Raw genomic sequence first — 56,674 nt, forward strand, 5'->3', positions numbered from 1 at the left:
GATTCATTGCATCCGAACCGTCCAGGTGTTCGGAGGTGGGAAATCGGATGTCTTCGACACGCATTGAGGTCAGTCTGGTCATTCTTCGCTACCCTCAGTAATTTGACGCTGCTCGCCAAGCCCGGCGATGCCCAAACTGATAACTTGCCCCGGACGCAGGTAGACCGGTGGTTTCTGCCCCATGCCGACGCCCGGCGGTGTTCCGGTGGAGATGATGTCGCCCGGCTGTAAGCTCATAAAACGGCTCAGGTAGCTAATGATGTGTGCAACCGAGAAGATCATGGTGCGGGTGTTTCCATTTTGATAGCGCTTGCCATCTACCTCGAGCCACAGGTCGAGCTGCTGCGGATCGGCAATTTCATCGGCGGTCACCAGCCATGGGCCGATCGGACCAAAAGTGTCGCAGCCTTTGCCTTTGTCCCAGGTGCCGCCGCGTTCAATCTGATATTCACGTTCAGAGACGTCGTTGATCACGCAGTAGCCCGCAACATGCGACAGCGCATCTTCTTCCAGGATGTAGCTGCCGCCTTTGCCGATGACCACTCCCAGTTCCACTTCCCAATCGGTTTTCACTGAACCGCGTGGAATACGCACCGCGTCATTGGGCCCGACCACGGAACTGGTCCATTTGCCGAACACTACCGGCTCTTGTGGGATGGCTGCACCCGTCTCCGCGGCATGATCGGCATAGTTCAGGCCGATACAGATAAATTTACCAATATGCCCGACGCAGGCGCCAATGCGCGGCTGCCCACCGATTTTAGGCAGTTCGCTGAGCGGCAGCTGGCGCAGTCGCTCCAGCGCAGACGGCAAAAGTGCTTCGCCCGCGACATCATCAATAAAATGCGACAAATCACGCAATTCACCCTGTTCATCCAGCATTGCCGGACGCTCTTTGCCCTTTTCGCCCACGCGTAATAATTTCATTATTCCACTCCTGTTAGTTGCTCCAGCCGCCATCAATGATCTGAGCCGTGCCGGTGGTATAAGCGCTGGCATCGGAGGCCAGATACGCTGCCAGATAAGCGATCTCTTCAGTCGTCCCGATACGGCCAATAGGCTGACGCGCGACAAAGGCGTTGTAGACTTCCGCTTCGCTACGCCCTTCCGCCTCTGCCTGCGCGGCAATACGCTGGCGCAGCGACGGCGAATCGATGGTGCCGGGGCAGATGGCGTTGCAGCGAATCCCATCACCAATGTAGTCTGCTGCGACCGAACGCGTCAGGCCAATCACCGCCGCTTTGGTGGCGCTATAGGCAAAGCGATTAACCACGCCCTTTACGCTTGATGCCACCGATGACATGTTGATAATCGACCCTTTCTGTTGCTGCAGCATCGCCGGCAAAAACGCCTGGATCATGCGAAACATTGCCGTGACGTTGAGATCGAGCGCGAACTGCCACTCCTTTTCGCTGCATGTCAGCAGGTCGCCGCTGTGAACCATACCGGCACAGTTGAACAACACATCAAGCGTGCCAAGCTCCTGCGCCGCCGCGCTAATGGCCTGACGATCGGTCACATCCAGCTGATAGGCGCGAATGCCGGGCAAATCCTGCAGCGCGGTGAGGTTGATATCGCTGGCGATAACTTCGGCACCCTGCTGAGCGAAGTAGCGCGCGCTGGCTAAGCCGATACCTTGTCCGGCGGCGGTGATCAACACGCGTTTTCCATGTAAATTCATTGCATTTCCTCTGGTCCAAAGATCTAATGGTCAGGCCATTGAAGGTGGATTTTTCCCTTTAGGGAGCGCAAAATAACGCTGGCTACTTTTTCGCTTACGCATTACGTTTTATTGACATTTGCGTAACATTGACAAGTGCCCTGATGATTATTTGTGCAACTGATCACTTAATTTATTTAGACAGGTACCCGCGTAATGCCGATAAAAAAGATGGAAAACCCCAGGCTTTACAGACAAATAGCGGATCAGCTAATCAAGCTTATCGACAACAACGAATTTCCTCCCGGAAGTCGCCTGCCAGCGGAACGAGAATTGGCTGAACAGCTTCAGGTCAGTCGCGCATCGGTACGTGAAGCGCTAATCGCGTTGGAGGTGATTGGTCTGGTGGATGTCAAAGTCGGCAATGGTGTGATTGTGAAAGCGCGTTCCAATACCCAGGAACCGGTAATGATGCAGGCCGGACGCGATCAATGGAACGAGCCGGATGATGAGCTGGGTATTAATCTGGATTTTTCAACTGAACTGCCGCCATTCTCTCTGCTGCAAGCACGGCGCCTGATCGAGCCAGAGGCCGCCGCGCTGGCCGCGTTGCATGCCAGCGAACAGGAACTGGCGTTGATCCGCGCGGCGTATCAGCAAAACTGTGAAGATAACCGTGCGCAATCGCGTACCCATCCAGGCGACCGCTTATTCCATATCCGCATTGCGCAAGCCAGCGGCAATCCGGCCTATGGATTTATCATCGGCCACCTGCTCGGTCATCGCTATGGCAGCATGTTCCGCATGTTGCAAGCGCACTACACGCCGAGCGATATGCCGCTCGTCTCGGAATCTGAGCATATGGACATTCTTTCTGCGCTTGAAAATCGTGATGCTAAGGCAGCGAGATCGGCGATGAAGAAGCATATTGATCGGGTCATAGCGACGTTTGAGCGTGCTCAGGAATGAGATTGTTTGCCTGGAAAATGATTCAATCTCATGAATTCATTTGCTTTCGCTCCTTCACATAACGCCAGAAGCGTTCCGCCGTCAGATTTAAACGCGCGCCGGAGCGATAAACATAAGCCGAAATCTTCAGCGAAAGGCTGTGATCCATAATCGCCAGCCTTCTCTCCTCCAGCTCACGCTGAATCGAGTAATCAGGCAGCCAACCAACGGCATCGCCTTTGAGGATCATTCTTTTCAGCAACTCACTCATCGAAGAGACAAAGGTCAGGATAAAAGTGGTGTTGGGTATGCGATCGATCACCTGATTGACCTGACGCCCCATGTAGCTGTCATTGGCATACTTGACCAGCGGCAATGTGTCGCCATTGATCGAGAAAATCGGCTTACCGTGCTGGTCACAGGGTGAGACCAGATGCAGCGCGGAATCGAAGATTTTATGATTGATAAACGGGTAGTTCATCAGCTCTTCATTGTAAAAAGACAGGATAAAATCACTTTTCCCTTCTTTCAGATTAAAGACTGCATCGTTGACGTTAATCGATTCAACAAAGAACACCTTATCGGGGCTGTCACGGTAATCCGCCAGTATATCGGGCAGCAGCAGGACGGAAAGCGAAGGCGCCGCATCAATACGGATGCTTTGCTTTAATTTATCTTCACCCTTAATTCGGCTGATCTGGAAGTCCATATCGTCCAGCATATTTCTGGCATAGCCGACAAAGATTCTGCCCTGTGGGGTCAACTGCGGCGGATTCACTTCACGATTGAAGACGCTGAAACCCAGGTTAGATTCGAGTGCCTGAATCCTTCTGCTAAACGAGGACTGCGAAATATTTCGTCTTTCTGCCGCAAGCGTAAAGCTGCGACATTCTTCTAAGGCAATCACATCATAGAACCACTTCACTTCGAGGTTACTTAGCACTTCTTCGCTCCAATTACAGCCCCCATTTCTATGCATTTTTTACATGACAAATGATTTATATGCAATTTCTGCATCAAGAAGCCAGTGCTACTATCCATCCCCTACTCGGGTCGGCCCTTGCCGCCTCGCCAATCATCTAATGAGTCAGGGTTTCCTATGAGCGCAATAAAATCTGTCACGCAACATCTCTCAAGCCTTGGCATCAACGATGTCAGCGAGATCGTCTATAACCCGAATTACGAATTACTGTTCGAGCATGAAACGTCAGCCGAACTCAAAGGCCCGGCGCGCGGAATGTTGACGACGTCTGGTGCAGTGACGGTTGATACCGGCGAGTTTACTGGCCGTTCCCCACGCGATAAGTACATCGTTCGCGACGATGTGACGCGCGATACCCTTTGGTGGTCAGATGCTGGCCTGGGGCGTAACGATAATAAACCGATGTCCACTGAAGTGTGGGCACACCTGAAAAGTCTGGTTGCCGATCACCTGTCGGGCCAATCACTGTACATCGTGGATGCCTGGTGTGGCGCCAGCGCCGATACCCGTCTGGCAGTGCGTTTTGTTACTGAAGTGGCCTGGCAGGCGCACTTTGTCAAAAACATGTTTATCGCACCGACCGCCGAAGAACTGGCAAGCTTCACCCCAGACTTCACAGTGATCAACGGTGCCGGTTGCGTGAATCCGCAGTGGCAGGAGCAAGGGTTAAACTCAGAGAACTTTGTTGCCTTCAACCTGACAGAGAATATCCAGCTGATTGGCGGGACCTGGTACGGCGGCGAGATGAAAAAAGGGATGTTCTCAGTAATGAACTACCTGTTGCCGCTGAAAGGTATTGCGTCAATGCACTGCTCAGCCAACCGCGGTGAAAAAGACGACGTGGCGTTGTTCTTTGGACTTTCCGGCACCGGTAAAACCACCCTCTCAACCGATCCACGCCGCCAACTGATTGGCGATGATGAGCACGGTTGGGATGCAGACGGTGTCTTCAATTTTGAAGGCGGCTGCTATGCCAAAACCATCAATTTAAAGGCGGAGTCTGAGCCGGAAATTTATGGTGCCATCCGCCGTAACGCGCTGCTGGAAAACGTTGTTGTCCTTGAAGATGGCAGCGTGGATTATGCCGATGGCAGCAAAACCGAGAACACTCGTGTCTCCTATCCGCTGTCGCACATCGAGAATATCGTGCAGCCAGTGTCTCGCGCCGGTCATCCTTCACGCATCATCTTCCTTGCTGCGGACGGATTTGGGGTGCTTCCACCGGTTTCACGTTTGACGCCAGAGCAGATGCAATATCACTTCCTTTCTGGCTTCACCTCCAAGCTGGCGGGCACCGAGCGCGGGATTACTGCCCCAACGCCGACGTTCTCAGCTTGTTATGGCGCGGCTTTCCTGATGCTACACCCAACTCAGTACGCTGACGTGTTACAGGAGAAAGTTGCACAAAGCGGTGCTGAAGTGTGGCTGGTGAATACCGGCTGGAACGGTGCAGGCCAACGTTTGTCGCTGAAAGATACGCGCCAGATTGTCAACGCTATCCTGGAAGGAGAAACGGGCGCAATGCGTGAAGAAACGCTGCCGATCTTTGGCCTCGCCATTCCTCAGGAGATTGCTGGCGTGGACGTGAATACACTCGATCCGCGTAACGGCTGGGCATCACCGTCAGAGTGGCAGGAAGCGGCCGAGAAACTGGCACAACTGTTTATCAATAACTTCAAACAGTACAGCAACAACGAAGCCGGTGCGCGCATTGCGCAGGCAGGGCCGCAGTTGTAATTGATGGCACATAAGATGGGTGTCATACATTGGCACTCTATCGCCGCCAATTAGGCGATGAAAGCTGACTGAAATGACGCTGCCCCGCATGAAATCGCCGGGCAGTTTTTTATTGCATGGCAGGCTACAAATGCTGGAGCGAGTTGCCGGACATGGGTGGGCACCATTCTCGATAATAGACAGACAGTTGAATCAGCCCATGAGGTTAAATATCCCCCTCAACTCAGTCTCTATTTTTCATCCAAAATAGTTTTGATTAAACCTTTAACGGATTCAAGAGGCGAATCAACAGCTTTGATGTAATGCTGCAATGCAAAACCATCCAATAAAATTAAAATTTGATCAGCAAGTTGTTGTCGATTAACGCGACTGACACTCAGACAATCAAGGATCACATCCCTCAATTTTCGCTTATAACTCTGTACGATGTGGAAAATCTCGCCATCGGGTTCAGCTGACTGGAACAAAGCATGATTCATGGGACAACCACGTTGATACTCTTTCTGTGCGATAGCATTAGCAAACAATGAAGTAATTTTGCACGATTCACTATCTTGCTGCGAAATTCCATGTCTGCAAATACCAAGAATCTCTTCCGCTACAAGATTATATACTGCTGCAATTAACGCGTCTTTTGAGGAAAAGTTGTTATACAACGTCATTTTAGCTAAGCCAGCATCAGCGGTCACATCATTAATTCCGACATTGGCCGTGCCATTTTGCATAAACAGCTGTTTAGCCGATGTAACCAATATTTCTCTGCCTGCCCCTCTACGTGTCTTCTCTTTCATTTTAATACTCTTGACAATGTAAAACCCCAACAACATGATAGACCGGTCTACCTACCAATGGAAGTTTTATATGCATAACATCAAATTCTGGTTTTCGCGTGGATCATGTTCGTTAGCAACCCATACTCTACTTCATGAAGCTGGGCTGCCATTCACTCCGATTGAAACATCCGTACTTAAGCAGGAGACCTTAAGTCCTGCGTTCTCCAGGATAAACCCAAAACAACGCGTACCTGTTCTTGCTTATGATGACGCGATTATTACAGAAACACCTGCTATAGCATTGGCAATATCGCAATGGGTACCGGAGAAAGGGCTGCTGGGTGTGAGCGAGTTAGATAAAGTGCGCGCACTTGAATGGATGTGTTGGTTATCAGGAGAAGTTCATGGTCAGGCATTTGGCGGATTGTTCAGGCCACAACGCTTCACTGACGAGCCTGATCAATATGAATCCCTGCAAACAAAAGCAAAGCAACGAGTGGCACATGCTTTTAAAACCATTGAATCCAAAATCGGCAAATCGTTTGCTATTGGAAAATCGTTAACCATCGTTGATCCTTACTTATTAGTCTTTTTTAACTGGGGTCAGGGGATAGGATTTGATATGAAAGCTGAATATCCGGTTTACACGGAATTTTCACATCTGATTGCTGAACACCCATCTGTCATTAAAGCCCTTAAAGATTAAGGTTCTCATGTACTTCCCCTTTAATAACTGGATGTTTATTCGACAGTTATTATCAGGCTTCTTCGAATTGTGTTAGAGGTTTTATTTATAAACATCATCATGACATTTAGGCAAGCATTGATAGAATCACAGCATCGGGGAGGGAGTGTTTCAGCCATTACAAGCAGAATTCACTTGTTGATTAATAAGCTCAAACACTAAAAAATCAAATAGAATGCCAGGTATAAATTCACTGGCATTTTTTAGTATTTACGCTGATTGGTATCGAGCTTCCAGCTTATCTAAAAAGCCAAACAACACCTGATTCATCTCGTTGTAATCATGTGCACGAAGTTCTTCTGGCGTGTTGACGAAGCGGTATTCAGCGGCGCGGCTCAAATCTTTCTCTGAATGCGCGATCAGCATTTCTACAACTTCCAGCGTTAATTCCATATGGCACTGGAAACCATATACGCGATCTGAATACGCCACGATTTGTCGCGGGCAACCTTCGCTGTAAGCGATGATTTTTGCATCCGCAGTCAATCCCGGCATATCGTTATGCCAGTGTCCCACTTCCAGCGTGCTGGCGAAGTGAGAGAACATTTCGTCCTTACGACCCTCTTCCGTCAGCGAGATCGGGAATTTACCAATCTCTTTTTCAGGGCTGTGTGCGAATGGCGCGCCCAGCGCTTCACCGATCAGCTGTGATCCCAGGCAGATACCGATAACGGCTTTACCGGTTTGAACCGCTGAAGCAATCAGCGCCTGTTCACCTTTCGCATCAAAGTGCGGGCACTCTTCAAGTGTGGTAGAAGGATCCTGTGGTCCTCCCATCACAATCAGAAAATCGATACCTTCCGCGTCTGCTGGCAGCCTGTCGCCTGCATAAACGCGCGAGTAAGACACATCATGACCGTGATTGATGGCCCAGGTTTCGTAGGCGCCAGGTGCTTCAAAATCTTCATGTACGATGAAATGTACGCGCATTGCTGAGAACTCCATGAGTGATGTACTGGCCTGTTCAGGCCTTATTGGTAGCCTGAATCTGACGCTGCTGTGACAGAATCCCGGCGAGGGATTTAGCAATTAACTCTGTTTCCGGTGCCTCAAGCTCAGAGACGGTGATCCGAAGCCCTGAACTTTTACTGTCCAGCATGAATCCTTCTCCGCCCCGAACCAGCCAGCCCCGTTGCGCCATCTGCATCACCGTTGCCGCACTGTTGTGTGGTAAAGGGACCCACACATTTAAGCCATCGTGATGTTCTGAAACCGTGACACCATGCTGTTTTAACACGCTGACCAGCAATTCTCGTTGGCCTAAATAGCGCCCACGTGCAGCCAAAATGGATTGCTCAAACTCAGGCGAAATCATATGACCCGCAGCCATATCTTGCAGAATATGGCTGACCCAGTTAGTCCCGGCATTCAGGCGCTGACGCAGACGCTGTGACGTTTCTTCATCGCTCGCCACAAAGGCCATACGCAAATCAGGCCCCAGAAACTTGGACAAAGAGCGGATAAGCACCCAGTTACGGGTGTTTGACGGAACAATGTGGTGATAATCCTGTGTTGAGAGCAGAGAAAAGTGGTCATCCACAATCACCAGTACTTGCGGATAGCTTGCCAGCAAAGTGCGTATGCCCTCTGCCCTGCCAGCGCTCAGGCCAAAGCCGGTTGGATTGTGGGCGCGAGGGGTGATGATCACCGCCTGTACCCCTGCAGACAGTTGGCGTGACAGCGCCTCAATCTGCATTCCTTCCGCATCCATGGCGACAGGCGCAGCCTGAAGACGGTTGTGCCGCAGCGTGCTAATGCTGCTGAGGAAGCAGGGGTCTTCAACCGCCACACGATCGCCCGCGATCAGGTAACTCGCCAGAACTCTTTCAACAGCATCAACCGCACCGTGAGTCAGATTTAAATCAAAGGGAGTGTTGAGATCGGGCTGCAGCCATTTGAGACCCGCTGCGGCAAGTTCAGGACGGATTTCGGACTCGCCATATAACCCTGGCGTGTTACGGATATGCACAACAAGCTGGCTAACTGCAGGTAAAACCGAAGTCGCAGGATTGCCGCTGGCTAAATCGCGTATCGCCAGACCCGGTGCGCTACCTTCGATATCAATCGCCGTGATGGGTTCACGCACAATGGTGCCGTTTCTGCCTCTCGATATGACAAAACCTGCATCCGTCAGACGCTTGTAAGCCAGTGCAACCGTATTGCGATTAATGCCCAGCTCACCGGCTAAATCACGCAGTGTGGGAAGCATTGTGCCGGGAACAAGTTCACCGGACTGAATCATTGCGCGGATCTGATCGAAAAGATCACCCGCTGTTTTACCGCTTATCTTCATTGATCTGGTACAAATAAAAGTTTAGCCTAGGTCAATAATAAATAACTTCAGAGCTCCTGTCTATCGCCTATGAAAAACACCGAAACGAACATCTCAAATCCTGACACTCAGCCCCGCCACGACATGCACAATCGCTGGCCACGCGCAGAAAGCGTTCAGGATTTCATCAACAACCTGGCAGACGTTCAATCGCGTATCAATGCTGCCTGCCTGCGCGCGGGGCGTAACGCGTCTGACGTACGCCTGCTTCCGGTGAGTAAAACCATGGATGAAAACCACATCCGGCTGGCTCACCAGGCAGGATGTACGCTACTGGGTGAAAATAAAGTGCAGGAGGCTTGGGGTAAATCGCAGTCCATGTCCGATCTGACCGACCTGAAATGGTCTGTGATTGGGCATCTTCAGTCGAATAAAGCCAAGCTGGTTGCCAAATTTGCCAGTGAGTTTCAGGCCCTGGATTCACTTAACACAGCAGAAATACTTGACCGACGTTTACAACTGGAAGGCCGCACGCTGGAGGTTTTTGTGCAGGTCAATACCTCTGCTGAGCCGAGCAAATATGGTCTGGTTCCTGAACAGGTTGCGGACTTTATGGCGCAGCTATGTCCGCTTAAAAATCTGCATGTTAAGGGGCTGATGACGCTGGCAGAGTTCAGCTCAGATGCCGACCGCGTGCGGGCCTGCTTCATCCGTTTAAGGACGCTGCGCGATCAGCTGGCGGAAGTGTATGGCAATTTGCAGCTGTCGATGGGGATGTCAGGTGACTTCGAAATCGCTATCGAAGAAGGCGCCAATGTGGTGCGCGTAGGTCAGGCCATTTTTGGTGCCCGCACGCTCCCTGATGATCACTTCTGGCCGACAGAAGATTAAGGCAATGATCGCTACACACCGCCTCAGCGTATACCTCAATGAAAACCTGATTGGTAATCTTGACTGCGAAAGTCATCAGGCCGAAGCACTTATCACAAAAATTCAGAACGCACTGTCTGCCGAAGAGGGATGGTCTACTGTCAGATGGGTTTCGGATCAGGAAAAACGCATTCTTGAGAGTAGCCCTGCGGGTATAAAAGTTATTAGTAGTGAAAAGCTTTTCCGCCAGGCATAAATCTATCGCGACAATGTTTGCGCTGTGCCTTCAAGCAACGTGGTAATGTCGACGTCGAACTGTTTTCTGCTTTAAGGAAGCCAACATGACAGTCTATCACCAACTTACCGCCACCAGCTTGAGCGGCCAGCTCGTCTCAATGGCCGACTACGCTGGCAAGCTGGTTTTGATAGTGAATACCGCCAGCCATTGTGGCTTCACGCCACAATACGCAGGCCTTGAAGCGCTCTATAAAAAGTACGCTGCCCAGGGTCTGATGGTGCTGGGTTTCCCTTGCAACCAATTTGGCAAGCAGGAACCCGGTAGCGCCGATGAGATTTCGCAAACCTGCCACATCAACTACGGTGTGAGCTTCCCGATGTTCGAAAAAGTGGAGGTTAATGGAGCCGCTACGCACCCGGTATTTGGTTACCTTAAAGACGAATTGCCCGGCGTGCTGGGTGGGCGAATCAAGTGGAATTTCACCAAGTTTCTCATTGGACGTGACGGCAAACCAATAAAGCGTTTTGCACCGATGACCACGCCAGAGAAAATGGAACCTGCGATTATTGCGGCACTTGAAATCTAATTACACCTGAGCGTCATTCACGCTGAAAGAGTTTAATCTGAATAATATCGTTCCCTACTTCTTTCAGCTCAGGCAATTCTAGTTTTGCTGCCGATGAGCCAGATTATGTCGTTTGACGCGCGGCTATAAATCAGTTTAACATCCCGACCACTGTATAAAAAAACAGGCTCAGTTTCATGACCCTAACTTTGGTTGGCGAGAAAATTGGCAAAAATCGGTTCACCGGCGAGAGAGTTGAAAACAGTACCTTTTTGAACTGTGACTTTTCTGCTTGTGACCTTAGCGGTACTGAGTTTACCGGCTGCACTTTTTACGATCGTGAAAACCAGAAAGGATGTAATTTCAGCCGCGCCACGCTGAAAGATGCCATCTTTAATAGTTGCGATCTGTCTATGGCAGATTTCAAAAACATCAGTGCTCTGGGTATCGAAATTCGCAGCTGTATGGCTCAGGGGGCGGATTTTCGCGGTGCCAGCTTTATGAACATGATTACAACCCGCACCTGGTTCTGTAGTGCATACATCACCAAAACCAACCTCAGCTACGCCAATTTATCGAAGGTGGTTTTAGAGAAGTGTGAACTCTGGGATAACCGCTGGATTGGCACTCATATTCTGGGCGCAACATTCAGTGGTTCAGATCTCTCCGGCGGAGAGTTTTCTTCATTTGACTGGCCTTCTGCCAATTTCACTTATTGCGATCTGACTAACTCGGAGCTAGGTGAAATAGATGTGCGTGAAGTTGATATGCAGGGTGTGAAGCTGGATAACTACCAGGCCTCATTGATACTGCAGCATCTTGGCATCTCGGTTGTTAATTAATCAGCTCTATGACTTAAATGCTCCTTAGAAGTTATCGCAGGATTGGAGTGAATGAAGCCTGGCCAGGCAATAAACATCCCTTTTTCGGTAGCACTAATATTGAGTCAATCGCGCTCGATCTCCGTATACCTGCTCTTACTTTCAAAAGTCCCACCTCTAAAAAAGGCATCTAAATCAGAGACTCGCCCGGCAAATTGTAAATTTATGTCTATGCTGTATCTGAATCAGCAGTTATCAGCTGGATTCTCCATAACAATTTACGGTTTGTTATAACTAGATATCAACCAGAAGTGTTTGATTTTTAAGGGAAGGGTAATGCTTAGTATAAGACGTAAAAAGGTTAAGCCGATGCGGCTGAAGGACGTGACAATCATTGATGATGCGCGTCTGAAGAAGGCGATTACCGCCGCAGCTCTGGGTAACGCCATGGAGTGGTTCGACTTTGGGGTGTACGGTTATGTCGCGGCCGTATTAGGTAAGGTGTTTTTCCCGGGTGCCTCGCCCGGTATTCAGATCATCGCTGCTCTGGGCACATTTTCTGTTCCGTTCATTATTCGTCCGTTAGGAGGAATGTTTTTTGGTGTTCTGGGTGATAAATATGGCCGCCAGAAAATACTCGCCATCACCATCATATTGATGACCTTCAGCACCTTCAGCATAGGACTCATTCCGTCCTATGCCACCATCGGCTTCTGGGCACCGGTCTTGCTGCTGATTGCGAAAATGGTGCAAGGATTTTCGGTGGGAGGAGAATATACCGGCGCTTCCATCTTTGTTGCGGAGTACTCACCCGACCGTAAACGCGGATTTTTAGGTAGCTGGCTTGATTTCGGCTCGCTGGTTGGCTTCGTCTGTGGCGCTGGTGTCGTTGTGCTGCTCACCACGATCCTTGGCCAGGAAACATTCAATGACTGGGGCTGGCGCATTCCCTTCTTTATGGCGTTGCCACTGGGCTTAGTCGGCCTCTACCTGCGCCATGCGCTCGAAGAAACTCCGGCATTCCAGAAGCATGTGGATTCACTGGAAGAAGGTTCCAAACAAGGTCTTAGCGAAGGCCCTTCCGTACCTTTCAAAGAGATCGCACGCAAGCACTGGCGAAATCTGATCTCCTGCATCGGCATCGTTATCACCACCAACGTGGCTTATTACATGCTGCTGACCTACGTGCCGAGCTATCTGACCCACAATCTGCACTATTCAGAAGACCGTGGTGTTTTGATCATTGTCGTTATCATGCTGGCGATGCTGTTTGTGCAACCGGTTATGGGATTGCTCAGTGATAAATTTGGACGCCGTCCGTTCATCATTATCGGTAGCGTGGCAATGGTGCTGTTATCCATTCCATCCTTCATGTTGATTACCCATCACAGTTTAGTCGCGCTCTTCTTTGGACTATTGATTCAGGCAGTCATCCTCAACTGCCTGATTGGCGTAATGGCTTCCACGCTTCCTGCTTTATTCCCGACAGAAGTGCGTTACAGCGCGCTGGCCAGTACGTATAACATCTCCATTTTGGTTGCGGGTATTACCCCTACCCTCACGGCCTGGTTAGTGGAAGTGACGGGCAACCTTTATATGCCCGCGTGGTATTTGATGGCGGTGGGTGCGATTGGCGTGGTGACCGGTTTTACCGTGAGAGAAACCGCTAACAAACCGCTCTATGGCGATACCCCTGCGGCCTCCTCGCTTGAGGAAGCTAAAGAGTTGCTGCAGGAGCATCATGATGGCATCGAGCAGCGCATCGAGGATATTGATGAACAAATTGAGGAGTTGAAGAATAAACGCCGCAATTTAGTTGCTCAGCACCCGGAAATAACGCAATAAATAATAACCGCTGCCTTAGGGCAGCGGTTTTCTCTTAATGCACTCATCGCCCTACCCGCTATCTGAAGCAGAACACTCATAATCGTCTATACTTTCAGCATGTTGGTTTTAAACATACGTTAAATTTAAATTCACAAATGACGTTTAATATATCCTTATCAAGATAGTTGATGGGCAGTGAATCAATAATTTATAGCGAACGCAATATTTACAGATGACCGGGCAGACACGGTTACTGAATGTTTCATTTACCTGACAACGGGTGATTGTCAGCTGAAAATAAGGGAAAATAATGCCATCGATATTTGATGAGTTATCTGACGCTCCTTTATGGGTGCCTGCTGTGGTACTTGTCACCCTTTCGCTTGTGGCGGGTTTTCTGGCTCGATTCTTACTGCTGCGATTTATACGTTACTGGCAGAATCGCGACAGAAAATTATTCAAATCACTTGAAAAACATCTACGTGGTTCAATGTTTCTGTTCATTCCACTGATGTTAATCAATGTCGGAGCCGATTATGTTAATATTCACCCCGATTCACTTTCGTTCATTACCCCCACGTTGAATGTCTTTATAATACTGTCATTGTGCTCGATCTTAATTAGATTGACCAATGTCGCACAGGACATGCTGTTTATTCGTTATGACATTAATCTGTCGAATAACCTGCGCGCCAGGAAGATTCGGACCCAGATCATCTATGTCAAAAAAGTCGCGATTGTCCTCCTTGTGTCATTCTGCCTTTCCCTGATTCTTATCAGTATTCCCGGCGTGAGAAAATTCGGCACGACCATCCTCGCCGGCGCCGGGGTAGCAGGCATCATCATTGGTTTTGCGCTGCAGAAGTCACTGGTTAATTTGTTTGCCGGCATTCAGATCGCGTTCACACAACCGATCAAAATTGATGATGCGGTTGTGGTTGAAAATGAATGGGGTTGGATTGAGGAGATTAACCTGACCTATGTTGTGGTGCGTATCTGGGACCTGCGCAGACTGGTGCTGCCGATTACCTATTTTACCGAGAACGCCTTCCAGAACTGGACGCGCAATAATGCCCAAATATTAGGTTCAGTATTTCTTTATCTCGATTACTCAATGCCACTCGAACCGCTGCGTCAACATTTTGAAAAAGTCCTGAGTGAAACCAAACTTTGGGATCAGCAGACACAAGTGCTTCAGGTGACAGATACCACTGATAAAACCATGACGATTCGTTTATTGATGACCGCGCAGAACTCCCCGACGGCATGGGATTTGCGCTGCTACGTGCGCGAGAAGATGATTGAGTTTATTCAACAGAATTATCCGCAGAGTCTTCCTAAAGTGCGTGCGACCCTGACCGAACCTGCAGAATCTAATAACACGAAATGTCACTCTTAGGCCGCTCCTGCTTTTCTGGCGCTATAAGGTAGAAAGGACAGATTAGTTAAGTGCTTTAAAGGCAATTTAATCTGTCCTTCCACTCTTCGCTCTGAATCTGATAGCGACATCAATCAATGCTCATTGCTATCAAAAGAACCGCGACAGACACTAAGCCACCTCGCGTCAAGCCACGATCTCAATCAGGTTCCCATCAGGATCTCGAATAATCGCCTCATAACACCCATCACCCGTTACGCGAGCCGGGCTGACTAAAATATCAGTCTCAGCAGCCTTTACGACCATCTCATCGACATGCTGGCGGCTACCAAGGGTTATGGCAATATGAGCCCATCCCGTCAGTTCTTTTCCGTTGTCTCCTTTATTCAATCCTTCAAGGCTCATTAATTCAATCGTTGGCCCTTCAGTTAAACTGACAAAGTAGGAACGAAAACCAGGGCGGTTTTTACTGATATAAAGTTCATTCGCCATCCCACCAAAAAATTCCTGCCAGAATTGTTTTTGTGCTTCGAGTTGATGGGTCCATAAAGCGACATGGGCAATTTTCATGCGTTGTTCCTCGCAGAATTTCTTTGGTCAAGATTTAGAGTGAATGAGACCGCGCCAACAAACACCATCAGCGCCATGATGAATGAGAAAGCCAAAGTGAGTGAGCTGAAGTGAGCGACGTATCCAATCACCGCCGGACCACTCAACACACCGAGATACCCCATGGTGGTCATTGCCGGAACAGCAACAGACTGTGGCATCACGCTTTGCTGGCCTACGGCAGAGAACATGACGGGGACGATGTTCGCACAACCAGCCCCGATCAGGATGTATCCAATCAATGACAGAGGCCAGGAAGCGATGAAGATGATCAACGCCAGCCCTGCGGCTGCCGTGAGCGCCCCGCCAACCACTACAGTCAACCTGCCAAGATTTGCCACAACACGGTCGCCCGTCATCCTGGCAGCAGTCATCGCTACGGCAAAGCATGTGTACCCAAGGCCACCCAGCGTTTCGGGCATATCTCTGACCTGCGTCAGGTAAACTGCACTCCAGTCCAGTACCGTCCCTTCTGTAAGAAATACGGAAAAGCAGACCATCCCCAGTAATAGGACGATGCCGCGTGGCATAGCGAAAGCAGCCCCTTCCCGGGGATTCGCATAGGTTAAAAGTCCGGGATAACTCAGCGCAGTTAACACAATCACAGTGAGCGTAATCAGCATCGTGGCGACAATGACGTTGATGCCTAACGTTAGTAGCAAAGTCATCAGACCCGCGCCTGCGATGCCTCCGAAACTGTACATGCCGTGAAAACCGGACATCAGCGGAGCCGGTGAGGCTTTCTCTACAAGGATTGCCTGAATGTTCATCGCGCAGTCCGTCACACCTACGCCGATACCAAATACTAGCAGCACAAGACCCAGCAATACCGGGTGAGAGATCGCTGCCAATAGAGGCGTGCTGAGCATAACCAGCGCAAGTGCCGCGACGATGACCCGGCGGCAGCCAAACCGGGTGGTCAGCGAACCGGTTAGAGGCATGGCGATTAGCGCACCAACGCCAAGACATAATAATAATGTGCCGAGGGTAGCTTCATTCACTCCAGTATTGGCACGCGCATAGGGCACGATTACTGCCCAGGTTGCCGTTACAAATCCAGCAATGAAAAAAGTGAGCCGGGTCGCCAGGCTGGAAGAGATTATAGGGAGTTGAACCATTTCGTTCCTCGTGTTGAAAGCGGGATTTTAATTTTGCTGAGCGCATGTCCAGACCCATCAGCAGCCATTGACAACCTATGCATCATGCGCGAGCATGCTCAATCAAGCTCGATTATGATTATTTAAGAGGTATCACTTGCTCGATTATGCTGCTTTCCCTGACCAGCGACAAGATCTGATTCGACAAATTTTGCGCGACCAGGGCCGGGTTGTATGTACTGAACTTGCCCAACAAATGGGCGTATCAGAGCATACTGTACGGCGTGATCTCCATGAACTGAGTAAAGAAGGGGTCTGTAAAAAGGTCTATGGCGGGGCGGTGTTGCAGCTTCCCGACGCTGGCAATTTGGCCTTGAGAAAAGAGCATAATCTATCAACAAAAGACATCATCGCGCAGAAGTGCGCCAGCCTGGTAAAAAGTGAAAGCTGCATTTTAATTGATGCTGGAAGCACCAATCTGGCCATGGCAATGGCATTGCCTGAAACGCTCAGTCTCACTGTGATCACCAATGCCCCGGATATCGCCGCGGCACTGTTAAAACATCCACAGATTGAAGTGATCATGCTGGGTGGCCGCATGCAAAAAAACAGTGGCGGTTGCGTGGGGAATACAGCCATTGAGCAACTAAAAAACATTTTGTTTGATCAGGCATTTATTGGTGGATGTGCCATGAGCGCTGAGGCGGGTTTGACGGGTTTCAACTTCGATGACTGTGAGTTTAAGAAAGCCGCCATAGCGCAAAGTAGCCAGATTATTGTCGGTTTGACTGCAGAAAAAATTCCAGGGGTGGCGCGATTCTCGGTGGCGAGTTGCGAAGAGATAGACATCCTGGTGGTTGAAGAGAACATCAACAAAGACTTTTACAGCGCGTTTGCGGCAGAGAATATGACTATTTTGACGGTTTAATATTATAGAGCGCTGAACACTGAACACAATTAACTGCCTTAACAGTGGTTCAAAATTTCTATTTGATTCATGTGTTCTCAACTCGCAAATGAATGCCCTTCAAGAGCTTTAATTCACAAGTCTACCACCCAGACTTGCAGCAATAGAAAAAGCCGCAATGTGTGGTATCAAATTGAAATTCTTAAACGAAGTAAAATTAATAAGCGATGCCGTAATGTATCTACGTTGTATCTACACAAGTGATGATATACAGTGTATCGACATTCTTCAGGAGGTTTGCTATGACCACGGTAACGCTAAAAAAATGGGGCAATAGCCCTTCAATCCGCATCCCTGCCAGCATAATGCAATCCGCTGCACTCAATGTTGATGACAAACTGGAACTCAGCGTGGAGGATGGCAAATTGATACTTGTCCCTGTGAGAGAAAAGGAGTATTCCCTTGACGCTCTGCTGGACGGCATCACTGAAGATAACGTCCATGAGAAAATTGATTTTGGACCTTCAGTTGGCAAGGAATTGCTCTAATGGTTTCACGTTTTGTACCCGAAGCCGGAGATCTGATCTGGCTGGATTTTGATCCTACGTTGGGGCATGAGCAGGCTGGGCATCGCCCGGCTGTCGTCCTCAGTCCTTTCGCCTATAACAACAAAGTGGGCATGCTACTTTGCGTGCCCTGCACCACTCAGGCCAAGAGTTATCCGTTTGAAGTGACCTTGTCAGGTACACGGAATAGTGTCGCGCTGGCTGATCAGGTGACCAGCATTGAATGGCGCGCCCGAAAAGTGACGAAAAAAAGCCATGTGACGCCCGATGAACTTGCGGAAATTCGCGCCAAGGCAAAAGCGTTAATCGGATAAGAGCGAATACTGACGGCCCTAAGCCGTCAGTTATTCTTTAGTGCCCACGCCGCGCCTGCATCATCGCAAGCCGAAACTGGCGGACATCCTGTGGTGTCCAGCAGCGGCAGGATAAAGGCGCGGTGTCGTCGACCGCGGCGGGCAGCGGGACTTTGTTTAGCGTGCCACGATTGCAAATCGCACAGGCTAAGGTGGCGGAGGGTACGCCAAGATAGCGCGCCACCTCCGGCAAGGTCATCAGTGAAGTACGCATCATAACCTCCTCGTTACATGTGATTTCACTGACATGGTTGAGCAGTTTTCAGCGAAATTTTTTGATCCCGATCAGGTGATGAATTATTTTTGGTTAAAAAATAATCACAACGTCATCAGCATCTCGTGCCACGCCATACCGCCATGATCGGACGCCGAAGGTTTGATGTACTGATAGCCAAACTTTTTATACAGATCAACATGATGGGTTTTGCACATCAAATGGATGGTCTGCTTATCCATTTTCTTCATGATAGTGATGAACTGTTGCATCATCAGCGTGCTGTAACCTTTACCCTGATATGCCGGATCGAGCACCACTGACATTATCACCACGTTGGGTGCAGCAGGGTCATGCCCGATTAACTCCTTGAACTCCTCATCTGACATCACCACGTCCCAGGCACAACCCGCGTTAATAAAGCCAATGACCTGACTCTCGCTTTCCAGGCACATAAACCCCTGCGGATACTGCCTAATACGGGTCGCGATTTTTTCGCGCGTGGCAGCCTCATCGCCTTCGTAGGCATCAATTTCAATGGCATAGCAGCGATCAACATCGGCTAAGGTGGCACTACGGAACATCAAATTCGACACAGCAGACCTCTAAACATAACATCTCGTGGACGCCATTTTAGCAGGGTGTCATGGGGAAAGGTTGAGAGAATAGAGCGCTGCTTCGCAGCAGCGCGACTGTTTTAAATAACTTCCACTACCCGATTTTCACGTGCGCTAATAAACGCGGCATCCAGTACCGCCAGGACTTCAATCGCCTGCTCTGGCGTCACTGGAGGTTCGCTGCCATCGCGAACCGCTTTAGCAAAGGCTTCGTAATAAGCGTGATAGGCGCCCTGTTCGGAAGGCACTCGTTCTGAGCCTTGCGGCGTATTGAGCGTGCCCCAGTGCTCAGGCTGCTCATAGCCCCAGGCTGCAAGATCGTCCGCTGGGCGCTGGCCTGCAAAAATGGCCTGCGCCTGCACATCCGTACCTTGTGAAACAAAGCTACCGGCATCGCCATACAAACGAAACTCACGGCAAACAAAGCGATTCAGTTTGGTGGCAGAGAGATAAGACGTGGTTCCGTTGTGGTGCTTAAGCGTCAGCACAAAACTGGCGTCAGTCGGACCTTCCGGCAGATCGATGATATCCAGTTGCGCATAAACTGACTTTACCGGCCCCAACAGGAACAACGCCTGATCGACAATATGACTGCCTAAATCTCGCAACAGACCGCCGGTTTCGCCCCCTTCAAGGGTATTGGCATCGTCAAAATCCATGCGGTTGTGCAATCGCCACACTTTCCCTACACGATTTTGCTCGATGAGTTTTTTCAGCGTGCGTACATCATGGTCAAAACGTCGATTGTGATAAACGCTTAGCACCACCCCTTTTGCTTTTGCGGCTGCAGCCAGTTCGCGGCCCGTTTTCGCATCGGGCGCAAAGGGTTTATCCGCAATAACGGCCACACCGGCTGCAATCGCTTCCAGCACCAACTCTCGTCGCGTTTGCGGTGGCGTGGTAATAGTCACCGCCTCCACACCTGCCGCCAGCATTTCGGTCAAACTGGCATAAATCGGGATGTTGGGAAAATCCGCTTTCGCTCGTGCGATAGTCGCTGGCGCACGCGCCACGATGCCAGCTAGCTCCACGCCTTCAGCCGCATTAATAAATGGCGCGTGGAAATGTTTTCCGCCCGTTCCATAGCCCACGATACCGATTTTCATGCTGCCTCCTTGTGATAGATAAAAGTCGTAAGGCAATCAGTAATAACATAATTGCAACAACTTAAACGGCTCTCACCAGCAAATATGGCACAAAAATATCATTTTTAGGAAAAATGGCTTTATTGTGCCGCAGGAAAATTGCGCTTTATGGGTGCAAAATCACTGACGCTTTTGTCCAGCAAACGCTGAGGACGGAAATCTGCCAGCAGATCGCTACTCTGTTCCTGCACCAACTCCTGCGCCACCAGCTTGCCTATCAACGGTGACAGCGTGATCCCGCTGTGCGTCACTGCCACATAAACACGCTGATGAGGCGTGACAAAACCAATAGCGGGCAGTCCGTCTGCTGGCCGTGCACGTTGCCCGATTACAATGTTCTCAATCTGCAATTCGCCAGCACCGGCAAACAACGCGTGATAACGTTCGCGGAACTGCTGCGCAATATCTCCGTGTAAGGCAGGTGGCGAGGCAGGATCGGCAAGATCGTCCAGTTCCAGTGCTTGTAACAGCAATCTCCCTCCACCATCCGGGCGCACATTAAGCTGTGGCGAAATCAGATTGGCCGCCAGCGACAGCGGCTGTGGCGTAGTGCGCGCGAGGAAGCTACAGGCCACCGCGTTGGGTTTGCTGGTATCAAGTAGCGCCAGATCAACATTGAGGGTGTTAAGCAGTTGATTCGCCCAGCGGCCGGTGGCAATCACCACGCGATCGCCCTGCCACTTCTCGCCGTTTACCAGATGCAGCGTGACGCCATCAGCCTGTTCGCTAAGACGTTCAATCGCATGTTGTTGATGCAATATCGCCCCATTGGCACGCGCTTCAGACCAGAGTCGTGACATGTACAGCGCCGGATGCAATACCGATTCCGTTGGGAAATGCCAGACGCTTCCACTTACCGCCTGTGAACGCAGATCCGGCACTTCACGCTGCAGCGCATCCGGTGTCACTTCATGTGCGGGATAACCCAGCGATTGCAGTGAGGTAGCGCGTTGTAGCAGCCTCTGCTGCGCCTCGCCTTCTGCCGCCCACTCCCAGGTGCCACAGGTTTCCAGCCAGCGCAGACCATTGGTTTGCGAGAGCTGCAAACGAGTGTGTTCTTCCATTGAGAGGGCATTGAGCTGGTGATAACTGAGGGGTTGTTTACCGTTGGAATTGACCCAGGCGAAAGTGGTGCTGCTGGTGCCAGCACCGATATGCTGCTGCTCAAAAATCGTAACCTGTACGCCCTGCAAGGATAATGCGCGCGCCACCGCTAAACCGATGACGCCGCCGCCCACTATCGCAATCTTTTGAGTTGTCATGAATGGCTCCTGAATGAATAGCCCTATCATAACAACGTTCACCTGCAGAGATTGCAATCGCTATATAACGCTTATTGCGCAGGATATAAGAAAATCCTCTGACGCCAGAGAATAAATTTATACCGTCGTCAGCATTTTCCCATTTGAGAAATAGGCCAGCAAATTCTCCAGCACATTATTTGCCATGCCTTCACGGGTTTCATGGGTGGCACTCGCAATATGTGGGGTTAATAACACATTATCTAATTCACGCAGCGCAGGATGAATAACCGGTTCTTGCGGGAAAACATCCAGCGCGGCGCCTTTTATCACACCCTGCTGCAATGCCTGGATGAGATCGCTTTCATTCACGACCGTGCCGCGTGCAATGTTGATCAGCACACCCGATTTCCCCAACGCCGCCAGCACTTTTGCGTCCACCAGCTGGATATTCTCTGGACTACCTGGCAGCGCCAGCACCAGGAAATCGCTGAATGCCGCCAGCTGTTCAATGTTCTCACAGCGTTGGTAAGGCACATCTTTTTGACTACGCGCGGTATAAGCTATCTCCATACCGAATGCCTCAGCACGACGGGCAATCGCCTGACCAATCGCACCCAAGCCCGCGATGCCCATGCGTTTCCCGCTGGCTTTACTGGAAAGCGAAGTGCCGGTGTTTTCCCACGCCCCAGAGCGGGCGAACTGATGATTGGCCACCAGGTTGCGTGAAAAGGCTAATGTCAGCGTCATGGCTAAATCGGCGACATCATCGGTAAGAATATCGCTGGTGATGCTGACCTGAATATCATGTTTAGCCGTGTAATTCAGATCGATACGATCGGTTCCCACACCAAACACCGCAATGGCTTTACAGGCAGGCAACTGTTCCAGAATCGACGTTTCTACACCCACGTCACCGCGCGTCACGATGCCCTGAATCTCTTTGCCCTGGCGCTGAAGAAATAGCGCAGTGTCCTGCTCATCATATAAACGGTGGCAATGAAAATGTTGCGAGAGTTTTTCGTCCAGCTGCGGCATCAGTGGCTGGATAATCAGAATATGGGGTTGCGAAGACATCATTATTTTCCCGAATGGATGTGCATGTCGTTCCAGACTACCGGATGAATTTATGTTACGGCACCCCTGTTACTTTTTTCGCTAATAAGATCACGGGGAAAGTGAGATGAATCTCGAGAAATAATTCGGTTGTCATTTCGGATCTGTCTTTACCGTAATGCGTTGAGCACGCTGGCGAACTCACCTTACGCAGTCTACGGTTAATAAAAAAACCATAACAATTCAACTTACCATGGAAAGCCGCTATGACCGCCCATGTCGACATCACAGCAAGCCAGGAACACGAACTTCACTCTTTGCAGCAATTATTGCAGGCGCATTTTGAGCAATTGCTGCCTGCGGGCCAGCCGACCGATCAGGTTCGTGCCGCAATGCGCGCCGGTGCGCTGGCGCCGGGTAAACGCATCCGTCCGCTGCTGCTGTTGTTGGCTGCGCGGGATATGGGCTGTAATGCATCGCAACATGGCATTCTTGATCTCGCCTGCGCAGTTGAAATGGTGCATGCCGCGTCGCTGATCCTCGATGATATTCCCTGCATGGATAATGCTCAGATGCGACGCGGTCGCCCAACGGTACATCGCGAATTTGGCGAAAGCGTGGCGATTCTGGCAGCGATTGCCCTGCTGAGCCGCGCCTTTGAAGTGATCGCCGTTGCGCCGGGTTTAGCCGACCTGCAGAAATCAGAGGCGATTGCCGAACTCTCTTCTGCCGTGGGTTTACAAGGTTTGGTGCAGGGCCAATTCCAGGATCTGCACCAGGGCACGCAATCGCGTAGTCCGGAAGCCGTGGCACTCACTAATGAACTCAAAACCAGCGTGCTGTTCCGTGCCACCTTGCAAATTGCGGCGATTGCCGCGGAAGCAACCCCCGCTATGCGCCAGAAACTCAGCTACTTCGCGCAGGATTTAGGTCAGGCTTTCCAGCTACTCGACGATCTCGCAGACGGCAGTAAACACACCGGTAAGGACATCAATCAGGATCAGGGAAAATCGACGCTGGTACAGATGCTTGGTTCTGAAGGTGCTGAACGCCGTCTGCGTGACCATTTGCGCAGTGCGGATGCGCATCTTGCCTGCGTCTGCCATCGTGGTATTGCTACCCGCCAATATATGCACGCCCTGTTTAATCAACAGCTGGCGATGTTTCACTGATCGCGGCGCTGCCAATGGGGCATTTTGCCGTGATTGCGCCACCACTGTACAGCCACTTCCACGCGCTGCAGGCGTTGTCGCAGACGCTGATTGCGCGTGGCCACCGCATCACCTTTGTCCAACAGGACGATGCACGCCACCTGCTTGACGATGGATGCGTAAGTTTCAGCACTGTCGGTGAGCGCAGCCATCCGCCCGGCTCTTTAGCGCGGGTATTACAGCATCTGGCCTCGCCACTCTCTTTATGGCGTGTAATCGGTGATATCGCGGACAGTACCGATATGCTGTGTCGTGAACTGCCAGCGCGCTTAACCTCGTTGCAAGTCGATGGTGTGATCACCGATCAAATGGAGGCGGCAGGCGGATTAGTTGCCGAAGCGTTGCAACTGCCCTTTGTTTCAGTGGCCTGTGCATTACCGGTCAATCGCGAACCTGGCATTCCCCTGGCGGTGATGCCGTTTCGTTTCGGCCAGGATGATAAAGCACTGCAACGTTTTCAGGCCAGCCAGGATATTTATGATCGCCTGATGCAGCGCCACGGCGCGGTGATCAGTCACCATGCGCAAAAATGGGGATTGCCCGATCGCCACAGCCTGCATCAGTGTTTGTCACCGCTAGCGCAGATTAGCCAGCTCGTTCCAGCATTTGATTTTCCGCGCCAGCATCTGCCCAACTGTTTTCATTCCGTTGGACTGCTGCGCGCATCAAAACCGCCCCGCGCAGCCACGGCCCCCTGGCCTGAGTTGCGACAGCCGGTGGTTTATGCCTCTTTTGGTACCTTGCAAGGCCATCGTTTTCGCTTGTTCCTGCATCTCGCGCAAGCTTGCCGCAATCAGCAACTCTCGTTAGTCATCGCCCATTGTGGCGGCCTGGACGCCGATCAGGTGCACCAACTGGAGCGCGCCGGTGCCGCGTGGGTAACCGATTTTCTTGATCAGCAGGCCGCGCTGCAACATGCGCAACTGTTCATCACTCATGCCGGACTCAACAGCACATTAGAATCACTGGAATGGGGCACCCCGATGCTGGCGCTGCCGCTGGCTTTTGACCAGCCCGGCGTGGCGTCACGTATTGCCTGGCACGGCGTCGGGCATCGCGCATCTCGCTTTAGCCGCGTGCATCAACTGGAGCTGCACCTGCAGCAACTTCTGGCGGATGAGGGCTATCGGCTGCGGAGCTCGCCGATTCAGGCGCAGCTTCAGCGCGCCGGTGGTTGCGAGCGCGCCGCAGACATTGTGGAGCAGGCATTAGGCCAGCAACGCGTTGTACTGGCGGAGGCGACCTGATGCCCGAACATTATGACGTGATTTTAGTGGGCGCTGGATTGGCTAACGGACTGATTGCATTGAAGCTACGTCAAAGCCAGCCGCAGTTGCGTATTCTTTTACTGGAAAGCCACACGCATCCGGCAGGCAATCATACCTGGTCCTTCCATCAGGACGATCTCAGCCCGGAACAGCTTCACTGGTTACAACCGTTGATTGCCTATCGCTGGCCGGGTTATCAGGTGCGTTTCCCCGCACTGCGCCGAAATCTAAATGAGGAATATTGCTCAATCACCTCTGCGGATTTTGCCCAACGGCTTTATGAGGTCATGGCGGAAGATCTGTGGATCGATACCCCGGTGAATGAGGTGCGACCCACACAGGTCACCCTTGCAGACGATCGCGTGCTGCATGCTGCAGTGGTGATTGACGGTCGTGGCCTGCAACACACGCCGCATCTTCAACTCGGCTATCAGGCCTTTGTCGGTCAGGAGTGGCATCTGGCTAAGCCTCACGGTTTAACGCAGCCAATTTTGATGGATGCCACCGTCGATCAGCAGCAAGGCTACCGTTTTGTTTACACCTTACCGTTGAGTGCGGATCGTCTTTTAATTGAAGATACGCACTACATCAATCAGCCCACGCTGGCAGAGCACACCGCGCGGCAGAATATCGCCGACTACGCCAAAGCGTACCACTGGCCATTGAGTCTTCTGCTGCGGGAAGAGCAAGGTTCGCTGCCGATCACGTTGAGTGGCGATATCGATGCTTTCTGGCAGCAACAGCGTGGTCAGCCATGCAGCGGGTTACGCGCGGGCTTGTTTCACGCCACCACCGGCTACTCGTTGCCCACGGCCATATCGCTGGCGGAGTTGACCGCTGGGTTACTGCCCTGTGATGCGGCAACGCTCAGTCGCGCCATCGAACAGTTTGCGCGCGAGCAATGGCGAACGCAGCGTTTTTTCCGTCTTCTCAACCGGATGCTGTTTTTGGCCGGACGCCCGGAGCAACGCTGGCGTGTGATGCAGCGCTTTTACCGGCTCGATGCCGAATTAATCAGCCGCTTTTACGCCGGGCAACTCCGCCTCAGCGACAAAGCGCGCATTTTATGTGGCAAACCGCCGGTGCCGATCGGCGAAGCGGTACGCGCACTGATGATGACCTCTTCTAAACCAGGGAAGAAATAATGACACGCACCTATGTGATTGGCGCCGGTTTTGGCGGCCTGGCGCTGGCTATCCGGCTACAGGCGGCAGGCATTCCCACCACGCTACTTGAGCAGCGCGATAAACCCGGCGGACGCGCCTATGCCTGGCAGGAACAAGGCTTTACTTTTGATGCCGGGCCAACGGTGATCACCGATCCCACGGCGATTGAAGAGCTGTTTACGCTGGCCGGAAAATCACTCAGCGATTATGTCGAGTTAATGCCGGTTACGCCCTTCTATCGTTTGTGCTGGGAAGACGGTAAGCAGCTCAACTATGACAACAATCAACCGCTGCTGGAGCAGCAGATTGCCAACTTCAATCCGGCCGATGTGGCAGGTTATCGCCAGTTCCTCGCCTACTCACGCGAGGTGTTTAAAGAGGGCTATCTGAAACTGGGCACAGTACCTTTTTTGCATTTCCGTGACATGCTGCGCGCCGGCCCTCAGCTCGGCCGATTGCAGGCGTGGCGCAGCGTTTACAGTATGGTGGCGAAATTTATACAGGACGATCACCTGCGCCAGGCATTCTCTTTTCACTCGCTGCTGGTTGGCGGTAATCCTTTTGCAACGTCTTCGATTTATACCTTGATTCATGCACTGGAACGCGAATGGGGCGTATGGTTTCCGCGTGGCGGTACCGGCGCACTGGTGCAGGGTATGGCAAAGCTGTTTACCGACCTCGGTGGCGAACTGTTACTTAACGCTGAAGTAAGCCAGCTTGAGACGCAGGGCAATCGGATCAGTGCAGTGCAGCTGAAAGACGGTCGCCATTTTGCGGCAAAAGCCGTGGCATCGAATGCTGATGTGGTGCATACCTATGATCGGTTGCTGCGTGGGCACCCCGCCGCCGGTAAACGCGCCGCCACGCTGAAACGTAAACGCATGAGTAACTCGTTATTTGTCCTTTACTTCGGTCTGAATCATCCGCATTCACAGTTGGCGCATCACACCGTGTGTTTTGGCCCGCGCTATCGCGAACTGATTGACGAGATTTTCAATAGCGACCAGCTTTCAGACGATTTTTCGCTTTATCTGCATGCGCCCTGCTCCAGCGATCCCTCACTGGCTCCGGCAGGCTGTGGCAGTTTTTACGTATTGGCACCGGTGCCGCATCTCGGCACGGCGGCGATCGACTGGCAACAGGAAGGACCGCGTTTACGCGATCGCATTTTTGCTTATCTGGAGGAGCACTATATGCCGAGACTACGTCAGCAACTGGTGACGCACCGCATGTTTACGCCGTTTGATTTTCGCGACACGCTGCACGCCCATCAGGGTTCAGCGTTTTCGCTGGAACCGATTTTGACGCAGAGCGCGTGGTTCCGCCCGCATAACCGCGATGCAGATATTGCTAATCTCTATCTGGTCGGGGCCGGCACACACCCTGGCGCCGGTGTACCTGGTGTGATTGGCTCGGCGAAAGCTACTGCGCAGTTGATGCAGGAGGATCTTGCTGGATGAATCGCCAACCCTTGCTTGAGCAAGTGACTCAGACCATGGCGGTCGGCTCGAAAAGCTTTGCCACCGCTGCGAAATTATTCGATGCGCCCACGCGCCGCAGCACACTGATGCTGTATGCGTGGTGTCGTCACTGTGACGATGTGATTGACGGACAAACGCTGGGCGAAGGCGGTACACAGCATGTTGTGGAAGATGCCGAAGCACGCATGCTGCATCTGCAAATTGAAACTCGCCGCGCCTACAGCGGTGCGCACATGGATGAGCCAGCCTTTAAGGCGTTCCAGGAAGTGGCCTTAATCCACCAGTTACCTCCCCAACTGGCGTTCGATCATCTGGAGGGCTTTGCGATGGATGCGCGTGAGGCGCGCTACGTAACGTTCGAGGATACCCTACGTTATTGCTATCACGTTGCGGGAGTAGTCGGCCTGATGATGGCTCGCGTAATGGGAGTTCGCGATGAAGCGGTGCTGGACCGCGCCTGCGATTTGGGGCTGGCCTTCCAGCTCACCAACATTGCGCGTGACATCGTTGAGGATGCGCAGAATGGACGCTGTTACCTGCCGCAAAGCTGGCTGGATGAAGCGGGCTTAACTGGCCAGAACCTGGCCGATCCGCAACATCGCGCCGTCCTGGCGCCTCTGGCGGCGCGACTGGTGAGCGAGGCGGAACCCTATTATCACTCGGCACGCTCTGGTTTACCTGGGTTGCCGCTGCGCTCCGCGTGGGCTATTGCCACCGCGCGCGGCGTCTATCGTGAAATCGGTGTGAAGGTGCAACATGCGGGTGAACACGCCTGGGACACGCGACAACGCACCAGCAGCGGCGAAAAACTGACGCTGCTGGTGAAAGGTGCCGGACTGGCGCTTACTTCTCGGCTGACTCGTCCGGAGTCACGTCCTGAGGGGTTGTGGCAGCGTCCGCGTTAACAGACTTGTGGCGCTGTCTAAGCGCCGCCTGCAACTTATGCAACGGCGGCGCATAGAGAAAGCCGAATGAGACGCACCCCTCGCGCCCCCGCACCGCATGATGCATGCGGTGCGCCATATACAGGCGCTTAAGGTAACCTTTCCGCGGAATGTAGCGGAACGGCCAGCGCTGATGCACCAGGCCATCGTGCACCATAAAATAGAGTGCGCCGTACAAGGTCACGCCCGCGCCAATCCACTGTAGCGGCCAATAGCCGTTTACACCGATGTAAATCAGCGCAATCGCCATGAACATAAACACCACGGCATAGAGATCGTTTAGTTCAAACTTACCGTCGTGCGGTTCATGGTGTGACAAATGCCAGCCCCAGCCCCAACTGTGCATGATGTACTTATGCGACAGCGCCGCCACCACTTCCATCACCACCACTGACGCCAGCAAAATCAGCGTATTCCATAACCAATGCATCGTGCGTCCATTTGTGTTGAAAGGAGGCTTTAAAGGTGGACGCGGATGGAGGGAGAGGCAAGTCAATTCGGGGAAAATTTAGCTTTCATGTTTGATGGACGCACACCGTGCGCCCATCAAATACTAGCGGGTAATGATTTTCACGATATCGCTGACGATCTTATGCCCATCAATCCGCGTACACACATGAACATTGGCAGGTACATCACGCAGCGGCACGGTTTGACCCAGGGTTAATCGCCCGGCGGTTTCAATACCAATCGCCATTGCGGTAAATTCCCCTACCTGTGCATCCGCTGCAACGGCGACCGCGAGCGGATCGTACAACACGCACCCTTCCGACCAGTCAAACATTGGCGCGTCGAAGTAGCAGGCGCACACTTGCTTAAACAGTTGATTAAGCGGCTTGTCATCACCAATACCAACCAGATGTTCACGCGTCAGGACTAATCCAGCATCCGCGTTGGTGACATCCAGACTGACCATCGAGAGTGGAATTCCCGAACGGAATACAATGTCAGCGGCTTGCGGATCGAACCAGATATTGCACTCCGCTACCGGCGTGATATTGCCGCGACCCCATTTCGCATCAATGCCTAACGCACCTGCCATCATTACGACGTCTTTGATCAATGGCGCGATATCGGGCGCCTTAATCAGTGCCAGCGCGAGGTTACTCTGTGCGCCGATACACACCAGCGTGATTTCGCCCGGATGCTGGCGTACCAAATCAATGATCAACTCACTGGCGTGCTGACCACAGTGTGAATCTTCCAGCGCGGGCAGCGCAATACTGCCTTCCTGCCCACGCGGACCTTGATATGCCTTTTGCAGCAGCTCGGGTAAGGCGCCGCTCATCGGCGTTGCCTGCCCTATCGCGACCGGGATATCACTACGCCCTGCTACCTGCAGAATACGGGTGGCACAGCGCGCACCCAGCGCCGGCGGGCAATTGCCAAACACGGTGGTAATGGCCAGTAAATCCAGCCGCGGATCTTGTAGAGCCAGCATGATGGCGATGGGATCGTCTGCATCGGTGCCGGGAATCCCGATAGCCGGATCGGTATCAATAATGATTTTACGTGCGCTCACAGTCACTCCTTACAGGCCCATTTTGATCAGTTTCTGCATGTTGTCTTTGTCCAGACTTTCCAGGCTGTCACCAAACAGTGTGTGATTGGCGTTATCGACGCGCATTTTGCCCATACCTTCTATTTGCGTGCTTTCTGTTATCGGTTTGCCCTCTGCCACCATTTTGCCGATGCGCACAAACAACTCACCTGCGGTCATTGGATTCCAGATATAGCCGCCTTTAATGTTGCCGTTACGCACCAGGGTCTGAGCCTGACTTGGGCTGTAAGCCCCCACTACGCACACTTTGTCTTTAGCACCCCGTTCCTGCACCGCACGGCCTGCACCCACCGGGCCTGGCGAACCAAATGCCATCATCCCTTTGAAATCAGGATATTTGAGCATCATCTCTTTGGTGACGCGCATCGAATCATCCACTGATTCACCCGTACCGAATAGATCGCCGACCTGCTGCATTTTTGGATAATGCTGTTTCTGATAATCAATGGCGGACTGCGCCCATACGCGGTGCAGCGGGATGGTTAAACTGCCGACGATAATGGAATACTGCCCCTGCTCGTGCATACATTGCGCCATGAGTTGCATATGACGCTCGCCGAAGGATTTCGCATCCACCAATTCAAAATCCCAGTCGGCATATTTCTGACCCGGTGATTCATGCACGATAACTTTGATGCCGGCATCTTTGGCTTTTTTCAGCACCGGCTCCAGCGCGGCCGGATCGACAGGCACCACACCAATGATATCCACCTTCTGCACAATCAGGTCTTCGATAGCTTTCACCTGCTGTGCCGGATCCTGCGCGATCGGGCCGACCTGCCACGCATTGATACCTTCTTTAGCCGCCTCCTTTTTGATGCCCTCTTCCATCGAGTTAAACCAGGCGTTGCCGCCCACTTTGACTACCACGCCCATTTTGAGCGGTTCTGCAGCGAAGGCGCTGCTGCAAAGGGCAAGAGAGATTAAGGCTGCTGATATTTTTTTCATTATGTTCACCATTATTGTCTTTGTAGGTTTTTGAAATGTCGGAGGAAGACATAACGTGCTGGTCGGTAAAAAATTGTGCTAACGAGGAAATAAGTTAGAGGAATCGTTGGGTGAAAATTGTGCACAGGCCGAGATTATCCGCACGGACTTTAGCTTGATGGCCAGTTGTGAGAACGATCCGAGATCAAATGCAAAATGGATGTGGTTGCATTTTAATCAGCGAGATTCATCACAACTGAATGGATTAAACTGCATTGCAATTTTCACTATCCGGATTAGCGAGAAATGAATCAGCAAAAGGTTGATGCCCGAGTGTGACGGTTTATGTGTGGATGACTGTTTTATGCACATTCCCGGCGATGCCTTCGATGAATATAGAGACCGACTGCAATAAGGCTGAAAACTTTACAATTCAAAATGTCCTCGCTAGTATTCCCCCCTCTCAGCGGAAATGAACTGCTGCGTAAGCGTTAACGTCAATCAACGCACCATATGCAGAATTGTTCTGCCTCAACTCTATGGTGCGCAAATATGTCCCATACCGCTATTGCCCAAAATCCTGCCCTGCGACGCGCGGGTTTTTTCCTGTTTCTTTTGCTGCTTACTGCCGCCAATCTGCGCACGCCAATTACAGCCACCGGACCCATACTGGAGAATATCCGCGCCAGTTTTGGACTGAGCGCCAGTGCTGCAGGCGTGATCAACTTCTTACCGCTGCTGATGTTCGCCACACTGGCACCGCCTGCTGCCTGGTTTGGTAATCGTTTTGGTCTGGAACGCAGTTTGTGGGGCTCACTGCTGCTGATCACGCTGGGGTCGCTGCTGCGCATTTCCGGCAGTGAAAACGCCATGTGGGCGGGTACGTTGATTCTGAGCTCCGGTATTGCCGCCGCCAACGTATTGCTGCCGCCACTGATCAAGCGTGACTTTACCGAGCACACAGCGCGCTACATCGGGTTGTATGCCATGGTGATGGGAATTTCAGCCAGTATCGCATCAGGCATTGCGGTGCCTTTGGCTGAGGCCAGCTCAGCAGGCTGGCGCCTGTCGCTCGCGGTGTGGTTAGTGCCGGCGTTTATCGCCCTGTTCGCCTGGCTGCCTTATCTGAAAAAATCGGGTCCGCAAGCACACGCGGCAGCAACCCACAGCGTGACGCGCTCGCCCTGGCGTTCAGCATTGGGCTGGCAGGTTTCGCTGTTTATGGCCAGTCAGTCACTGCTGTTTTATACCCTGATTGGCTGGTTCACGCCGTTTGCGCAAGACAACGGCATCAGTCAGATCGAAGCGGGCGGCATGCTATTCGTCTATCAGATTGTTGCCATTGTCTCCAATCTCGCCTGCATGAGCGCCCTAAAGCGGCTGCGTGACCAGCGTGCCATTGGCTTTGTCGCTTCATCTTTGATTTTTGCTGCAGTGCTCGGCTTACTGTTGCTGCCGTCATGGTCGCTTTTGTGGTTGATTCTGGCTGGACTTGGTGCGGGCGCATCGCTGGTGATCAGCCTGTCGTTGTTTAATCTGCGCACCCAGGATCATCGCCAGGCATCGAAACTCTCCGGTATGGCGCAATGTGTCGGCTATGGACTAGCAGCACTTGGCCCGCTGTGTTTCGGCATGCTGCACGATGCCAGCGGCAACTGGCTGGTGCCGCTGATCATGCTGCTGGCGGTCACAGTGGTTCAGATGGTGATGGCGCTACTGGCGGGCCGCGCCCGCCATATTTGATGTCAGGCCGATATCCGACTCTCCTGCCGTTCGAGTTCACGCATTAGCGGAATCACTTCGCGGCCGAAGAACTCGACGTCCTCATGGAAGTGCAGAAATGCCAGCAGCAGCAAATCGACGCCTGCGCGCTTCAACGCCATGATGCGCTCGGCGATCTGTTGCGGGGTGCCGATTAAATTGGTCTTAAAGCCGTCGTTATACTGCACCAGATCTTCAAACGACGATTTTGCCCAGTTGCCCTCACCTTCTGGTGACGCACTTCCTGCGTTTTTCACCTCATACTGGAAACCTTTAACGGCATCCGGATTGGCTTTTGCGATGATTTCCTGCAATACAGCCTGGGCTTCCTGCTCAGTATCACGGACGATGACAAATCCGTTTAAACCGATTTTAACCTGATGTCCGTTGGTGTCTGCTTTCGCCTGAATGTCATCAACTTGCTGTCGCACACCTTCAGGCGTATTGCCGTTAGTGAAATACCAGTCCGAAACGCGCGCCGCCATATCACGCGCTGCACGTGAGCTGCCGCCCTGGAAGATTTCAGGTAAGGGTGAAAGGGGTTTAGGTTTTAACGCGTAGTCGCGGAATCGATAAAAATCTCCTGCAAAGGTGAAACTGCCTTCGCGCCAGATACCTTTAAGGCAACGAATAAACTCTTCAGACCTTAAGTAACGCTCTTCATGATCGAGCCAGGGCTCGCCTATCGCTTTAAATTCTCCGCGGAACCAGCCGCTGACAATGTTAACGGCAATGCGTGGACCGTAAAGATGGCTGATGGTAGCAATCTGCTTGGCGGCCAGCACGGGATTCCATGGGCCGGGCAGAAGCGCGGCAATCACTTTGAGCTTTGAGGTGTGGCTAAGCAAATCCTGCGAAAAGGTCACCGATTCATGCTGGTTATCAGCACCGTAACCAGCGGTAAATCGAATCTGCGTCAGGGCATAGTCGAACCCTGCCTTCTCAGCGATTTTTGCCAGTTCACGGTTATACTCCGCATCCCAACGCGTGCGCTGTTCAATCTGACTGATCACTAATCCACCGGACACATTGGGCACCCAGTAAGCAAACTGCAGGGGGGTCTGTTCAGACATCGGCTTCTCCTGTCGATATATAGCCTAAAAGCATGAATTTTTGATCGTTCCAATCTTTTCAATATATAAAGGGTCATGCAGTAGCTGTGCCAGAATTGTGTAATGCTTAATCGATTGATTTTATTTAGATGAGAGCGATACTAAACAGCCGAGAAGTTGCACATACAACAGCAGTTGTTAATCAGCCGCTGCAATTGCAACTGTTGCAGGAGTGTAAATTGAATCTTCGCGTTGAAAAAATCACCCCGGCTATCCCTGGCTTTTCGCAATTAAAAGCAGAGAGCATGTACCTGGGATTTAATATGCTTCGCAGGCTCGATGACAACTGGCGAAACGGCACTAATCGTTTCGATCTTCCCGGCGAAAAGCTGTTGGGGCTGTTTTCAGACAATGAACTGATTGGCGTTGGCGGCTTGAACCAGGACCCATTTATGGCGAATTGTCGGGCTGGCAGGGTTCGTCATCTTTATCTGGCTCAACGCTATCGCGGTATGAAGCTGGGAACGTTGTTACTGCAACAGATCATTAAGGATGCCGAAATCCACTTTGCATTGATTAATTCCCATGCACCAAGCACAGCGTTTTCATTTTATGAACGGGCGGGTTTTCATTGCTTAGTGGATCAGGAGATCAGCACGCATCGGCTACAACTCGTTGTAGTTATTGAGTGAGATGGCGCGAATTCCCATTCTGCAACGCGGCAATAAACTCCTGCATCAGCGGCCTGTTATCGTCCTTCCGCCACACGGCATATAAGGTGATCTCCAGCGGCAGCCAAGGCAGCATCACCAGCGAAACGGCATCGGCCACCCGACTCGCCAGGCTTTGCTGAATGAATGTGAAACCCAGCCCCGCTTCAACGCAGGCAAGGGCAGCCATCGGCCCGCTCACCTCGAAGGTAATATCCGGCTGAAAACCTGCTTGCTCACATGCCTCAAGCAATCGTGCACGGGCGGCCGGGTTCAGTTGTGCGTGGTCGGCTATCCAGCGTTGTTTTTGTAAATCAGCGGGTGTGGGTGCTGCAATGGCCTGTGCTTTCGGCATCGCTAGCAGGATCGGTTCTGTCAGCACTTGTTTCTGCGAGAACAGGTTGCCTTTTTCGGGAGGGGTATGCAGCAGCGCGACATCCAGCGCCTTTTCCTCGAGCAGTTCGCGCTGTTGTCTGGAACGCATGGCGTGCAGATGTATCGCGATGCCTCTCATCTGATCAATCCGCGCAATCGCCTCTGGCAGTATGCGTGAGTGTATCGCCGCCTCAACATAACCGATATCCAATCGTCCAATATCAACCTGCGTCAGGGTGCGACCGTAATCGGCGAGACGCGCGTGGTGTTGCAGAAAAGGCGTGACCTCATCCAGAAATTTTCGCCCGGCTTCCGTTAACCGCAGGCGCTTTTTCTCACGATGAAACAGCGTGACACCTAACTCACTCTCAAGTTGTTGGATTTGCCTGCTCAGTGGGGATGCCGAGATATGCAGTTTTTCCGCCGCCTGACCGACATGTTCCAGCAGCGCCACAGTGGCGAAAGATCGCAGTAATTTAATGTCCACAGCTATTTTGGTCTCAACTCAGTCGAAAATGATGATAGTCACACCCATCGGTTCACTGCAATATTTCATTGGTGATGCAGCTTAATGATTAAACAGTGTTTTCTCTTCCGATGATGAACAAGGCGATAATGATGGTTAAACCCTCCTCCTCTCAGCGCGTGGGCAAGTATCTGATCACGGCGATCAGTGACGGCACTATGAAAGCCAGCCTGGCGCTGCTCTCCGGCATTGATATCCCCGTAGCAGAGTCAATACAAGAGCAATCGGGTATCGATGTGCCGGGTGATATTCATATTTATTGTTATCTGATTCGCGGTGAAGGACGCACGATCCTGATCGATAGCGGTATGGGTGCCGTCAATCATATTGGCGGGGAATTACAGCCTAACTTGATAGCGTTGGGTGTTGACCCCAAAGCCATTGATACCCTGTTGCTGACGCATTGCCATCCCGATCATATTGGTGGCTTACTTAATGCCAACGGGCAACCCGCCTTCGTGAACGCGCAACTCTATTTGCCTCCGGCTGAAGCGGCATTTTGGCTGGATGACAAAAGACTCGAAACAATGAACGAACGAACGCAAAGAAATGCCTTGCTGGTGCGTCGAACGATGGATGCTTATCGGCCCAATCTGCACCTGATTGAGCAGGACAACATCAATGCGGATATTCGGGCCATCAATTTACCCGGCCACACTCCGGGCCATACCGGATACCTGATTGATTCATGCGATGAGCGTTTACTGATTTGGGGCGATATTGTGCACTACCCGCATATCCAGTTAGCCCGACCAGAGGTTTCCATTTCCTTTGATAACGATGCGGCACTGGCCGAAGCCACGCGCAAATCAATTCTCGAACAGGTTTCAAGGGACAAAACGCGGGTAGCAGGCATGCATTTTGGCGCATCGGCATTTGGCTATATTGAGGGTGATGTGCACTCCGGTTATCTGCTGCGGCCAAAAACTGATTAAGACGCTGAGCTGTGAAAGTCGTTGACGGTGCCACGCGTCAGATGATCCTGCGTGGTCGCTGTAAGAAAGGCTTCCAGCAGCCCGGGGAAGCGCGCGTTCAGATCGTCACGACGCAGTGATAACAGATTTTCACGGCCGGAAGGCTTCTGCCAGATGACACCACTGTCACGCAGCACGCGCCAGTGATGGGTTAAAGTGGATTTGGACACGCCTTTGAGCAGCGATCCGCAGGTATGATCACCGCCATCCGCCAGGATATTAACCACGCTCATGCGCATCGGGTTGCCGAGCGCGGCCAATACATTTTCCAGACGGATTTCATCGCGCTGCGGGTGATTCTCCAGCATAAGCTGCCTCATGATAGTTCGTATAAATACGAAGTATCGGGCAGCTTATGCGGGATGTACAGCGCGGCGGCACACCGCGCTGAACGCCTACTGACTGATGGTCTGTTTCAACGCGGCAATTGATGAGGTGACGCCCGCTTCCACCGACATGGTGAGATCTTCCATCTCCAGTGAAACCCAATCGTTGTAGCCCATCATACGGACCACCGAGAAGAACTCTTTCCACCACTGCAGATCCTGACCGCAGCCTACAGCCACGTAGTTCCAGGCACGGTTTGCCACATCTTCAACCGGCTTGGTCTCCAGCAGGCCGTTGATATTGACCAGACCCCGTTCCATTCGTACATCTTTGCCGTGGCAGTGATGAATCGCCGGGCCCAGTGCCCGGGCTGCAGCGATCGGATCGGCACCCATCCACAATAAATGGCTAGGATCGAGGTTCAGTCCCACCATGTCTCCCACCGCATTACGCAGACGGAACAGTGTTTCCGGGTTCCACACCAGCATGGAACTGAAGTTCTCCAGCGCAAACTTCTCAACCCCACTCTGCTTCGCGCGCGCCACCAGCCCTTGCCAGTAAGGAATAGCCACTTCATTCCATTGATAGTCCTGGCAGTTTTTCAGTGTCGGCGGCCAGCTCACGGTATAGGTGATCCAGTTAGGAATGGTGTCATGCGGGCTGGCAGGCGGTAACCCACTCATCATGACAATTTTCTTCACCCCCAACTCACCCGCCAACGCCAGGGCATTTTCAGTATCGCGTTTATGCTTTTGACCAAGTTCACCGGGATCCAGCGGGTTGCCCGATACATTCAGGGCGGCAATCGACATCCCGCGACTTTCCAGTGCTTTCAGCAGGTTCTGACGCTGCGTGGCGCTGGCCAGTAACGCTTCTGTCGGTAAATGCGGCGCAGAAGACCAACCGCCCGTCGTCATCTCAACGCCGTATACGCCCAATTCCAGCAGCTTATCCAGCATTTGTTCAAACGGCAGATGCCCCAGGCTATCGGTACAAAAAGAGAGTTTCATGGCAATCCTTATTGGTAGTTGACCCAGGTCGCGCCGTTGTCGGCGGAACGAACGCAGTTCTCGATCCAGCGCACGCCTTCCAGTCCGGCATTGATGTCGGGATAGATCAGGTTATCAAGCGTGTGCTGGTCACCACGCTGCGTCGCGCTAATGGCGATGGCAAACTTCAGGTAGATGTTGGCCCATGACTCAGCCAGACCTTCGGTGTGCAGTGCGCCCAGGCGCTCATCCGCCAGTGCACTTTCATGTAGATACGGCATACCATGATGCATGACTTGATTTGGCTGACCTTGTACCTGGTATTTCAGCTCGCCGGGGTTGTAATCACTCCACTCCAGACTGGCGTGTGAACCAATAATGCGAATGCTCTGGCTGTCCATTGAACCGGCATTGATCGATGACGCCCACATGCGCCCTACTGCGCCGTTGTCGTAATGCATCAACACCATGGCGTTGTCTTCCAGTGGCGCGCGTGAGGGGATAAAGCTCTGGCGATCGCACAGCAGCGATTTGACTTTCAGCTGCGGCAGCACCAGCTGCGAGATGTAGAAGGTGTGAGTCGAAATATCGCCCAGCACAAACGAGGGACCGGCAATTTTCGGATCGACACGCCATTTCTGCGCTTCGCTAAACTTATCGGCGCTGTCATTGGCGCTGAAGCCGTGGGTGTATTGCAACTCCACCATACGGACTTCACCGATGTCACCGTTGGCAATCATCGCTCGCATCTGCATCAGCAAAGGATGCCCGGAGAAGCCGTATGTCACGCCGACAATCAGCTTTTTCGCTTCTGCCAGCGCTTTAATCTCCTGTGCCTCCGCGCTGGTGAAGAACAGCGGCTTTTCACAAATCACATGAATGCCGGCATTGAGTGCCGCTTTAGTGATCTCAAAATGAGTGCCGTTAGGGGTAGCGATTGAGACGACTTCCACCCCATCGTCACGCTTTGCCTCTTCCTTAAGCAGCTGCTGGTAGTTGTCATAACAGCGCTCGGGTGCCAGGCCAAGATTGACGCCAAATTCACGCCCGCGCTCGCTATCAATATCAAATGCGCTAGCCACCATCTGATAGGCCGTATTATCTCGCAAGGCACCGGAGCGGTGTTTATAACCCACCTGGCTCAGGCGACCTCCGCCTATCATTGCCCAGCGAAGTGGGCGCGGAATACTTTTCTCACCATTCAGCATAGAGATTCCTGTAATTTTGCACCCGGGTGCAAAATGAGTTGAGGGTTGATGTTCTGATCCGTCACTGTTGATTCTTGTTATTTTGCCGGTCACCAGGGTGGATCGCTGTGCCAGCAAAGCCCTGGCAGATACGATGCAACCGAGTGCAAATAGTTAAAGAAGCCAGCCATTCAAGGATGATTCTTGCGCTATATAGCGCAAAATGTCAGCTATGCCGACATTTTAGTCAATGTGGCAAAATGCAATTCAGCGAGAAAGATCACAAATACACTTAAATTTGCACCCGATTGCAAAACTCATTGCAATCGGGTGCAAAGATCAAACATAATCGTAACATCATAAAAACAGGGTTATTTGACGGCATTTGCATCACATCTCTGCGCTTAGGTGTTTATTTTCAGTTGGCTTTAACGTTCAATGCTAGGGTCTCCGCCTTTTTATCCCTACGCAGGTGCTATGAGTAAACCAACAATTAAGCCCCACAAAGCCACAGCGAGTGATGTCGCGCGTCTTGCAGGCGTCTCAAAATGGACCGTGTCACGCGCTTTCACGCCGGGCGCCTCCATCTCTGATAAAGCGCGCGAGCAGATAGTGAAGATTGCGGCAGAATTGGGCTATCGCCCCAACCTGTTGGCGCGCAGCCTGTCGCAGAAGAAAACGCACATTATCGGTGTGGTGATCGATGAGATGAAGAATCCTCACTCCATGCTGATGCTTGACACGGTAACCCGGCAGTTGCAGCAACGTGGCTATATGGCGTTGTTGCTGAATATTGGTAGCGGAAAAAATTACAGCGCCGTGCTGACACTTGCCGATCAGCTACAAGTGGATGGCCTGCTGTTTCTCGGCACGGTGTTAACGGACGAACTGATCGGCGTGGCGCGAGAGATGCATCAAATTCCGCTGGTGCAGGTGTGCCGAAACAATGATGAGCCTGATATTGATGTGGTGAACGTTGACGGCTTGCGCGCAGGTAAACAGCTCGGCGAGTTGCTGCTGGCACAGGGTTACACCCGTATCGGCTATATGATGGGCCCGGAAACCAGCAGCCATCACACTCAGCGTCTGGATGGCCTGCAACTGGCACTCCAGCAGGCCGGATTGACGCTGGAATTGTTACTCACCACGGGCGTGTATTCGCGTGAGCGCAGTTATGAGGTGCTGAGTGATTATCTCAACTCACACGCGCCACAGCAGCGGATCAATGCCCTGTTTTGCGAGAACGATATCCTCGCCCTCGGCGCATTGACTGCGCTACGTGAGCACGCGGGTAACCGTTTTATGGCTGTGGTGGGCTTTGATGATATTGACGAAGCCAGCTTACCGAGTTGGCAGCTGACAACATTCAGTCAGCGCGTGGATTTAATTGTCACTGAAGCCCTTAACCGGCTGATTGACGGCAAGGCCACTCCAGGTGGTGTTTGGTCTCAGGGAGAATTGCGGATACGACGCTCTCACCTGAAACCCTGAGGTAACTAGGAGGAGAGATGAAGTTGTCATTGCATGGTGTTTCTGTCTGGTACAGCAATGCCGTTACTCAGTTGCGCATCGCCCATGAGACAGGCTACAGCGGACTGGAGATTCTGCCTGAACATTTGAACCGCTATCTGGACAACGGCGGCAGTTACGCGAAATACCGCGAGCTGCTGGCGAAGTATGATATTGAGATCACCTGCATCAATGCCCTGAAACGTATTGGTCGCTTCCAGCCTGAAGAACGTGCCGCCCTGCTGCGTGAAGCCGAAAAGGTGGTGCAATCGGCGGTGGAACTGCGCTGTCCGGTGGTGCAAATTATGGCGCTGACCGAATTAGATCATCTGCCAGACGCCGCACGCGATGCCATCCTGCTGGAGAACCTCTCTGCTATCGCCGATATCGGCAAGCCACACGGCATCAAATTTCAGATCGAAGTGGTGGCTTTCACCGCTTTCAATTCCCTGCAACACGCGTTGGATCTGATCAAACAAAGCGGCAAAGACAATCTCGGTGTTGTGGTCGACTTCTGGCATCTGCATGCTGGCGGCGGCACCACGCCAGAAGAGGTCTCGCGTATGGATAAAGATCTGATTTACGGCGTACATTTCTGTGACGGTCGTGCGGCACATCCGGGAGAAGCCTGGGACGAATGGGTGCAGCGTAATTACGCGCCAGGTGAAGGCGATGTCGATATTCCGGCCTGGGTTGCCGCGGTGAAAGCCACAGGATATAACGGCGTCTGGTCACCGGAATTACTCAGCCCCAAAAACTGGGAAGATGACCTCTGGGATATTGCACGCCACAGTATCAATGATATGAATAAATATATTAATTAAATAATAAAGGAAACCTGAATAACGGGTTATCCGTGAAGACATTTGGCAATGGCGGGAAAACTCCAGCCTGGGTGCACGCATATTGATAAACAATAGGCGCGCACCGTCTTTGAATACCTTCTGAGAACCAATAATAACGAACGCGGATTCGTCGTGGACGCCTGCGCGCTATTTGGTGCGTGGTTGGCCTATGTCTGAATGTCCGGAACGTCGTGCTCTGTAAATATTAATCTGCCGTGTCCATCAACAGATGGAATGATTAAGGGAAAGAAGTATGAACCGAAGAGAAGCGCTCTTTTCGCTGAGTGGTATTGTCGCCTCACTTGCCGTGGCACCACAACTGCGTGCCAAAGAGCTGCACAATGTGCCGCTGGAAACCCGACTCAGTGCCGACCATCTGCCACAACCCGCATGGCAAAACGGTTACCAGGTGCTCACCAACCCGCTGGATCGCCAGAATCTGCAAGCCATTTTTGATCGTCTAATCCCTGCCGATAAACTGGGTCCCTCAGCCAGTGAAGCAGGCTGTATTGAGTTCCTCGATAACCAATTAGCGGGGGATTATGGCTCAGGTGCTGCGCTCTATTTGCAGGCACCGCTACATCCGGAAAACGAAGAGGCAATGATGGGCAGCCCCCAGTTCCTCTCTGCGCCAAAAGAACGTTATTTAACCGGCCTGAAAGCACTGGAAATCTGGGCACAAAAAAATCATCAATCTTCCTTTCATGCATTAAATGCAGAGCAGGCTGATGATTTCCTCATGAAAATGGAAGACGGAAAAATCGATTTAGGCACAGACGTGAACAGCCAGGCTTTTTTTGAATTAATGCTGCAAAACGCTCGCGAAGGGTATTTAGCGGATCCGATTTACGGCGGCAATAAAAATATGGCGGGCTGGAAGATGATTGGTTTCCCGGGCGCTCGCTATGATTATCGTCCTTATATCGAACGTCGCAATGAAAACCTGGCACTTATTCCTGTCAGTCTGATCCCCAACGATTAACGAGCCGGAGCTGATTCAATGACTTTAGAAAGAAACAAGGCTGACGTGGTGATCGTTGGTATGGGTTGGGCCGGTTCGGTGATGGCCGAAGAGTTAACCCGCGCCGGATTAAATGTCGTGGGCATTGAGCGTGGTGCATGGCGTGACACCTCCACCGATTTCCCGGTGGCCATTGATGCCGATGAACTGCGTTTCCATACGCGACGTAAAATTTTGCAGCCGATGAGCGTGGAAACCACCACCTTCCGCAATCGCAGCGACCAGCTTGCTGCGCCGGTGCGTAACTGGTCGGCGTATCAATTTGGCTGGAACGTCGGGGGCGCAGGCACCCACTGGGCGGGGATGTCGTGGCGTTTCACCCCGTGGGATTTTGAAGTAGCAACGCAGACCCGTGAACGTTACGGCGCGAAAAAGATGGCCGGCTTGCAGCTGCAAGACTGGGGCGTAACCTACGACGAGATGGAACCGTTTTACGATCGCTTCGAGCGCATCGCTGGCACCTCAGGTTACGCTGGAAATCTGAACGGTGACAAACGCCCGGGCGGCAACGTTTTTGAGGGCGCACGCAAACGGGATTATCCGACGCCGCCGCTTAAAGACACGCACTGGATGAGCAAATACCGTAAAACCACCGAGAGCATGGGCTATCACCCTTTTACCGTGCCCGCTGGTAACTTGTCTCAGGCTTATGTCAATCCGCTCGGCGTCAGCATGGGACCCTGTACCTATTGCGGTTTCTGCGATTTTCATGGCTGCGGCAACTTCTCCAAATCGTCACCTCAGGCCTGCATTTTACCGGTACTGATGCGCCGCCCTAACTTCACACTGCTCACCGAAACCGAAGTGCTGCATGCAGTGAAGCATGAGGATGGCAAAACGGTGAAAGGCGTGAAGTTCATTACTCAGGATGGCGTAGAAGGTTTCCAGCTTGCTGATGTCGTCTGCTTCACCGCTTACCAGATGGACAACGTGCGCCTGATGCTGCTATCCGGTGTCGGTGAGAAATACGATCCGCTGACCGGACGCGGCACCATTGGCCGAAACTACAACTATCAGACGTGTTCAAGCGTTACCGGCTTCTTCGATAACGAATACATGAACCCGTTTATCGGTGGCGGCGCGTTAGCGGTGCAGATTGATGATTTTAACGGCGACAATTTCGATCACAGCGACCTCGATTTCATTGGTGGCGCAGGCATCATGGGCTTCTCCACCAATGGCCGCCCGATTCAGAATATGAACGGTTTGCGTCCCGGTACAAAACGCTGGGGCAGCGAATGGAAAGCCGGTTATGCGCGTGATTATCAAACGGCGGGCACCATCTTCTGCCAGGGCACGTCAATGCCAATGCGCGAAGCCTATCTCGACCTCGATCCCAACTACAAAGATCGCCACGGCCAACCCCTCCTCCGTCTGACGTTCGACTGGAACCAGAATGACCAGCGCATGGCGAAGTACGTGACCGACCGCGCGATCAACATCATGAAAGAAGTGGGTGGCCAGCACATCGTGGTCGACAACCAGGCCGAAAAAAGCTGGAACCCCTATATGCAGCACAGTTCGCACACCATTGGCGGCGCGGTGATGGGTGCCGATCCCAGAACCTCAGCACTCAACCCGTATTTGCAAAGCTGGGATGCGCACAACCTGTTTGTGGTCGGTGCGTCAGCCTTCCCCAATAACGGCGGTTACAACCCCACGGTGACTGTGGGGGCGCTGGCGGTGCGCGCGGCGCAAGCCATCCACCAGAAGTACATCAATAATCCGGCACCGCTGGTGGGAGCATAATCATGGCGAAGGCAAAGAAAATCACCTATACCCTCGCCGCATTAGCCGTGATTGCAGCGATTGGCGTGACCGGCAGAATGTGGGTGGTGATGGACAGCTCACGTTCCAATGTGGCGGATGATAAGGTCAAACTGGCCGATTTTCACAGCAGTGATGCGGATGCCGTCAAGCGAGGCGAATATGTGATGCGCCTCGCCGACTGCGCGGCGTGCCACAATGCGGATTTCTCAGGCGGCTACAAGATCGACACGCCGTTTGGTGCACTGCAAACCTCCAACATTTCTCCCGATCGTGAAACCGGCATCGGTAACATGACGGAGCGCGATTTCTTTAATGCAGTACGCCAGGGGCGCGGCGAACACGGCTTCCTTTATCCAGCGATGCCTTACACCGCGTATACGCAGATGAGCGATGAAGACATGCACGATCTCTGGGCCTACTTCTCCGCGCAACAACCCGTTAAAAATGCCATCGACGAAAATGCCGGCATGAATTTCCCGTATAACATTCGTCTGGCAATGGCAGGCTGGAACCTGTTGTTCTTTGATAACAGTGCCTTTAATCCCCAGACCGCCCAGAACGATGCCTGGAATCGAGGAAAATACATTGTGGACGGTCCCGCGCACTGTAGCGTTTGCCACACCGCGCGTAATGCGTTGGGAGGAGAGATCAGCAGCCAGTATCTGCAAGGCGGCAACCTGGGCACCTGGTATGCACCCGACATCTCCCCCAATCCTCATGCAGGCATCGGCAAGTGGAGTGATGAACAGATCGCGGATTACCTGAAAACCGGCTCCAACGGTGAAAGTGTGGCTGCCGGTCCGATGGCCGAAGCGGTCGAACATTCCACGCAGTATTTCAGCGAGCCGGATCTCAAAGCCATTGCCACCTATTTGCGCAGCCTGCCGGCCTCATCCACAGTCAGACCGACTGCGTTCGTGATGGATAAGGCGAAACACGATCGGGCCGAGCTTCGCTATGAGGTGGATTGCTCAGCCTGTCATGGATTGTCGGGCGAAGGGATCACCGGAATGGTGCCGGCCTTTGCCGGTAATAACGCGATGCAGAACGATCCGACCAACATGATTCACGCACTGCTGGATGGCGCACGCGCGCCGCACACGGAAGGACGACCCACGTCTGCTGGCATGCCCGCCTTCTCGTGGAAGTTGGACGATCAAGAGATGGCCGATGTACTCAACTATGTGCGTAATTCGTGGGGTAACGAAGCAGCCGAGGTAAAAGCCAGCGATGTGGCCGTGCTGCGCAAAGCCACGGATGCGGGGGACAAGCTTAAAGTGCCGGCAATGAAGTAACGGCTTCTTGTAGGTGATAAATGCGCCGCTATTCCTATCTGTGCGATGAATAGCGGCGCAAAATTTTGGGGTTCACTTCAACTTTTGCGCCGCTCAGGTGTTCACTTACAGCAGGCTTTCTGTATCACTCCCCTCATCCAACAGTCATTAAACCTGAAGGCAATTTCGATAAACCGGCTTCCCAGTTTTGTGCACGCTGACGTCACTCATAGGGGCGGGATTAGCGCAGCAGTTGGGTAATTCCCCACAGCGCTAATGCGTGATCGTCTTCGGAGGGTAACCCGCTGATAGTGACGGCACCGATGATCGCGCCCTGCGGGCTGAGCAGTGGGAAAGAGCCACCGTGGTCAGTGTAATCTTCCTGGCGAATGTTGCGCTGCTGCGCCATACGTTCGCCCTTCTGCTCATTAGCAAACCCCACGTACATCGAAGAGTGGCCGGTCAACAGCACCGTGTTGCGTTTACGGCGCATCCACTCAAGGTTTTCGGGGGCAGAACCGGGTAATGCGGCCAGAAACAGCACCTGCCCGAATGCATAGACTTCGATAGCAATGGGTGCATTTATTTCGCGGCCACGCTGTTGAATGCCCTGACCAATTTGCCAGGCCAGATCGAAATCAAACTGTGGCAGACGATGCTCAGCCTCTTGTTGTAGCAGAGTTTCTAATGAAGGCAGTGAAGACATTGATAGGATCCTCTCAATATGAAATTTATTTTCCACTTTTTATAACATGGAACATATTTTTCGCATGTGATGAAGATCGCAGTTCAACGTGGGTTAACCAGAATCGCGCGGCACCATGGTGAATCCCATATCAATAATCAGATTTTCTACCCTTTGATTTTGCAGGCGCTTTAGCAATTGCTCTGCAGCAAGCTCGCCCATACGCTGCCGATCGATACGCACTGTTGTAATCGCCGGATAATTTGCCGCGGCAAAATCCAGATCGCCGAAACCGATCACCGCCACCTGTTGTGGAATGTTTAAACCACGCGCCTGCGCCGCCATTAACGCGCCCTGCGCCAGCGTGTCTGAACTGCATACCAGCACGTCGACCTCTGGATGCTGATCAAGCAGTTGCGAGCAGGCTTCACGGCCACGAGCCATCAGCGCCGGAAGTTGTACGGGCATGTCGACCAGCGGGTTAATGTCCAATCCCGTTAGCGCATCCAGTAAGCCTTGTTTACGTTGCAGTGCGCGGCGGTCATCCGTCCATATCAGACCCGGCTTTTGATAACCGCGCTCGGCAAGGTAAGCGGCAACGCGGGCGCCGATCTTTTCATGGGAAAAACCCACCAGCATATCGATGGGTGTGGGCGTCATATCCCAGATTTCAACCACCGGGACGTTGGCCTGTAACAACACTTTTTTCAGCTGCGCGCTGTGATGAATACCGGTGAGTACAATGCCATCAGGTCGGCGGGATAGCAGCGTGGAGACGGTTTCGGCTTCTGTTTCTGCCTCGTAACCGGTGACACACAACAGCATGTGATAGCCCCGCGCACTCAGGCTGTCGTTCAGGCTTTGAATGGTGTCCACGAACATATTGTTGTTGATTTGCGGCACCACTATGGCAATCAGCCGACTGCGATTGCTCGCCAGGCTGCCCGCCTGCGCGTTTGGAATGTAACCTGTGGCGCTGATAGCCGCCTTCACTTTGGCGACGGTCGCTGGTCGCACCTGATGCGGGGAATTGAGCGCACGACTCACCGTCATCGGCGAGATTCCCGCGACGCGGGCGACATCTTCCAGCGTGGGAGCAGCGTTGCGCTCGGGATTGCGTTGTTTCATGGCGGCTCAGGATAGAAGCAGATAGCGCTAGCATAGCAGGCCGTAACCTCAAATCCAGCGCAAAACGTCATAAATGTTAGGGCTATCATTTAAGTTCACTGATTGTCCAATTTGTGATCGTGAATGCATTATTGAGCTCTGTTATTGGCGCATAGTCTGCTTCGAACCAAAAATGTTAGCGCAATCATTTACAGGAGAACATCATGTCGAGTGTGAATTCCAGTGCCGTAAGCTATGCCAAAACAGCGGGAGCCGGTAACGCTACTGAGAGCGGTGACCGTATCGTTTGGGTCAATCTGTCATTGGCATTTTTGCCGCTGGCCACGCCGGTTAGCGATGCCAAAGTGCTGACCGGACGCCAGAAACCGCTGACCGAAGTGGCGATCATCGTGGCAGAGATCGAAACGCGTGACGGCTTTCAGGGTATCGGCTTTAGCTACTCCAAACGCGCTGGCGGCCAGGGCATTTACGCCCATGCCTGTGAAATTGCCGATGCGCTGATCGGTGAAGACCCAAATGACATCGACAAGATTTACACCAAACTGCTGTGGGCAGGCGCGTCGGTGGGCCGCAGCGGCATGGCGGTGCAGGCGATTTCACCTTTTGATATTGCGCTGTGGGATATGAAAGCGCGGCGTGCCCGATTACCGCTGGCGAAACTGCTCGGCGCACATCGTGATTCCGTGCAGTGCTACAACACCTCGGGCGGGTTCCTGCATACGCCGCTTGACCAGGTGATCAAGAACGTGGGGATTTCGCGTGAAAATGGCATTGGCGGCATCAAACTCAAAGTCGGCCAACCGAACACCGCAGAAGACTTACGTCGCCTCACGGCAGTGCGTCAGGCGCTGGGTGATGACTTCCCGCTGATGGTGGATGCAAATCAGCAGTGGGACCGCGAAACGGCGATTCGCATGGGCCGTAAGATGGAACAGTTCAATCTGGTGTGGATTGAAGAACCGCTGGATGCTTATGACGTGGAAGGCCACGCTGCGCTGACTGCCGCGCTGGACACACCGATTGCCACCGGTGAGATGCTCACCAGTTTCCGCGAGCATGAGCAATTAATTTTGGGTAATGCCAGCGACTTTGTGCAGCCGGATGCGCCGCGCGTTGGCGGCATTACGCCGTTCCTGCAAATCATGGATCTGGCGGCACGTCATGGGCGTAAACTGGCTCCTCACTTCGCGATGGAGATTCACATTCATCTCGCCGCCGCCTATCCGATCGAACCCTGGCTTGAGCATTTTGAGTGGCTCAACCCGCTGTTCAATGAGCAACTGGAACTGCGCGAAGGCCGCATGCTGATCTCCGATCGCCACGGCCTGGGCTTCAGTCTCAGCGAACAGGCGCGACGCTGGACCACGCTGACACACAGCGTAGGTAAACGTCCTTAGTGTGTCTTTGCGCTGGCGTGACCGCTGAGCTGAGCCTTAGCCAACGTGCGCGCCAGAATTGAAGAGTACAGCGGCTTGCCGCCAAAGAATTGCGCGGCAAGCGTTGCGCCTAAACAGGTGATGATCATCGGCAGAATCAGCTGATAGTTGTTGGTCATTTCCAACACCAGCACAATGCCGGTTAAAGGCGCGCGCACTGAAGCGGCAAACAGTGCGCCCATGCCAGCCACGGCAAAGGTCGCAGCTTCCAATTGGTAGCCTGGGAACCAGTGAATGCACAGCTGACCAAAACAGGTGCCCAGTAACGTGCCCAATGTCAGCATCGGCGCAAAGATCCCACCCGGCGCGCCTGAAGAGAAGCAGCAGATCGTCACCAGCGTGCGCAGAGCGAACAGACCGAATAACGCCAAAGCGCTGTAACTTCCCGCGGAGAAGTCGGGAATCAGCGTGATACCTCCATTCACCGCCGCCGGCAGAAATAACCCGAGCACACCGCACAATCCCGCCAGCACACTGCCCCACATTACCCAGGCGGTGATGCGACCTTGATGCAAACGTTGAAAATGATCCTGCGCGAGAAAAATAAGGCGGTTAAATGCCACGCCGCAGCCGCCAAAAAGGATGCCGAGCAGCAAATAGAGCCAAAGCGTGTTGGTTGGCGCATCGCGTAACTGGCCGATGTTGATGATGGCTTCATTACCGTTGCACAACCGAAATACGATGCTGGAGACAATCACGCCGACAAACACCGCTTTAATTGAAATCAGGCTATAGCGAAACTGCGGACGCATCTCTTCGATAATAAACAGGATGCCGGCCAGCGGCGCATTGAACGCCGCCGACAATCCTGCCGCCGCCCCGGTAGCGATTAAGGTGTGACGGGATTCAGATGATTTGACGCGAAATAGATCCAGACACATGCCGCCAATATTGCCACCTATCTGCACGGTTGGCCCTTCACGCCCTAACACCATGCCCGAGCCCAGCGCGCCCATACCGCCGATAAACTTCACCGGCAGCACGCGCCACCAGCGCACAGGACGCAGCTCTTCCAGTGCCCCTTCGATTTCGGGTATACCTGAACCACCCGCTTCCGGCGCGAATCGCCGCACCAGAAAGTAGCCCACGGCGCCGAGAATGGCGGCGACCAGAAAAGCACACAGGACTTTTAAAATCGGGTGCGTGACGGCGCTTTCCAGCCAGTTGAGGCGTAAATGCAGGATGAAATTGACCGAGCGGTCAAAAGCCACACCAACCAAACCGGTGAGCACACCGACCAGTGCGGCGAGCAACAATAAAGCCACGGGGGTTTTATCGCGACGCAACAGCTTTTGCAGCAGCATAAAGCGCCCGGCGCGCATCGCATTCTCAGGCTGAGTGGCATTTTGCGAAACAGACATGCAGATCCTCAATTACATCAGCGCCGCATTTCCCGCGACGAAAAGCCGTCAGCATAGCCAAAGCTGGCCATCGCGTAACGCAATCATTAGCAACAGAATTTTACGGTTGGGTGGGCAGTTCACCGTAATGCACCGCCAGCCATACCGTGGGGCCCTGGATGTCGGTCCAGTTAACGCGATGGCGGCAGCCCGCTGGAATATCCATAAAATCGCCGGGTAACAGTGTGCGCTCTTCGCTTTCACCTTCCAACTGTAATCCGGCCGATCCCTGTAAAATCATCACCCATTCACCTTGCGTCTGGCAGTACCAGAAATCCGGCGGACTGGCCTGTCCGGTTGAAACAATACGTTCAATCAGTACATTGGGTTGTGACAGCAGTGCTTCGAAGGTTTCGGCGCTGCCGGTTTGCGCCGCTGACGGAAAATCACGCAACAGATTGGTGAACATGATGTAAGCCCGATGTTTTTGCTGGATTTATGCACTGTAACGCAGGCTCCACCCGGAAGGCTCACAGAATTTTACGTCGCCCGTTGACGAGTTAAGGGCAAATCACCATGATCCTGGCCTTAAAGATCATGCTGTCTCTACTACCGCAATTCGATTGCCATACTCTTTATTGCGCAGCTGATAGCGGCTTCATGACTGCAGATGCGCGCTATGAAACACGCCGCAAACGTATTTGAAACGGAATAACAAGAAAATTGGAGCCATCTGGTGTCAGAACTCACAAATGGATTGCTGGAAGAAATTGTCGCTGAAGTTCGGCCGTTAACGCGTCAGGGCAAAGTGGCGGATTACATTCCTGCGCTGGCCAGTGTCGACGCCGATCAACTCGGCATTGCGATTGTCACGCCGGATGGGCAGCACTTCCAGGCCGGTGATGCTTCCACACGTTTTTCCATTCAGTCGATCTCCAAAGTATTGTCGCTGACTGTCGCGCTGACGCTCTATGACGATGCTGAAATCTGGCAGCGCGTGGGCAAAGAGCCTTCCGGACAGGCGTTTAACTCGCTGGTTCAGCTGGAGCTGGAACAGGGTAAGCCGCGTAATCCCTTTATCAACGCCGGTGCGCTGGTGATGTGCGATTTGCTGGAAGGCCGCCTGACCGCACCACGTCAGCGCATGCTGGAGATTGTACGTCGTCTGGCACAGCAAAACGATATTCACTATGACCGTGTGGTTGCGCGCTCTGAATACGAGCATTCCGCCCGCAATGCCGCGATTGCCTGGCTGATGAAATCATTTGGCAATTTTAACAATGATGTCAGCAAAGTGATGGAAACCTATTTCCATTACTGCTCACTCTCGATGAGTTGTGAAGAGCTGGCGCGCACCTTCCTCTATCTCGCCAATCAAGGCCGCAGCCAGCACGATGAGTGGGCCGTGATTTCACCGCGTCAGGCGCGTCAGGTGAATGCGTTAATGATGACCAGCGGCATGTATGACGGTGCTGGCGAGTTCGCCTGGCGTGTGGGAATGCCCGCAAAGTCGGGCGTGGGCGGCGGCATTGTCGCGGTCATTCCGGGGGAGATGTGTATCGCGGTGTGGTCGCCCGCATTGGATCACTCCGGCAACTCTCTGGCGGGCACCGCGCTGCTGGAGAAACTTACCGAGCGACTGGGTCGCTCGATTTTTTAAACGCTTAGCTCACCACATGCGATGGATTGCCCTGAGCAAATCCGTTCAAATTGGTTTCGATGCCGCGCAACAGATTCGTCACTCCCTGCTGGCTGGCCCAGGCGATATGCGGGGTCAGCAGCAGGTTGGGGACATCCGCTTGCAACAGCGGGTGATCGGCTGCCGGTGGCTCACTGCTGAGCACATCCAGCGCCGCACCGGCAATCACTCCCTGCCGCAGCGCGTGCGCCAGTTCAGTTTCATTGATCAACCCTCCGCGTGCAGTGTTGATCAGCCAGGCTGACGGCTTCATCTGCGCCAGCGCCTGCAAATTGATCAGCTGCTGAGTTTCCGGTGTTAACGGACAATGTAAGGTCAACACATCGCTGCGTGCCAGCACCTCTTCGAACGGAACATAACCTGCGCGCGGTGCGGCGCTACCTTTGCGGTCCGCGTACAGGACTGTCATACCGAGCGCTTCTGCCATCGCCCCCACCGCGCTGCCGATGTCGCCTTTGCCGACAATCCCTAAGGTCGCACCAAAAATGTCCTGAATCGGCTGACGATGCACACAGAAATGCGACGATGCAGGCCAGGCCGCGCGCGTGCTGTTGGCGTAATCCACCAGATGGCGACGCAGGGCGAATAATGCGGCAATCACACCTTCGGAGACGCTGCGCGTGGAGTAGCCGGGCACATTGCTGACCACGATGCCGCGTTCACGGCAAGCGTCTAAATCGATACAGTCATAGCCCGTTGCCGCAACACAGATGTAGCGCAGATCTGGCAACTGCTTCAGTGTTTCGGCACGCAGCGGCACCTTGTTGGTGATGGCAATCTGCGCACCCCGCAAAGCGGTGGCAATTTCGTGCTGCGCAGTTGTTCCGCGAAAGTCCCATACCGTGCACCATTCCGGGCGTATCGGCGGTTGCGGCAGCGTATCACCATCCAGCATCACAATTTTCATCAGATCTCCGTTTACATGTTTCCGTACTGTTCTCATCAGGTTGCATTAAGGTTAACAAATGCAGCGCGTAAAGTGACTTTTTTCAAAAGGTGCGAATTTTTTCTTAATTAGCCTGAGTTTCTGTAACCCTTCTGCGGCAATGGCGTTACACTTCGGCCTCATTTGTTGAATCATTTCGTCGCCGCCATGACCTTTTCACATCAACTTCGCCAACGCCTGACTGCCTGTATCGCCATCCTGGCGGTGCTGTTGCTGTTTGTCGCGCCGATCGTGTCGAAGACGTTGATGGAACGGCATAGCCGCATGACGGACATGCCCACGCAAGGCATGACATCTGAGATGTCGATGCATCATCACGAAATGATGATGGATATGGCGATGCCGGGCATGGACCATCATATGATGGAGGACGGTGAATTCGCCTGCGGCTACTGTGACCTGCTGGTCCACGTGCCGTTGATGATGTGGGTATTTGTTCCCTTCATCTGGCTGATGATGGTGATTTCTCGCGCCCCACCGCTGCCGCGTCTGCAGGCTCCGGTGATCCGACGATTCAGCCCGACAAACCGCCCGCGCGCGCCGCCTGCTGTTCTTTCCTGCTGATAACATCATGAACGACGCACCTTATTGCGTCACGGCATTCTCTAACCGGAAGGAAGACGGCTTTGTCTGCTGCTCACTCTGCAGCACCGCGTGGTGCGGTGCTTAATCTACTTCGTCGCTTACATTTCTATATTGGTCTGTTTGTAGCGCCCTTTATCTTTGTGGCAGCGCTCAGCGGCACGCTCTATGTGCTGACGCCACAACTGGAAAACGTCATCTACTCCGATGCGTTAACGGTGCAACCTAACGGCCATGCCCAGCCGCTGTCTGCGCAAATCAGCGCGGCACGTGCCTACGCTGGTGAGAAACAGCACATTTACGCTGTGCGACCTGCGCCAGGCGCAACGGATACCACTCGCGTGCAATTCAGCGATGCCTCATTGGGTGCTTCGCAGTCTCGCGCGGTGTTTATTGACCCTTACAGCCTGAAAGTGAAAGGCGACATGACGGTGTACGGCACCAGCGGCGTACTTCCGTTGCGAACCACGCTCGATTTGCTCCATAGCAGTCTGCTGTTAGGTGATTTCGGCCGCAACTACAGCGAGCTGGCGGCATCGTGGTTGTGGGTGGCCGCTTTGGGCGGCGTGGTGCTGTGGCTGGGCACGCGCCCGAAACGTAAGTTGAAAGCCGCGCGAACGGGGTTCGCCTTTAGCCGCCACTGGCATATCACGCTGGGCCTGACTTTGGTGCTGGGATTGGTGTTCTTCTCGGTCACCGGTTTAACCTGGTCGCAGTGGGCAGGTAATAATATTGACCGCTGGCGTACAGAGTTGAACTGGCTGACACCGCAGGTCAACACCTCACTCAGTGGTGATGCATCGGCAGCACCTGCCGATCCTCATGCTGACCATCACAGCATGCCGGGCATGTCTGATATGGATATGTCGGATATGGGCATGTCTAAAATGTCGATGTCATCGATGGCAAAACCGGTTGCGCAGCCCGTTAAACAGATGCCCAACAATCTGCCGGACGGCGACTGGGATCGTGTACTCAACGCCGCCCGTCAGGATGGACTGAGCGCCAGTAAGCTGGAGTTACGTCAGCCAAAAAGCGCTGACAAAGCGTGGGCAGTGACCGAAATCGATCGCAGCTGGCCGACCCGCGTCGATGCGGTTTCCGTGAATCCGCAAAACTTCTCGGTTGTCGATCACGTCTATTTTGCCCAGTTCCCACTGGTGGCAAAACTGACGCGCTGGGGTGTGGATGCGCATATGGGCGTGCTGTTTGGCTTGCCTAACCAACTGCTGCTGGCGTTCTTTGGACTCGGTTTATGCAGCATGATTGTGCTGGGTTATCGCATGTGGTGGGCTCGTCGTCCACAGCAGGTGGAAGCCAGCCCGGCGAAAACCTTAACCGAAACCTGGCTCGCCATACCGCACTACAGTAAAGGCACCTGCCTGATGGTGGCGTTAGCGCTGGGTTATGCGCTGCCGGTGATGGGCGTGAGCCTGCTGGCGTTTCTGCTGATCGACATTCTGCGCTGGCGTAAACAGCAACGTGTTCCGATGACCGAAGCGGAGATTCTGGCGTCGCAGCAGTCACCGCTTGGCATTATTCGCGCACGCTTTACGGTGAAGCGTAAAGAGATGCGCTATTTCCTGCGTGGCGTGTGCATTCTGGCGGTGATTGTCGTCTCAGTGATGAGCAATGCCATGATTGGTGGCGTGATCGATCAGTACGGCATTCCCTTTAGCCACTGGTCATTGACGATGTACATCACGCAAGGGTTGATGATTGCCTTATACAGCTCGGTGTTCACCGCACTGATGTCGATTCCGTTGTGGTATTTCTTCCTGGGCGAGAGCGACCCACAAGGTAAATAAAGCAAGGTGCGCAAGGATGCGCACCTAATTTCGACTGCAAGACTTAAAAGTCCGCTTTGAGCACCACGCGATAATGGGCTTTTCCCGCTCTCACATGTTCTAACGCGGCATTCACCTGCGACATCGGAAACTCCTCAACCTGCGGAGCGATATCGACGCGGGCGGCTAACTTGAGCAAGGTACGTAACTGAGCGGGAGACCCGGTTGAAGACCCCGTTAGCGCACGATCGCCGACAATCAAACTAAACGCAGGCACTTCAAACGGCTTCATTACCGCGCCCACCGTGTGGAACTTGCCTTGCCGCGCCAGTGCCTGGTAGTAAGGTTTCCAGTCTAAATCCACGGCTACCGTGCTGATGATCAAATCAAACTGCCCTGTCAAAGCATTCAGCGCATCCACATCACGACTGTTAACCACCCGATTGGCGCCCATCGCCAGAATGGAGTCAGTTTTGCTGGCATTGGAGCTAAATGCCGTGACTTCCGCACCCATCGCACGCAGCAACTTAATCGCCATGTGCCCTAATCCACCGATACCAATCACGCCCACGCGACTGGTGGCGTTGATGTTATGCATCAATAACGGTTTGAAGACGGTAATACCACCGCACAGCAGCGGACCCGCAGAGGCCAGATCCAGCGTCTCGGGCAGCGGGATCACCCATTGCCAGTTGGCGCGCAGATGGCTGGCAAAACCGCCGCGGTTATTGATGGTGGAGACTTTGCCATTTTCGCAATTCACCTGATCGCCTGCGATACAGACATCACAGTGATGGCAGCTTTTAGCCGTCCAGCCGATACCGACGCGTTGCCCGATGCTGAGCCCTTTATTGTGGGCCGCCTCTCCCAACGCCACCACGCGACCAATCACTTCATGCCCGGCAATCAACGGGTAGCGCGAACCGCCCCACTCGTTATCGATCATCGACAAATCGGAATGACACACACCGCAGTAATCGACTTCAACCTGCACGTCTTCCGCTGCCAGCGGGCCGGCATCATATTCATATGGCACTAACGCCTCACCCGCTTGCAGAGCGGCATAGCTGGAAATCTTCATCGCTGTCCTCTGAGTTTTGCTCGATAGAGCACCAGAGTAGCAAAGTGATGTGCAATATAATGCTGAATAATCAGGTTATTAGTGAGGGTAATGCTGTTTGGAAGGATGATGCTGATTAAGAATGGAGGGTTAAAGAATCGGTGCGCAGGATGCGCACCGCAGAATTTCAGGTCGGCATGGCTGCCGACCTTGTCGCGATCTTAGAAATCCGCTTTCAGCACAACGCGGTAATTCGCTTTACCGGCGCGAACATGATCAAGCGCATCGTTGATTTTCGACATCGGGAACGCTTCGACGGTGGGTGCGACATCAGTGCGCGAAGCCAGTTTCATCAGCGTACGCAATTGGCCCGGTGAACCGGTGGAAGAACCGGTAACCGCGCGGTCACCCATGATCAGGCTGAAAGCCGGCACTTCAAACGGCTTCATCACCGCGCCCACTGTGTGGAATTTACCGTGCGGTGCCAGCGCCTGGAAGTACGGCTGCCAGTC

58 protein-coding genes (2 of these 58 running past the window's edge) are annotated in these 56,674 nt (G+C 52.8%); 29 read left to right on the plus strand and 29 right to left on the minus strand.

Features of this window, described 5'->3' with window-relative positions; all coding sequences use genetic code 11:
• The 3 genes in view from LBW88_RS13080 to LBW88_RS13090 are tightly spaced (at most 13 nt apart) and all read right to left on the minus strand, a layout consistent with a single transcriptional unit that may run on beyond the window.
• Positions 1–82, minus strand: partial view of an L-fuconate dehydratase gene (locus tag LBW88_RS13080; protein ID WP_224932708.1) — the start only. The gene continues 1,205 nt to the left of window position 1, outside the view; 82 of the gene's 1,287 nt are visible here — the first part of the coding sequence; it begins with the start codon at positions 80–82; its stop codon lies off the left edge, out of view.
• Entirely contained in the window at positions 79–927 is an 849-nt protein-coding gene (locus LBW88_RS13085) for a fumarylacetoacetate hydrolase family protein (protein ID WP_224932709.1), read from the minus strand. Before LBW88_RS13085 ends, LBW88_RS13080 begins: the two co-directional genes overlap by 4 nt.
• Positions 928–940: 13 nt before the next feature.
• Positions 941–1,681: an SDR family oxidoreductase gene (locus LBW88_RS13090; RefSeq protein ID WP_224932710.1), complete on the minus strand. Its 741-nt coding sequence runs from the start codon at positions 1,679–1,681 to the stop codon at positions 941–943.
• Positions 1,682–1,876: 195 nt separating this feature from the next.
• On the opposite strand from LBW88_RS13090, the gene LBW88_RS13095 reads away from it, so the two are divergent.
• The gene (locus tag LBW88_RS13095; protein WP_224932711.1) at positions 1,877–2,629 is read left to right on the plus strand and encodes a FadR/GntR family transcriptional regulator; all 753 of its coding nucleotides are present in this window, start codon (positions 1,877–1,879) and stop codon (positions 2,627–2,629) included.
• A 28-nt stretch (positions 2,630–2,657) separates the two neighbouring features.
• Here LBW88_RS13095 and LBW88_RS13100 read toward each other — a convergent pair whose 3' ends face one another.
• A complete protein-coding gene (locus tag LBW88_RS13100) occupies positions 2,658–3,551 on the minus strand; it encodes a LysR family transcriptional regulator (protein WP_224932712.1) in 894 nt (297 codons plus the stop codon).
• A gap of 156 nt (positions 3,552–3,707) precedes the next feature.
• Here LBW88_RS13100 and pckA point away from each other — a divergent pair, with 156 nt between their 5' ends.
• Entirely contained in the window at positions 3,708–5,327 is a 1,620-nt protein-coding gene (pckA, locus tag LBW88_RS13105) for a phosphoenolpyruvate carboxykinase (ATP) (protein ID WP_224932713.1), read from the plus strand.
• Between the two features lie 230 nt (positions 5,328–5,557).
• Here pckA and LBW88_RS13110 read toward each other — a convergent pair whose 3' ends face one another.
• Positions 5,558–6,118, minus strand: a complete 561-nt coding sequence (locus tag LBW88_RS13110; protein WP_224932714.1) for a TetR/AcrR family transcriptional regulator — start codon at positions 6,116–6,118, stop codon at positions 5,558–5,560.
• A 70-nt stretch (positions 6,119–6,188) separates the two neighbouring features.
• Between LBW88_RS13110 and LBW88_RS13115 the strand changes: the two genes are divergently transcribed.
• Positions 6,189–6,806, plus strand: coding sequence for a glutathione S-transferase family protein (locus LBW88_RS13115; RefSeq protein WP_224932715.1), 618 nt, complete (start codon positions 6,189–6,191; stop codon positions 6,804–6,806).
• A 249-nt stretch (positions 6,807–7,055) separates the two neighbouring features.
• On the opposite strand, the gene LBW88_RS13120 is transcribed toward LBW88_RS13115, so the two are convergent.
• Together LBW88_RS13120 and ptsJ are read right to left on the minus strand one after the other, a co-directional pair.
• Positions 7,056–7,775 carry a type 1 glutamine amidotransferase gene (locus LBW88_RS13120; RefSeq protein WP_224932716.1) on the minus strand — a complete coding sequence of 240 codons (720 nt, stop codon included), beginning with the start codon at positions 7,773–7,775 and terminating at the stop codon, positions 7,056–7,058.
• Between the two features lie 34 nt (positions 7,776–7,809).
• On the minus strand, positions 7,810–9,138 hold the full coding sequence (ptsJ, locus tag LBW88_RS13125; protein ID WP_224932717.1) for a transcriptional regulator PtsJ: 1,329 nt from the start codon (positions 9,136–9,138) through the stop codon (positions 7,810–7,812).
• Between the two features lie 69 nt (positions 9,139–9,207).
• Between ptsJ and LBW88_RS13130 the strand changes: the two genes are divergently transcribed.
• The 6 genes from LBW88_RS13130 (at position 9,208) to LBW88_RS13155 (ending at position 14,837) form a co-directional block, all read left to right on the plus strand.
• Positions 9,208–10,008, plus strand: coding sequence for a YggS family pyridoxal phosphate-dependent enzyme (locus LBW88_RS13130; protein ID WP_224932718.1), 801 nt, complete (start codon positions 9,208–9,210; stop codon positions 10,006–10,008).
• A gap of 4 nt (positions 10,009–10,012) precedes the next feature.
• Positions 10,013–10,243, plus strand: a complete 231-nt coding sequence (locus LBW88_RS13135; protein ID WP_224932719.1) for a hypothetical protein — start codon at positions 10,013–10,015, stop codon at positions 10,241–10,243.
• A gap of 85 nt (positions 10,244–10,328) precedes the next feature.
• Positions 10,329–10,811, plus strand: a complete 483-nt coding sequence (locus LBW88_RS13140) for a glutathione peroxidase (RefSeq protein WP_224932720.1) — start codon at positions 10,329–10,331, stop codon at positions 10,809–10,811.
• Between the two features lie 176 nt (positions 10,812–10,987).
• Complete coding sequence (locus LBW88_RS13145) at positions 10,988–11,632, plus strand: Qnr family pentapeptide repeat protein (protein WP_224932721.1); 645 nt, start codon at positions 10,988–10,990, stop codon at positions 11,630–11,632.
• 315 nt (positions 11,633–11,947) lie between these two features.
• Positions 11,948–13,456 carry a glycine betaine/L-proline transporter ProP gene (proP, locus tag LBW88_RS13150; protein WP_224932722.1) on the plus strand — a complete coding sequence of 503 codons (1,509 nt, stop codon included), beginning with the start codon at positions 11,948–11,950 and terminating at the stop codon, positions 13,454–13,456.
• Positions 13,457–13,748: 292 nt separating this feature from the next.
• Positions 13,749–14,837, plus strand: a complete 1,089-nt coding sequence (locus LBW88_RS13155) for a mechanosensitive ion channel family protein (protein WP_224932723.1) — start codon at positions 13,749–13,751, stop codon at positions 14,835–14,837.
• Positions 14,838–15,002: 165 nt separating this feature from the next.
• Here LBW88_RS13155 and LBW88_RS13160 read toward each other — a convergent pair whose 3' ends face one another.
• A complete protein-coding gene (locus LBW88_RS13160; RefSeq protein WP_224932724.1) occupies positions 15,003–15,386 on the minus strand; it encodes a VOC family protein in 384 nt (127 codons plus the stop codon).
• Complete coding sequence (locus LBW88_RS13165) at positions 15,383–16,543, minus strand: MFS transporter (protein ID WP_224932725.1); 1,161 nt, start codon at positions 16,541–16,543, stop codon at positions 15,383–15,385. Before LBW88_RS13165 ends, LBW88_RS13160 begins: the two co-directional genes overlap by 4 nt.
• A gap of 136 nt (positions 16,544–16,679) precedes the next feature.
• Between LBW88_RS13165 and LBW88_RS13170 the strand changes: the two genes are divergently transcribed.
• The 3 genes from LBW88_RS13170 (at position 16,680) to mazF (ending at position 18,309) form a co-directional block, all read left to right on the plus strand.
• Positions 16,680–17,450 carry a DeoR/GlpR family DNA-binding transcription regulator gene (locus tag LBW88_RS13170; protein ID WP_224932726.1) on the plus strand — a complete coding sequence of 257 codons (771 nt, stop codon included), beginning with the start codon at positions 16,680–16,682 and terminating at the stop codon, positions 17,448–17,450.
• Positions 17,451–17,731: 281 nt separating this feature from the next.
• Positions 17,732–17,977, plus strand: a complete 246-nt coding sequence (locus tag LBW88_RS13175; protein WP_224932727.1) for an AbrB/MazE/SpoVT family DNA-binding domain-containing protein — start codon at positions 17,732–17,734, stop codon at positions 17,975–17,977.
• Complete coding sequence (gene mazF, locus LBW88_RS13180; protein ID WP_224932728.1) at positions 17,977–18,309, plus strand: endoribonuclease MazF; 333 nt, start codon at positions 17,977–17,979, stop codon at positions 18,307–18,309. The genes LBW88_RS13175 and mazF overlap by 1 nt, the downstream gene beginning before the upstream one ends.
• A 37-nt stretch (positions 18,310–18,346) precedes the next feature.
• Here the strand turns inward: mazF and LBW88_RS13185 are convergent, their stop codons facing one another.
• The 5 genes from LBW88_RS13185 to LBW88_RS13205 form a co-directional block, all read right to left on the minus strand.
• Positions 18,347–18,562, minus strand: a complete 216-nt coding sequence (locus LBW88_RS13185; protein WP_224932729.1) for a hypothetical protein — start codon at positions 18,560–18,562, stop codon at positions 18,347–18,349.
• A gap of 104 nt (positions 18,563–18,666) precedes the next feature.
• Positions 18,667–19,158 (minus strand): GNAT family N-acetyltransferase, encoded by a 492-nt coding sequence (locus LBW88_RS13190; RefSeq protein ID WP_224932730.1) that lies wholly within the window; start codon positions 19,156–19,158, stop codon positions 18,667–18,669.
• A gap of 101 nt (positions 19,159–19,259) precedes the next feature.
• Complete coding sequence (locus LBW88_RS13195; RefSeq protein WP_224932731.1) at positions 19,260–20,285, minus strand: Gfo/Idh/MocA family protein; 1,026 nt, start codon at positions 20,283–20,285, stop codon at positions 19,260–19,262.
• Between the two features lie 119 nt (positions 20,286–20,404).
• On the minus strand, positions 20,405–21,586 hold the full coding sequence (locus LBW88_RS13200) for an NAD(P)/FAD-dependent oxidoreductase (protein WP_224932732.1): 1,182 nt from the start codon (positions 21,584–21,586) through the stop codon (positions 20,405–20,407).
• A gap of 117 nt (positions 21,587–21,703) precedes the next feature.
• A complete protein-coding gene (locus LBW88_RS13205; RefSeq protein ID WP_224932733.1) occupies positions 21,704–22,645 on the minus strand; it encodes a 2-hydroxyacid dehydrogenase in 942 nt (313 codons plus the stop codon).
• A 242-nt stretch (positions 22,646–22,887) separates the two neighbouring features.
• On the opposite strand from LBW88_RS13205, the gene LBW88_RS13210 reads away from it, so the two are divergent.
• The 5 genes from LBW88_RS13210 to crtB are packed head-to-tail and all read left to right on the plus strand — an operon-like array spanning position 22,888 to position 28,652.
• Positions 22,888–23,793 carry a polyprenyl synthetase family protein gene (locus LBW88_RS13210; RefSeq protein WP_224932734.1) on the plus strand — a complete coding sequence of 302 codons (906 nt, stop codon included), beginning with the start codon at positions 22,888–22,890 and terminating at the stop codon, positions 23,791–23,793.
• A gap of 14 nt (positions 23,794–23,807) precedes the next feature.
• Positions 23,808–25,079, plus strand: a complete 1,272-nt coding sequence (locus LBW88_RS13215) for a glycosyltransferase (RefSeq protein ID WP_224932735.1) — start codon at positions 23,808–23,810, stop codon at positions 25,077–25,079.
• Complete coding sequence (gene crtY, locus LBW88_RS13220) at positions 25,079–26,245, plus strand: lycopene beta-cyclase CrtY (RefSeq protein ID WP_224932736.1); 1,167 nt, start codon at positions 25,079–25,081, stop codon at positions 26,243–26,245. The genes LBW88_RS13215 and crtY overlap by 1 nt, the downstream gene beginning before the upstream one ends.
• Complete coding sequence (locus LBW88_RS13225; protein ID WP_224932737.1) at positions 26,245–27,726, plus strand: phytoene desaturase; 1,482 nt, start codon at positions 26,245–26,247, stop codon at positions 27,724–27,726. The genes crtY and LBW88_RS13225 overlap by 1 nt, the downstream gene beginning before the upstream one ends.
• Complete coding sequence (gene crtB / locus LBW88_RS13230; RefSeq protein ID WP_224932738.1) at positions 27,723–28,652, plus strand: 15-cis-phytoene synthase CrtB; 930 nt, start codon at positions 27,723–27,725, stop codon at positions 28,650–28,652. The genes LBW88_RS13225 and crtB overlap by 4 nt, the downstream gene beginning before the upstream one ends.
• Here crtB and LBW88_RS13235 read toward each other — a convergent pair.
• From LBW88_RS13235 to LBW88_RS13245, 3 genes are all read right to left on the minus strand, one after another.
• Positions 28,591–29,121, minus strand: a complete 531-nt coding sequence (locus LBW88_RS13235; protein WP_224932739.1) for a sterol desaturase family protein — start codon at positions 29,119–29,121, stop codon at positions 28,591–28,593. The genes crtB and LBW88_RS13235 overlap by 62 nt on opposite strands.
• Before the next feature lie 123 nt (positions 29,122–29,244).
• Positions 29,245–30,213 carry a nucleoside hydrolase gene (locus tag LBW88_RS13240; RefSeq protein ID WP_224932740.1) on the minus strand — a complete coding sequence of 323 codons (969 nt, stop codon included), beginning with the start codon at positions 30,211–30,213 and terminating at the stop codon, positions 29,245–29,247.
• A 9-nt stretch (positions 30,214–30,222) separates the two neighbouring features.
• Complete coding sequence (locus LBW88_RS13245; RefSeq protein WP_224932741.1) at positions 30,223–31,200, minus strand: substrate-binding domain-containing protein; 978 nt, start codon at positions 31,198–31,200, stop codon at positions 30,223–30,225.
• A 531-nt stretch (positions 31,201–31,731) separates the two neighbouring features.
• Here LBW88_RS13245 and LBW88_RS13250 point away from each other — a divergent pair.
• The gene (locus LBW88_RS13250; protein WP_224932742.1) at positions 31,732–32,922 is read left to right on the plus strand and encodes a CynX/NimT family MFS transporter; all 1,191 of its coding nucleotides are present in this window, start codon (positions 31,732–31,734) and stop codon (positions 32,920–32,922) included.
• A 2-nt stretch (positions 32,923–32,924) separates the two neighbouring features.
• Here LBW88_RS13250 and sfnG read toward each other — a convergent pair whose 3' ends face one another.
• Positions 32,925–34,013 carry a dimethylsulfone monooxygenase SfnG gene (gene sfnG, locus LBW88_RS13255; RefSeq protein WP_224932743.1) on the minus strand — a complete coding sequence of 363 codons (1,089 nt, stop codon included), beginning with the start codon at positions 34,011–34,013 and terminating at the stop codon, positions 32,925–32,927.
• A 218-nt stretch (positions 34,014–34,231) separates the two neighbouring features.
• On the opposite strand from sfnG, the gene LBW88_RS13260 reads away from it, so the two are divergent.
• Positions 34,232–34,684 (plus strand): GNAT family N-acetyltransferase, encoded by a 453-nt coding sequence (locus tag LBW88_RS13260; RefSeq protein WP_224932744.1) that lies wholly within the window; start codon positions 34,232–34,234, stop codon positions 34,682–34,684.
• On the opposite strand, the gene LBW88_RS13265 is transcribed toward LBW88_RS13260, so the two are convergent.
• Positions 34,674–35,564 (minus strand): LysR family transcriptional regulator, encoded by an 891-nt coding sequence (locus LBW88_RS13265; protein ID WP_224932745.1) that lies wholly within the window; start codon positions 35,562–35,564, stop codon positions 34,674–34,676. The genes LBW88_RS13260 and LBW88_RS13265 overlap by 11 nt on opposite strands.
• Positions 35,565–35,695: 131 nt before the next feature.
• Here LBW88_RS13265 and LBW88_RS13270 point away from each other — a divergent pair, with 131 nt between their 5' ends.
• Complete coding sequence (locus LBW88_RS13270; RefSeq protein WP_224932746.1) at positions 35,696–36,538, plus strand: MBL fold metallo-hydrolase; 843 nt, start codon at positions 35,696–35,698, stop codon at positions 36,536–36,538.
• Here LBW88_RS13270 and LBW88_RS13275 read toward each other — a convergent pair.
• The 3 genes from LBW88_RS13275 to LBW88_RS13285 all read right to left on the minus strand — a co-directional run bounded on the left by LBW88_RS13275 (position 36,535) and on the right by LBW88_RS13285 (position 39,101).
• Positions 36,535–36,885 (minus strand): ArsR/SmtB family transcription factor, encoded by a 351-nt coding sequence (locus tag LBW88_RS13275; protein ID WP_224932747.1) that lies wholly within the window; start codon positions 36,883–36,885, stop codon positions 36,535–36,537. The two genes, LBW88_RS13270 and LBW88_RS13275, sit on opposite strands and share 4 nt — an antisense overlap.
• Positions 36,886–36,972: 87 nt before the next feature.
• Positions 36,973–37,914 carry a sugar phosphate isomerase/epimerase family protein gene (locus LBW88_RS13280; protein ID WP_224932748.1) on the minus strand — a complete coding sequence of 314 codons (942 nt, stop codon included), beginning with the start codon at positions 37,912–37,914 and terminating at the stop codon, positions 36,973–36,975.
• 8 nt (positions 37,915–37,922) lie between these two features.
• Positions 37,923–39,101, minus strand: a complete 1,179-nt coding sequence (locus LBW88_RS13285) for a Gfo/Idh/MocA family protein (protein WP_224932749.1) — start codon at positions 39,099–39,101, stop codon at positions 37,923–37,925.
• A 456-nt stretch (positions 39,102–39,557) separates the two neighbouring features.
• Between LBW88_RS13285 and LBW88_RS13290 the strand changes: the two genes are divergently transcribed.
• From LBW88_RS13290 to LBW88_RS13310, 5 genes are all read left to right on the plus strand, one after another.
• Complete coding sequence (locus LBW88_RS13290) at positions 39,558–40,571, plus strand: LacI family DNA-binding transcriptional regulator (protein WP_224932750.1); 1,014 nt, start codon at positions 39,558–39,560, stop codon at positions 40,569–40,571.
• A 17-nt stretch (positions 40,572–40,588) separates the two neighbouring features.
• Positions 40,589–41,413, plus strand: coding sequence for a sugar phosphate isomerase/epimerase family protein (locus tag LBW88_RS13295; protein ID WP_224932751.1), 825 nt, complete (start codon positions 40,589–40,591; stop codon positions 41,411–41,413).
• A gap of 274 nt (positions 41,414–41,687) precedes the next feature.
• The gene (locus tag LBW88_RS13300) at positions 41,688–42,416 is read left to right on the plus strand and encodes a gluconate 2-dehydrogenase subunit 3 family protein (protein ID WP_224932752.1); all 729 of its coding nucleotides are present in this window, start codon (positions 41,688–41,690) and stop codon (positions 42,414–42,416) included.
• A gap of 18 nt (positions 42,417–42,434) precedes the next feature.
• Positions 42,435–44,204 carry a GMC family oxidoreductase gene (locus tag LBW88_RS13305; RefSeq protein ID WP_224932753.1) on the plus strand — a complete coding sequence of 590 codons (1,770 nt, stop codon included), beginning with the start codon at positions 42,435–42,437 and terminating at the stop codon, positions 44,202–44,204.
• A gap of 2 nt (positions 44,205–44,206) precedes the next feature.
• Positions 44,207–45,520: a cytochrome c gene (locus LBW88_RS13310; protein WP_224932754.1), complete on the plus strand. Its 1,314-nt coding sequence runs from the start codon at positions 44,207–44,209 to the stop codon at positions 45,518–45,520.
• A gap of 220 nt (positions 45,521–45,740) precedes the next feature.
• Here the strand turns inward: LBW88_RS13310 and LBW88_RS13315 are convergent, their stop codons facing one another.
• Both LBW88_RS13315 and LBW88_RS13320 read right to left on the minus strand, forming a co-directional pair.
• A complete protein-coding gene (locus LBW88_RS13315) occupies positions 45,741–46,205 on the minus strand; it encodes a heme-degrading domain-containing protein (RefSeq protein WP_224932755.1) in 465 nt (154 codons plus the stop codon).
• Between the two features lie 93 nt (positions 46,206–46,298).
• Positions 46,299–47,312 carry a LacI family DNA-binding transcriptional regulator gene (locus LBW88_RS13320; protein WP_224932756.1) on the minus strand — a complete coding sequence of 338 codons (1,014 nt, stop codon included), beginning with the start codon at positions 47,310–47,312 and terminating at the stop codon, positions 46,299–46,301.
• Positions 47,313–47,512: 200 nt separating this feature from the next.
• On the opposite strand from LBW88_RS13320, the gene LBW88_RS13325 reads away from it, so the two are divergent.
• A complete protein-coding gene (locus tag LBW88_RS13325) occupies positions 47,513–48,709 on the plus strand; it encodes an L-talarate/galactarate dehydratase (protein ID WP_224933008.1) in 1,197 nt (398 codons plus the stop codon).
• Here the strand turns inward: LBW88_RS13325 and clcA are convergent.
• Entirely contained in the window at positions 48,706–50,109 is a 1,404-nt protein-coding gene (gene clcA, locus LBW88_RS13330) for a H(+)/Cl(-) exchange transporter ClcA (protein ID WP_224932757.1), read from the minus strand. The genes LBW88_RS13325 and clcA overlap by 4 nt on opposite strands.
• 100 nt (positions 50,110–50,209) lie before the next feature.
• Complete coding sequence (locus tag LBW88_RS13335; protein WP_224932758.1) at positions 50,210–50,557, minus strand: cupin domain-containing protein; 348 nt, start codon at positions 50,555–50,557, stop codon at positions 50,210–50,212.
• Positions 50,558–50,821: 264 nt separating this feature from the next.
• Between LBW88_RS13335 and glsB the strand changes: the two genes are divergently transcribed.
• On the plus strand, positions 50,822–51,748 hold the full coding sequence (gene glsB, locus LBW88_RS13340; protein WP_265112608.1) for a glutaminase B: 927 nt from the start codon (positions 50,822–50,824) through the stop codon (positions 51,746–51,748).
• 4 nt (positions 51,749–51,752) lie between these two features.
• On the opposite strand, the gene LBW88_RS13345 is transcribed toward glsB, so the two are convergent.
• On the minus strand, positions 51,753–52,694 hold the full coding sequence (locus LBW88_RS13345; RefSeq protein ID WP_224932760.1) for a D-2-hydroxyacid dehydrogenase: 942 nt from the start codon (positions 52,692–52,694) through the stop codon (positions 51,753–51,755).
• Between the two features lie 186 nt (positions 52,695–52,880).
• On the opposite strand from LBW88_RS13345, the gene LBW88_RS13350 reads away from it, so the two are divergent.
• Entirely contained in the window at positions 52,881–53,297 is a 417-nt protein-coding gene (locus LBW88_RS13350; RefSeq protein ID WP_224933009.1) for a DUF2946 domain-containing protein, read from the plus strand.
• Between the two features lie 62 nt (positions 53,298–53,359).
• Positions 53,360–55,123 (plus strand): DUF2534 family protein, encoded by a 1,764-nt coding sequence (locus LBW88_RS13355; RefSeq protein WP_224932761.1) that lies wholly within the window; start codon positions 53,360–53,362, stop codon positions 55,121–55,123.
• A 43-nt stretch (positions 55,124–55,166) separates the two neighbouring features.
• Here the strand turns inward: LBW88_RS13355 and ahr (LBW88_RS13360) are convergent, their stop codons facing one another.
• Complete coding sequence (gene ahr, locus LBW88_RS13360) at positions 55,167–56,183, minus strand: NADPH-dependent aldehyde reductase Ahr (protein WP_224932762.1); 1,017 nt, start codon at positions 56,181–56,183, stop codon at positions 55,167–55,169.
• A gap of 200 nt (positions 56,184–56,383) precedes the next feature.
• Positions 56,384–56,674, minus strand: the 3' portion of a protein-coding gene (gene ahr, locus LBW88_RS13365) for an NADPH-dependent aldehyde reductase Ahr (RefSeq protein ID WP_224932763.1). Its footprint extends 726 nt past the window's final position; the window shows 291 of its 1,017 coding nt (coding positions 727–1,017); the start codon falls outside the window, past its right edge; it ends in the stop codon at positions 56,384–56,386.

The sequence above is a fragment of the Pantoea sp. alder81 genome, from assembly GCF_020179835.1.
Taxonomy (GTDB): Bacteria; Pseudomonadota; Gammaproteobacteria; order Enterobacterales; family Enterobacteriaceae; genus Pantoea.

Bases quoted from the DNA above. Each gene is read 5' to 3' on its own strand.
- LBW88_RS13185 (WP_224932729.1), bottom strand. From the start codon at position 18,562: ATGCGTACTTCACTGATGACCTTGCCGGAGGTGGCGCGCTATCTTGGC.
- LBW88_RS13115 (WP_224932715.1), top strand. From the start codon at position 6,189: ATGCATAACATCAAATTCTGGTTTTCGCGTGGATCATGTTCGTTAGCA.
- LBW88_RS13145 (WP_224932721.1), top strand. From the start codon at position 10,988: ATGACCCTAACTTTGGTTGGCGAGAAAATTGGCAAAAATCGGTTCACC.
- LBW88_RS13245 (WP_224932741.1), bottom strand. From the start codon at position 31,200: ATGAAAAAAATATCAGCAGCCTTAATCTCTCTTGCCCTTTGCAGCAGC.
- LBW88_RS13200 (WP_224932732.1), bottom strand. From the start codon at position 21,586: ATGACAACTCAAAAGATTGCGATAGTGGGCGGCGGCGTCATCGGTTTA.
- sfnG (WP_224932743.1), bottom strand. From the start codon at position 34,013: ATGTCTGAACAGACCCCCCTGCAGTTTGCTTACTGGGTGCCCAATGTG.
- LBW88_RS13140 (WP_224932720.1), top strand. From the start codon at position 10,329: ATGACAGTCTATCACCAACTTACCGCCACCAGCTTGAGCGGCCAGCTC.
- LBW88_RS13175 (WP_224932727.1), top strand. From the start codon at position 17,732: ATGACCACGGTAACGCTAAAAAAATGGGGCAATAGCCCTTCAATCCGC.
- clcA (WP_224932757.1), bottom strand. From the start codon at position 50,109: ATGTCTGTTTCGCAAAATGCCACTCAGCCTGAGAATGCGATGCGCGCC.
- crtY (WP_224932736.1), top strand. From the start codon at position 25,079: ATGCCCGAACATTATGACGTGATTTTAGTGGGCGCTGGATTGGCTAAC.
- LBW88_RS13165 (WP_224932725.1), bottom strand. From the start codon at position 16,543: ATGGTTCAACTCCCTATAATCTCTTCCAGCCTGGCGACCCGGCTCACT.
- LBW88_RS13290 (WP_224932750.1), top strand. From the start codon at position 39,558: ATGAGTAAACCAACAATTAAGCCCCACAAAGCCACAGCGAGTGATGTC.
- LBW88_RS13215 (WP_224932735.1), top strand. From the start codon at position 23,808: ATGGGGCATTTTGCCGTGATTGCGCCACCACTGTACAGCCACTTCCAC.
- LBW88_RS13310 (WP_224932754.1), top strand. From the start codon at position 44,207: ATGGCGAAGGCAAAGAAAATCACCTATACCCTCGCCGCATTAGCCGTG.
- LBW88_RS13270 (WP_224932746.1), top strand. From the start codon at position 35,696: ATGGTTAAACCCTCCTCCTCTCAGCGCGTGGGCAAGTATCTGATCACG.
- LBW88_RS13320 (WP_224932756.1), bottom strand. From the start codon at position 47,312: ATGAAACAACGCAATCCCGAGCGCAACGCTGCTCCCACGCTGGAAGAT.
- LBW88_RS13195 (WP_224932731.1), bottom strand. From the start codon at position 20,285: ATGAAAATCGGTATCGTGGGCTATGGAACGGGCGGAAAACATTTCCAC.
- LBW88_RS13095 (WP_224932711.1), top strand. From the start codon at position 1,877: ATGCCGATAAAAAAGATGGAAAACCCCAGGCTTTACAGACAAATAGCG.
- LBW88_RS13130 (WP_224932718.1), top strand. From the start codon at position 9,208: ATGAAAAACACCGAAACGAACATCTCAAATCCTGACACTCAGCCCCGC.
- LBW88_RS13225 (WP_224932737.1), top strand. From the start codon at position 26,245: ATGACACGCACCTATGTGATTGGCGCCGGTTTTGGCGGCCTGGCGCTG.
- mazF (WP_224932728.1), top strand. From the start codon at position 17,977: ATGGTTTCACGTTTTGTACCCGAAGCCGGAGATCTGATCTGGCTGGAT.
- proP (WP_224932722.1), top strand. From the start codon at position 11,948: ATGCTTAGTATAAGACGTAAAAAGGTTAAGCCGATGCGGCTGAAGGAC.
- LBW88_RS13335 (WP_224932758.1), bottom strand. From the start codon at position 50,557: ATGTTCACCAATCTGTTGCGTGATTTTCCGTCAGCGGCGCAAACCGGC.
- LBW88_RS13300 (WP_224932752.1), top strand. From the start codon at position 41,688: ATGAACCGAAGAGAAGCGCTCTTTTCGCTGAGTGGTATTGTCGCCTCA.
- LBW88_RS13085 (WP_224932709.1), bottom strand. From the start codon at position 927: ATGAAATTATTACGCGTGGGCGAAAAGGGCAAAGAGCGTCCGGCAATG.
- LBW88_RS13210 (WP_224932734.1), top strand. From the start codon at position 22,888: ATGACCGCCCATGTCGACATCACAGCAAGCCAGGAACACGAACTTCAC.
- LBW88_RS13235 (WP_224932739.1), bottom strand. From the start codon at position 29,121: ATGCATTGGTTATGGAATACGCTGATTTTGCTGGCGTCAGTGGTGGTG.
- LBW88_RS13110 (WP_224932714.1), bottom strand. From the start codon at position 6,118: ATGAAAGAGAAGACACGTAGAGGGGCAGGCAGAGAAATATTGGTTACA.
- LBW88_RS13315 (WP_224932755.1), bottom strand. From the start codon at position 46,205: ATGTCTTCACTGCCTTCATTAGAAACTCTGCTACAACAAGAGGCTGAG.
- LBW88_RS13285 (WP_224932749.1), bottom strand. From the start codon at position 39,101: ATGCTGAATGGTGAGAAAAGTATTCCGCGCCCACTTCGCTGGGCAATG.
- LBW88_RS13295 (WP_224932751.1), top strand. From the start codon at position 40,589: ATGAAGTTGTCATTGCATGGTGTTTCTGTCTGGTACAGCAATGCCGTT.
- LBW88_RS13205 (WP_224932733.1), bottom strand. From the start codon at position 22,645: ATGATGTCTTCGCAACCCCATATTCTGATTATCCAGCCACTGATGCCG.
- crtB (WP_224932738.1), top strand. From the start codon at position 27,723: ATGAATCGCCAACCCTTGCTTGAGCAAGTGACTCAGACCATGGCGGTC.
- LBW88_RS13160 (WP_224932724.1), bottom strand. From the start codon at position 15,386: ATGAAAATTGCCCATGTCGCTTTATGGACCCATCAACTCGAAGCACAA.
- LBW88_RS13250 (WP_224932742.1), top strand. From the start codon at position 31,732: ATGTCCCATACCGCTATTGCCCAAAATCCTGCCCTGCGACGCGCGGGT.
- LBW88_RS13135 (WP_224932719.1), top strand. From the start codon at position 10,013: ATGATCGCTACACACCGCCTCAGCGTATACCTCAATGAAAACCTGATT.
- LBW88_RS13090 (WP_224932710.1), bottom strand. From the start codon at position 1,681: ATGAATTTACATGGAAAACGCGTGTTGATCACCGCCGCCGGACAAGGT.
- LBW88_RS13350 (WP_224933009.1), top strand. From the start codon at position 52,881: ATGACCTTTTCACATCAACTTCGCCAACGCCTGACTGCCTGTATCGCC.
- pckA (WP_224932713.1), top strand. From the start codon at position 3,708: ATGAGCGCAATAAAATCTGTCACGCAACATCTCTCAAGCCTTGGCATC.
- ptsJ (WP_224932717.1), bottom strand. From the start codon at position 9,138: ATGAAGATAAGCGGTAAAACAGCGGGTGATCTTTTCGATCAGATCCGC.
- ahr (WP_224932762.1), bottom strand. From the start codon at position 56,183: ATGAAGATTTCCAGCTATGCCGCTCTGCAAGCGGGTGAGGCGTTAGTG.
- LBW88_RS13120 (WP_224932716.1), bottom strand. From the start codon at position 7,775: ATGCGCGTACATTTCATCGTACATGAAGATTTTGAAGCACCTGGCGCC.
- LBW88_RS13345 (WP_224932760.1), bottom strand. From the start codon at position 52,694: ATGAAAATTGTGATGCTGGATGGTGATACGCTGCCGCAACCGCCGATA.
- LBW88_RS13280 (WP_224932748.1), bottom strand. From the start codon at position 37,914: ATGAAACTCTCTTTTTGTACCGATAGCCTGGGGCATCTGCCGTTTGAA.
- LBW88_RS13155 (WP_224932723.1), top strand. From the start codon at position 13,749: ATGCCATCGATATTTGATGAGTTATCTGACGCTCCTTTATGGGTGCCT.
- LBW88_RS13275 (WP_224932747.1), bottom strand. From the start codon at position 36,885: ATGCTGGAGAATCACCCGCAGCGCGATGAAATCCGTCTGGAAAATGTA.
- LBW88_RS13305 (WP_224932753.1), top strand. From the start codon at position 42,435: ATGACTTTAGAAAGAAACAAGGCTGACGTGGTGATCGTTGGTATGGGT.